48 protein-coding genes (1 of these 48 running past the window's edge) are annotated in these 57086 nt (G+C 74.7%); 17 read left to right on the top strand and 31 right to left on the bottom strand.

From position 1 onward, the window contains the following. A protein-coding gene (locus ACZ6S8_RS33930; protein ID WP_469461519.1) for a luciferase domain-containing protein crosses the window boundary here: on the top strand, positions 1–263 show its 3' portion. The gene continues 214 nt to the left of window position 1, outside the view; only the last 263 of its 477 coding nucleotides appear in the window; its start codon lies off the left edge, out of view; the stop codon is at positions 261–263. Here ACZ6S8_RS33930 and ACZ6S8_RS33925 read toward each other — a convergent pair. Together ACZ6S8_RS33925 and ACZ6S8_RS33920 are read right to left on the bottom strand one after the other, a co-directional pair. Further along, positions 254–1471 (bottom strand): phospholipase D-like domain-containing protein, encoded by a 1218-nt coding sequence (locus tag ACZ6S8_RS33925; RefSeq protein ID WP_469461517.1) that lies wholly within the window; start codon positions 1469–1471, stop codon positions 254–256. The genes ACZ6S8_RS33930 and ACZ6S8_RS33925 overlap by 10 nt on opposite strands. 118 nt (positions 1472–1589) lie before the next feature. Next, positions 1590–1850: a DUF5133 domain-containing protein gene (locus ACZ6S8_RS33920; RefSeq protein WP_469461515.1), complete on the bottom strand. Its 261-nt coding sequence runs from the start codon at positions 1848–1850 to the stop codon at positions 1590–1592. A gap of 304 nt (positions 1851–2154) precedes the next feature. On the opposite strand from ACZ6S8_RS33920, the gene ACZ6S8_RS33915 reads away from it, so the two are divergent. Then, positions 2155–4152 carry a SpoIIE family protein phosphatase gene (locus tag ACZ6S8_RS33915; RefSeq protein ID WP_469461513.1) on the top strand — a complete coding sequence of 666 codons (1998 nt, stop codon included), beginning with the start codon at positions 2155–2157 and terminating at the stop codon, positions 4150–4152. A gap of 133 nt (positions 4153–4285) precedes the next feature. On the opposite strand, the gene ACZ6S8_RS33910 is transcribed toward ACZ6S8_RS33915, so the two are convergent. The 4 genes from ACZ6S8_RS33910 to ACZ6S8_RS33895 all read right to left on the bottom strand — a co-directional run bounded on the left by ACZ6S8_RS33910 (position 4286) and on the right by ACZ6S8_RS33895 (position 6104). Next, complete coding sequence (locus ACZ6S8_RS33910) at positions 4286–4756, bottom strand: Dps family protein (RefSeq protein ID WP_469461511.1); 471 nt, start codon at positions 4754–4756, stop codon at positions 4286–4288. Positions 4757–4948: 192 nt separating this feature from the next. Further along, positions 4949–5215 carry a DUF4235 domain-containing protein gene (locus ACZ6S8_RS33905; RefSeq protein ID WP_469461509.1) on the bottom strand — a complete coding sequence of 89 codons (267 nt, stop codon included), beginning with the start codon at positions 5213–5215 and terminating at the stop codon, positions 4949–4951. Then, positions 5212–5685, bottom strand: coding sequence for a DUF3618 domain-containing protein (locus ACZ6S8_RS33900; RefSeq protein ID WP_469461508.1), 474 nt, complete (start codon positions 5683–5685; stop codon positions 5212–5214). Before ACZ6S8_RS33900 ends, ACZ6S8_RS33905 begins: the two co-directional genes overlap by 4 nt. Then, entirely contained in the window at positions 5682–6104 is a 423-nt protein-coding gene (locus ACZ6S8_RS33895) for a phage holin family protein (protein WP_469461507.1), read from the bottom strand. Before ACZ6S8_RS33895 ends, ACZ6S8_RS33900 begins: the two co-directional genes overlap by 4 nt. A 323-nt stretch (positions 6105–6427) precedes the next feature. Between ACZ6S8_RS33895 and ACZ6S8_RS33890 the strand changes: the two genes are divergently transcribed. The 3 genes from ACZ6S8_RS33890 (at position 6428) to ACZ6S8_RS33880 (ending at position 9961) form a co-directional block, all read left to right on the top strand. Beyond that, positions 6428–8968, top strand: a complete 2541-nt coding sequence (locus ACZ6S8_RS33890; protein ID WP_469461505.1) for a SpoIIE family protein phosphatase — start codon at positions 6428–6430, stop codon at positions 8966–8968. A 104-nt stretch (positions 8969–9072) separates the two neighbouring features. Then, positions 9073–9480 carry an ATP-binding protein gene (locus ACZ6S8_RS33885; protein WP_469461503.1) on the top strand — a complete coding sequence of 136 codons (408 nt, stop codon included), beginning with the start codon at positions 9073–9075 and terminating at the stop codon, positions 9478–9480. Positions 9481–9604: 124 nt separating this feature from the next. After that, positions 9605–9961 (top strand): STAS domain-containing protein, encoded by a 357-nt coding sequence (locus ACZ6S8_RS33880; protein WP_469461501.1) that lies wholly within the window; start codon positions 9605–9607, stop codon positions 9959–9961. Between the two features lie 51 nt (positions 9962–10012). On the opposite strand, the gene ACZ6S8_RS33875 is transcribed toward ACZ6S8_RS33880, so the two are convergent. After that, entirely contained in the window at positions 10013–10948 is a 936-nt protein-coding gene (locus ACZ6S8_RS33875; RefSeq protein WP_469461500.1) for a YihY/virulence factor BrkB family protein, read from the bottom strand. Positions 10949–11231: 283 nt separating this feature from the next. On the opposite strand from ACZ6S8_RS33875, the gene ACZ6S8_RS33870 reads away from it, so the two are divergent. The 3 genes from ACZ6S8_RS33870 (at position 11232) to ACZ6S8_RS33860 (ending at position 12710) form a co-directional block, all read left to right on the top strand. Then, positions 11232–12020, top strand: a complete 789-nt coding sequence (locus ACZ6S8_RS33870; protein ID WP_469461498.1) for an SDR family NAD(P)-dependent oxidoreductase — start codon at positions 11232–11234, stop codon at positions 12018–12020. 93 nt (positions 12021–12113) lie between these two features. Then, on the top strand, positions 12114–12275 hold the full coding sequence (locus tag ACZ6S8_RS33865; protein ID WP_267726685.1) for a DUF5670 family protein: 162 nt from the start codon (positions 12114–12116) through the stop codon (positions 12273–12275). A 66-nt stretch (positions 12276–12341) separates the two neighbouring features. Next, entirely contained in the window at positions 12342–12710 is a 369-nt protein-coding gene (locus tag ACZ6S8_RS33860; protein WP_469461496.1) for a PRC-barrel domain-containing protein, read from the top strand. A gap of 73 nt (positions 12711–12783) precedes the next feature. On the opposite strand, the gene ACZ6S8_RS33855 is transcribed toward ACZ6S8_RS33860, so the two are convergent. The 4 genes from ACZ6S8_RS33855 to ACZ6S8_RS33840 form a co-directional block, all read right to left on the bottom strand. After that, complete coding sequence (locus ACZ6S8_RS33855; protein WP_469461494.1) at positions 12784–13290, bottom strand: C40 family peptidase; 507 nt, start codon at positions 13288–13290, stop codon at positions 12784–12786. A 739-nt stretch (positions 13291–14029) separates the two neighbouring features. After that, the gene (locus ACZ6S8_RS33850; protein WP_469461492.1) at positions 14030–14584 is read right to left on the bottom strand and encodes a YceI family protein; all 555 of its coding nucleotides are present in this window, start codon (positions 14582–14584) and stop codon (positions 14030–14032) included. Between the two features lie 283 nt (positions 14585–14867). After that, a complete protein-coding gene (locus ACZ6S8_RS33845) occupies positions 14868–15158 on the bottom strand; it encodes a hypothetical protein (protein WP_469461491.1) in 291 nt (96 codons plus the stop codon). Between the two features lie 112 nt (positions 15159–15270). Beyond that, positions 15271–15648, bottom strand: a complete 378-nt coding sequence (locus ACZ6S8_RS33840) for a VOC family protein (protein ID WP_469461489.1) — start codon at positions 15646–15648, stop codon at positions 15271–15273. 233 nt (positions 15649–15881) lie between these two features. On the opposite strand from ACZ6S8_RS33840, the gene ACZ6S8_RS33835 reads away from it, so the two are divergent. Continuing rightward, positions 15882–16085, top strand: coding sequence for a cold-shock protein (locus tag ACZ6S8_RS33835; RefSeq protein WP_383809107.1), 204 nt, complete (start codon positions 15882–15884; stop codon positions 16083–16085). A 160-nt stretch (positions 16086–16245) separates the two neighbouring features. Here the strand turns inward: ACZ6S8_RS33835 and fusA are convergent, their stop codons facing one another. Continuing rightward, complete coding sequence (gene fusA / locus ACZ6S8_RS33830) at positions 16246–18342, bottom strand: elongation factor G (protein WP_469461487.1); 2097 nt, start codon at positions 18340–18342, stop codon at positions 16246–16248. Between the two features lie 665 nt (positions 18343–19007). On the opposite strand from fusA, the gene ACZ6S8_RS33825 reads away from it, so the two are divergent. From ACZ6S8_RS33825 to ACZ6S8_RS33815, 3 genes are all read left to right on the top strand, one after another. Then, complete coding sequence (locus ACZ6S8_RS33825) at positions 19008–19952, top strand: AraC family transcriptional regulator (RefSeq protein WP_469461485.1); 945 nt, start codon at positions 19008–19010, stop codon at positions 19950–19952. A 167-nt stretch (positions 19953–20119) separates the two neighbouring features. Then, entirely contained in the window at positions 20120–20962 is an 843-nt protein-coding gene (locus ACZ6S8_RS33820) for a dioxygenase family protein (protein WP_469461559.1), read from the top strand. Positions 20963–21132: 170 nt separating this feature from the next. After that, on the top strand, positions 21133–21684 hold the full coding sequence (locus ACZ6S8_RS33815) for a DM13 domain-containing protein (RefSeq protein WP_469461483.1): 552 nt from the start codon (positions 21133–21135) through the stop codon (positions 21682–21684). Between the two features lie 60 nt (positions 21685–21744). Here ACZ6S8_RS33815 and ACZ6S8_RS33810 read toward each other — a convergent pair whose 3' ends face one another. The 4 genes from ACZ6S8_RS33810 to ACZ6S8_RS33795 form a co-directional block, all read right to left on the bottom strand. After that, positions 21745–22413, bottom strand: coding sequence for a DUF4328 domain-containing protein (locus ACZ6S8_RS33810; protein WP_469461482.1), 669 nt, complete (start codon positions 22411–22413; stop codon positions 21745–21747). A 253-nt stretch (positions 22414–22666) separates the two neighbouring features. Next, the gene (locus ACZ6S8_RS33805; RefSeq protein WP_469461480.1) at positions 22667–24850 is read right to left on the bottom strand and encodes a SpoIIE family protein phosphatase; all 2184 of its coding nucleotides are present in this window, start codon (positions 24848–24850) and stop codon (positions 22667–22669) included. Positions 24851–25003: 153 nt separating this feature from the next. After that, positions 25004–25489, bottom strand: coding sequence for a cupin domain-containing protein (locus ACZ6S8_RS33800; protein WP_469461478.1), 486 nt, complete (start codon positions 25487–25489; stop codon positions 25004–25006). Then, entirely contained in the window at positions 25486–27090 is a 1605-nt protein-coding gene (locus ACZ6S8_RS33795) for a Rossmann-fold NAD(P)-binding domain-containing protein (protein ID WP_469461476.1), read from the bottom strand. The genes ACZ6S8_RS33800 and ACZ6S8_RS33795 overlap by 4 nt, the downstream gene beginning before the upstream one ends. Before the next feature lie 112 nt (positions 27091–27202). Between ACZ6S8_RS33795 and ACZ6S8_RS33790 the strand changes: the two genes are divergently transcribed. Then, positions 27203–27634: an SRPBCC family protein gene (locus ACZ6S8_RS33790; protein ID WP_469461473.1), complete on the top strand. Its 432-nt coding sequence runs from the start codon at positions 27203–27205 to the stop codon at positions 27632–27634. A 155-nt stretch (positions 27635–27789) separates the two neighbouring features. On the opposite strand, the gene ACZ6S8_RS33785 is transcribed toward ACZ6S8_RS33790, so the two are convergent. Further along, positions 27790–28311 (bottom strand): TspO/MBR family protein, encoded by a 522-nt coding sequence (locus ACZ6S8_RS33785; protein ID WP_469461471.1) that lies wholly within the window; start codon positions 28309–28311, stop codon positions 27790–27792. Between the two features lie 238 nt (positions 28312–28549). Here ACZ6S8_RS33785 and ACZ6S8_RS33780 point away from each other — a divergent pair, with 238 nt between their 5' ends. Further along, positions 28550–29083, top strand: coding sequence for a flavin reductase family protein (locus ACZ6S8_RS33780; protein ID WP_469461469.1), 534 nt, complete (start codon positions 28550–28552; stop codon positions 29081–29083). A 36-nt stretch (positions 29084–29119) separates the two neighbouring features. Here the strand turns inward: ACZ6S8_RS33780 and ACZ6S8_RS33775 are convergent, their stop codons facing one another. Then, positions 29120–30343, bottom strand: a complete 1224-nt coding sequence (locus ACZ6S8_RS33775; RefSeq protein WP_469461467.1) for an FUSC family protein — start codon at positions 30341–30343, stop codon at positions 29120–29122. A 215-nt stretch (positions 30344–30558) separates the two neighbouring features. Between ACZ6S8_RS33775 and ACZ6S8_RS33770 the strand changes: the two genes are divergently transcribed. Then, the gene (locus ACZ6S8_RS33770) at positions 30559–31812 is read left to right on the top strand and encodes an NAD(P)/FAD-dependent oxidoreductase (protein ID WP_469461464.1); all 1254 of its coding nucleotides are present in this window, start codon (positions 30559–30561) and stop codon (positions 31810–31812) included. Between the two features lie 41 nt (positions 31813–31853). Here the strand turns inward: ACZ6S8_RS33770 and ACZ6S8_RS33765 are convergent, their stop codons facing one another. Beyond that, a complete protein-coding gene (locus ACZ6S8_RS33765) occupies positions 31854–33176 on the bottom strand; it encodes a glycosyltransferase (protein ID WP_469461463.1) in 1323 nt (440 codons plus the stop codon). 254 nt (positions 33177–33430) lie between these two features. On the opposite strand from ACZ6S8_RS33765, the gene ACZ6S8_RS33760 reads away from it, so the two are divergent. Beyond that, the gene (locus ACZ6S8_RS33760; protein ID WP_469461461.1) at positions 33431–35482 is read left to right on the top strand and encodes a glycosyltransferase; all 2052 of its coding nucleotides are present in this window, start codon (positions 33431–33433) and stop codon (positions 35480–35482) included. A gap of 10 nt (positions 35483–35492) precedes the next feature. Here ACZ6S8_RS33760 and ACZ6S8_RS33755 read toward each other — a convergent pair whose 3' ends face one another. Further along, positions 35493–35648, bottom strand: a complete 156-nt coding sequence (locus ACZ6S8_RS33755; protein ID WP_351280811.1) for a DUF6131 family protein — start codon at positions 35646–35648, stop codon at positions 35493–35495. A gap of 289 nt (positions 35649–35937) precedes the next feature. On the opposite strand from ACZ6S8_RS33755, the gene ACZ6S8_RS33750 reads away from it, so the two are divergent. After that, entirely contained in the window at positions 35938–36117 is a 180-nt protein-coding gene (locus ACZ6S8_RS33750; protein WP_469461458.1) for a DUF6480 family protein, read from the top strand. 42 nt (positions 36118–36159) lie between these two features. Here ACZ6S8_RS33750 and ACZ6S8_RS33745 read toward each other — a convergent pair whose 3' ends face one another. The 11 genes from ACZ6S8_RS33745 to ACZ6S8_RS33695 form a co-directional block, all read right to left on the bottom strand. Beyond that, on the bottom strand, positions 36160–36648 hold the full coding sequence (locus tag ACZ6S8_RS33745; RefSeq protein WP_469461456.1) for a beta-class carbonic anhydrase: 489 nt from the start codon (positions 36646–36648) through the stop codon (positions 36160–36162). A 101-nt stretch (positions 36649–36749) separates the two neighbouring features. Then, positions 36750–37490 (bottom strand): 4'-phosphopantetheinyl transferase family protein, encoded by a 741-nt coding sequence (locus ACZ6S8_RS33740; RefSeq protein WP_469461454.1) that lies wholly within the window; start codon positions 37488–37490, stop codon positions 36750–36752. A 10-nt stretch (positions 37491–37500) separates the two neighbouring features. Beyond that, on the bottom strand, positions 37501–38790 hold the full coding sequence (locus ACZ6S8_RS33735) for an MFS transporter (protein ID WP_469461452.1): 1290 nt from the start codon (positions 38788–38790) through the stop codon (positions 37501–37503). Positions 38791–38848: 58 nt separating this feature from the next. Beyond that, the gene (locus tag ACZ6S8_RS33730; protein ID WP_469461451.1) at positions 38849–39037 is read right to left on the bottom strand and encodes a hypothetical protein; all 189 of its coding nucleotides are present in this window, start codon (positions 39035–39037) and stop codon (positions 38849–38851) included. Between the two features lie 413 nt (positions 39038–39450). Further along, positions 39451–40773, bottom strand: a complete 1323-nt coding sequence (locus ACZ6S8_RS33725) for a glutamate synthase-related protein (protein ID WP_469461449.1) — start codon at positions 40771–40773, stop codon at positions 39451–39453. Beyond that, the gene (locus ACZ6S8_RS33720) at positions 40770–41753 is read right to left on the bottom strand and encodes an asparagine synthetase A (protein WP_469461448.1); all 984 of its coding nucleotides are present in this window, start codon (positions 41751–41753) and stop codon (positions 40770–40772) included. Before ACZ6S8_RS33720 ends, ACZ6S8_RS33725 begins: the two co-directional genes overlap by 4 nt. Before the next feature lie 134 nt (positions 41754–41887). Further along, positions 41888–43288 (bottom strand): methylaspartate mutase, encoded by a 1401-nt coding sequence (locus ACZ6S8_RS33715; protein WP_469461447.1) that lies wholly within the window; start codon positions 43286–43288, stop codon positions 41888–41890. Then, entirely contained in the window at positions 43285–43701 is a 417-nt protein-coding gene (locus ACZ6S8_RS33710; RefSeq protein WP_469461445.1) for a cobalamin B12-binding domain-containing protein, read from the bottom strand. The genes ACZ6S8_RS33715 and ACZ6S8_RS33710 overlap by 4 nt, the downstream gene beginning before the upstream one ends. Before the next feature lie 168 nt (positions 43702–43869). Next, positions 43870–44076, bottom strand: a complete 207-nt coding sequence (locus tag ACZ6S8_RS33705; RefSeq protein WP_469461444.1) for an MbtH family protein — start codon at positions 44074–44076, stop codon at positions 43870–43872. Next, the gene (locus ACZ6S8_RS33700) at positions 44073–51221 is read right to left on the bottom strand and encodes an amino acid adenylation domain-containing protein (protein WP_469461443.1); all 7149 of its coding nucleotides are present in this window, start codon (positions 51219–51221) and stop codon (positions 44073–44075) included. The genes ACZ6S8_RS33705 and ACZ6S8_RS33700 overlap by 4 nt, the downstream gene beginning before the upstream one ends. A gap of 380 nt (positions 51222–51601) precedes the next feature. Continuing rightward, complete coding sequence (locus tag ACZ6S8_RS33695; protein ID WP_469461441.1) at positions 51602–56890, bottom strand: condensation domain-containing protein; 5289 nt, start codon at positions 56888–56890, stop codon at positions 51602–51604. Positions 56891–57086 lie beyond the last annotated feature (196 nt).

The following is a 57086-nucleotide window of genomic DNA, read 5'->3' as shown; positions in this document are numbered from 1 at the left end:
CCGGATCGGAGTGGGTGACGGTACGTCTGGACATCGACTCCGACATCGACCTGCTGGCCACCCTCGTCAGCGCCGCGCTCCAGGCCGCCACCCGGGCCGAGGCGGAGCCCGGCGTACGGGGACGGCGCCGGGCACCCTGTACGCGGCAGGGAAGCCCCGCGCCCGTCATCATCCGGCGCGCGGACGCCCAGGACGCCCACGAGGTCCTGGGCGTGCCGGGCGTCCCGGGCGACGGACCGGGCGAGCGGGGCTGCTACAGGTAGCGGCGGATGGGCAGGACCGCGGTCTCCCTGGCGCGCTGGAGCACCGAGCGGCGCTTCCAGCGTCCAGGGCGGATCGGGTCGCTCACCTGGAGGTCCTCGTCGTAGTGCGCGTCGAGGGTCGCCGTGAACTCGGCGTCCATCACGGCGAGCATCACCTCTTCGTCGTGGTCCAGCGACCGGCGGTTGAAGTTCGTCGAGCCGATCAGGGACACCACGCCGTCCATGGTCACGATCTTGGCGTGCATCATGGTCGGCTGGTAGTGGTGGATCTTCACGCCGCAGGCGGTCAGCGCCTCGTAGTGGTGCTGACCGGCCAGCTGGCACACGCGCTTGTCGGTGTGCGGCCCGGGCAGCAGGATCTCGACCTCGACGCCGCGGCGGGCCGTGGCACAGAGCAGCTCGATGAAGTAGGTGTCGGGGGCGAAGTACGCGGTCGCCAGACGCACCCGCTCCTCAGCCGATTCCAGGATCACCCGCATCAGCGTCTGCATGTCCTGCCACCCGAAACTGGCCGAACCGCGGACCACCTGCACGATGGCGCCGCCGCTGGTCTCGTGGGTGACGAACCGGTCGCGTTCGTCGAACAGCTCGGTGTGGCACTCCGCCCAGTTCTGGGCGAAGGCCGCGGCGATGCCGTCGACGGCCGGGCCGCGCACCTCGACGTGCGTGTCCCGCCACTCGCCGGGGTTGCGCGCGTCGCCGCACCACTCCTCGGCGATGCCGACGCCGCCGGTGAAGGCGGTCCGCTCGTCGACGACCAGCACCTTGCGGTGACAGCGGTGGTTCTGCTTGAGCGGCGAGAGGTAGAGCGGCTTGCGGAACCACGCGACCTCGACGCCCGCGTCCTTCATCCCGTCCAGCAGGGTCTGCTCTATGAGACGGCTGCCGAAGCCGTCCAGCAGCAGCCGCACCCGGACACCGGCGCGGGCCCGGTCGGTCAGGGCCTCGGCGAACTGCCGGGCGATGTCGCCCCTCCAGTACACGAACGTCATCATGTCGACCGTGTGGCGGGCCGAGCCGATCGCGTCCAGCATCGCGGCGAAGATCTCGTCCCCGTTGCGGAGCGGCAGTACGGAGTTCCCCTCGGTCGCGGCGATGCCGATCAGCCGCTCCAGGCGCCGGCGGATGCGCCGGATCCGCTCGTCCGCCGTGCGGCTGCCCGCGGGCGGGTTCAGTACGCCGCTGAGCTGCTGCTCTTGGTCGATCATGCCGCGTACTCCTCGGTTCGGGTCTGTTGCCGCCCAGGACCCTATCCGACGCCGACGGCGACGGATCCCGGCCCGTTCCGCGGGGAAGCGGGGCGGGCCGGGACCTGCCGCCGACCGGTCAGGCGGCGGCCGTACCGGCCGGCGCGCCCGCCGGAGTGGCGGCGGCCTTGGACGGGGCACAGGGCGCGGCCGCCAGCATGTCGTCGGCGGCCGCCAGGGCGTCCTTGATGTTCCGGGTCGCAGTTGCCACGCACAGCGTGAACGAAACATTTTCCAACTCGAGGCGGACCTCGGGGGAGTCCTCGAGGGCCAGCGTGATCCGTGCGTCGGCGTATCGGGACAGCAGGCCACGAAGGACGGCGGGGGCGGGCTTCAGCACGAGACTGCCTTTCTACGGAGTGTGATACGCAGCTGCCCCGTTACCCCGTGTGCATGCATGCGCCGTCGCGACCGGTCCCCGGCGCGGCCGCGATCCGCGCCCCGCCGCTCCCCGTCGACGTCCCGCACGCGGCCCGGGACCCGGGGGGAGTGCGGGACCTCGGGCTTCTCGGCGTACGGGAATTCGGCCCGGTCCGTACGGCACTTCGGCCCGTCCGGTACGGGCGAGAGCCTCTGGGCCGCCTCCGTCCTCCTGCGCTTCAGTGGAGGGTCGTGCCCCCCCGAGCGACCGGACGGACAGCCCGATGCCCTCCCTGCCCGCAGCCCACCCGCAGACCGCCCGGCTCCTGGTCGACCTCTCCGACGGGGTGGGCGGGGGAGGCGTGATCCTGGACGCCGACGCGCGGGTGTGCGCGCTGCTCGGGGTCGAGGCCGAAGTGCTCCTGTCCGGCACCTTCGCCGACCTCGCCCCGGCCGGCCACGCCGGCTCCGCCGTCCGCCTCCTGACGGACGCGGCCGAGGCGATCGCGGTGGGGCACGGCGCCGCCCCGCCCGTCGCGAGAAGACCGCTCGTCCTGCGGGGGCGGCGGGAACCGGTCCTGTGCGTGGCCTCGGCCCGCCCGGCCGTGGACGCGAGCGGCCGGACCACCGCCGCCGTCGACCTGGCCGAACCCCCGGGCCCGGGCTGGGAGAACTGGGCCGTGCTGCACGCGGCGGCCACGCTGCGCGGGCAGTCGGTGTGGGCGTACGACGAAACGCACGACCGGTTCCGCTGGATCGACAACGCCTTGTCCCACAGCCGCCACCGGACCTTCGGCGACCTCCCCCTCCAGGCGGTACTGGAACAGCTGCACCCCGACGACGTGGACGAGGTCACCCGCGCGTTCTGGGCGCTGAGGCGCGGCGAGACCGACACGGCGCACATCAGCTTCCGCCACCCCGACGGCGAGGGCGGCTACCGCCGGCTGACCTCCAGGTCCGGCATCCTGCGCCTGGGGTTCGACGGGCCGCGCCAGATCGTGGGCTCCACCTCCGACACCACCCTCGCGGTGGAACGCCGCCGGTCACTGGCCCGGGAGCACTCGCGCCAGAGCAGGCTCGTGCGGGAACTCGCGGCCGCGTTCGTCTCCGCCAAGACCGAGGAGGAGCTGACCGACGCGATCCTGCACAAGGTGGCGCCCGCGTTCTCCGGGACGGGCACGCTGCTCGCGTTCGTCGAGAACGAACGGCTGCGCGTGACCTTCGGCGACGGCATCGACCCGGCCATGGCCCGCTCCCTGCACGGCATGCCGCTGGACGCCCCGAAGCCGCTGGCCCAGGCCATCCGTACCGGCCGCATGGAAGCCATCGAATCGCGCGAGGCCTACCGCGCCACCTGGCCGTGCGCCCACCACCTCCTGGACGCGACGACCGCCCAGTCCTTCCTGATGGTTCCGTTCGCCGCCGAACCGGGCAGGCCGCTGGGCGGCTGGGTCATCACCTACGACCGCCCCCACCCCGTCACGGAACCGGAGCGCACGCTCCTCGGGGTGACGGCGGAACTCGCGGGCCAGGCCTGGGCGCGGATCCGGCTCAGCACCGCCCGCCTGGAACTGGCCGGCGCACTGCAGCGCGACATGCTGCCCGCCGCGCTCCCCTCGATCGACGGCCTGGAGATCGCGGCGCGCTACCTGCCGGCGCACGAGGGGCTGGACGTGGGCGGGGACTGGTACGACGTCATCACCTTCCCCGACGGCTCGGTCGCCTGCATCATCGGCGACGTCCAGGGCCACAACATCCAGGCTGCGGCCCTGATGGGACAGGTGCGGACGGCCATGCACGCGTACGCCTGGCAGGACTCCTCCCCGGACCGCGTCCTGCAGCGCACCAACGAGCTGATGCTGCAGATGGGCGCCCCCGGCTTCGCCACCTGCCTCTACCTCCTCCTCGACCCGCGGGGCCGGGTCCTGTCCGCACGCGCCGGACACGTACCGCCCGTCCAGTGCGGCCCGGCCGGGGCCCGGGCCGAGGAGAACCCGGGCGGCCTCCCGCTGGGGGTCCTGCACGGCACGCGGTACCCGCTCTCCCGGGGCAGCCTGGCGGAGGGCGACACGATGGCCCTGTTCACCGACGGGCTCGTGGAGGGCCCCGGCCTGAGCCTCGACGACGGCACGGCCCTGGTCTGCCGGACGCTGGAGGCGACGCGGCACGGTTCGGTGGACGAGATCGCGGACGCGCTGATGGGCTGCGCCCGCGCCACCCGACACCAGGACGACCGAGCGGTCCTCGTGGTCCGCCGCCCCCACCTTCCGGGGCCCGCCTGAAGCCATCGAGCCCCGCCCGGTCGCACAGCGCCCCGCCACCGCGCCCGCCCGGCACGGCGCATACCCCACCGCCTCCCGGACGCACGGATGCCCCGGCCGCCCGGAGGCGGTCGGGGCATCGTTCGCGGTGGGGTCAGGCGCTTTCGGCGGTGAACATCCAGGCGTGCTTCTCGAGGTCGCCCGTCAGGCCGATCAGGATGTCCTCGGTGATCGGGTCCGGGTCGCCGGTGGCCTGGATGCGCTCGCGCATGCGGGTGATCACGGCGCCCAGGGCGTCCACCAGGATGCGCACCGCGTCGGCGTCCTTGATCAGGCCCTCGGGCACGTCGGCGATGGCGCTCGTCGACGCGACCGTCGCCGCCCGCCCGTCCGGGGTCACGCCGAGGGCGGACGCGCGCTCGGCCACCACGTCGGAGTGGGTGCGGGCCGAGGCGACGACCTCGTCGAGCTGGAGGTGGACGGACCGGAAGCGGGGGCCGACGACGTTCCAGTGGACCTGCTTGGCCACGAGGGCGAGGTCGACGAGATCCACCAGCGCGCCCTGCAGCGCTTCGCCGACGGTCTTCAGGTCGGCATCCGACAGGGCACTCTTCACGACGGACACGAGGTTCTCCAATGTGCGGGGTCCCCGGCGGCGGGTCCGGCGCTGTGGCCGGGCCGTTCCACTGAGGAACAGGATTTCCAAGACGAAACATCGCTTACCCGGATTGCTCGGGCTAAAACGGATGCCCCGCGAAGATCATCGCGGGGCATCGGGCACGGCGGGCCGTCGGGGCGCGGGCGCGCCGCCCCCGGGTCAGTCCGGCCAGGTGCCCGTCAGGCGGCGGACGCCCGTGGCGCCCGCCCGGTCGACGGCCGCCTTCACGACGGCGAAGACCGCGCCCTGGATGGCGGCCGCGAGCAGGATCTCCCGCCACGTGCGGTCCTCGTCGGTCGCGTCCGGGGCGTCGCCGTCGTTGCCGACGACCTTCCAGATCTGCCGGACCGCGGCACCGGCCGCCATACCGCCCGCGATGCCGAGCACCAGGCCGACCGGCCTGTAGGCGACCTTCGACGTGTTCATCGGTTCCTCCTCCGGGCCCGGCGCAGCACGGCGAGCGTGACCACGACGCCGGCCGTTATCAGGGCGGTGCGGTGGCGGCGCGCCACCGTCGCGACGATCCGGGCCTTCTCACGGGCCTGCGGGGGCGTGTGCTGCTGGACCGTGGCCGCCACCGCCGAGGCCGACGCGGTGAGCTGGTCCCTGGTCTGCGCCGCCGTGTCCCGTACGGTCCCCGGCGTCTTGTCGTGCGTCGCGTCCGCCACGTGCGCGGCCGCGTCGTGCACCTGGGACTTCACCTGCGCGGCCCGGTCCCGGATCTGGGACTTCACCTCGGCAGCCTTGGCCTTGGCCTGTGCCTTGACGTCCGCCTTCGCCGCGAGGGCCTCCACCGTGTGGCCCAGCTCCTCGCGGGTTTCCCGCACCTGTTCGCGCAGTTCCGCCGGGGTGGGTGCGGGTGCGGCGTGCTTCCGGTCGGCGTGGTCCTCGCTCATCGGTGTGCCCTCTCCTTGATCTCGGCCACGTCGGCCTTCACGCTCCGGATGGTCTGTTCGGGGGCCGGCGGGACGGCCCGGCCGATCTGCTTCTTCCCCATCGACGCGAGTACCGCCGCCACGGCGGTCAGCACCCCCGCCGCGATCAGTGCCGAGGCCCACACGGGGAGGACCAGGGCGAGGGCCGCGATCGCCGCGGCCAGCAGGGCCTGCAGGGCGAGGACGCCGACGACGCCCGCGCCGCCGAACAGGCCGCCGCCGAGGCCGGCCCGCTTGCCCTTCTCCCGCATCTCCGCCTGCGCCAGGCTCATCTCCTGGCGCACGAGCCGGGTCAGCTGCTCTGCGGCCTGCTCGACCAGTGCGCCGGTCGACTCGCGGTCGTGCTGCTGGACGGGGCCGTGCATGGACGGGTTCGCCATGAGATTGCCTTCCGGTGCTGTCGTTATGGCGCGCCTACCCCGGCCGCCGCGGGTCAGTCGCCGCAGGTCCCCGCTTTGTGCCCCGGGTCCGGCCCGCACGGTCCGCCCGGAGCCGCACGGCATCGAGGTGCCGGTCCGGCACCCGCACGTCGATCTCGTCCCGACGGACGTGATGATGTCGGAGATGTACGGGTACACGGCCACCGCGGAGATCCGCCGGATGCCCGGCCACGCGGGTCTGCCCGATCATCGAGGTCACCGCCAAGGCGATGCCGGGGGCGGTCCGCTCCCGGCGCACCCGAGCAACGAGAAAAGGGGACAGGGTGAGCACCCCGTACAGCCCGTCACAGGAACCCGAGGCCGTCGTACCCGTGCCCGTGCCCGTGCTCCTTCCCGGTCCGCCCTCCGCGCCGACGGTCCCGCCTTCCGCGCCGACGGTCCCGCCTTCCGCGCCGACGGTCCCGCCCTCCGCGCCGACGGTCCCGCCCTCCGCGCCGACCGTCCCGCCTTCCGCGCCGGCGGCCGCGCCCGACTCCGCGGTCGGCCGGCTGGTGGCCACGGTGGAGCGGCTGCGCCGCGAGGTGCGGGAGGCCGATGCCGCCGCCGACGGGCGGGCCCTGGTGGAGCTGGCCAAGGGCATCCTCGTCGAACGGCTGCGCTGCGGCCCCGCCCACGCGGCGGAGCAACTGGACCGCCTCGCCGCCCAAGCGGCGGTGTCCCGCCTGGAACTGGCCGCCGACATCGTCAACCAGGCCTCCCGGGACCGGGTCAGCGAGCTCGCCGCCGACTTCGCCGAGCGCACCAAGGAGCCCCCGTCGGCGGATCCGGCGGCGCTCCCGCTCTCCGTGCGGCTGCGCACCGCCGAGAGCGGCGTCCTGGCCGCGAGCGACACCCAGGCCGTCGCGCGGTCCCTGCTGGAGAACGCCCTGGACCCGCTGGGCGCGGTGGCCGTCGCCGTGTGGAGCGCCGGAACCGACGGGTCGCTCGTCCTCGCCGGGCACGCCGGCTTCCCCGAGGCGGAAGCGGCGCGCTGGCGGTACGTTCCCCCGGAAGTCGGCACCTTCGCCCGGCTGGCGCTCACCGAGCGCGGCCCGGTGGCCTCGCACCACCCCGCCGACCGGGACGCCCCCTCACTGGGGCGCCACACCTGGCCCGGCGGGGGCCGGATCGCCCTGCCGTCCGGCTCCGGGGGGCGGGTCCACGGCGTGCTGGAGGTCTGCTGGCCCCAACCGCTGGCCCCGCAGCCGCCCCAGGTCCTGCGCCAGCTGGAAGCCCTCGCCGAGCTGTGCTCCCACACCCTGCACGACCTGCCGGCGCCCGAACGCACGCACGGCGGCCCGGCCGCCTGGCCGGAGCTGGAGGAGCTCACCGACCTCGCCGACAACCTGAACGACCCGGCCCTCGTCCTCACGCCGGCCCTGGACGCGCAGGGAAACCTGACCGACTTCCGCATCCACCACGTGAACGGGCGGTTCGTCGACCCCGTCGGCCGGCCCCGGGGCGCCATAAGCGGCTCCCTGCTCCTGGAGGCGTACCCCACGGCCGCCGAGGACAACGGCCTGTACGAGAAGGCCGAGCGGGTCCACGCGACCGGCGAACCGCTGCGCAACCAGCGGACCACCCTGACGGCCCTGGTCGGACAGGTCGCCCTCCCGGCGGTCGCCGAGGTCAGCATCAGCCGCCACGGCGCCGCCCTGCTGCTCCTGTGGCGGACGGAGGACGAGACGGCGCGGCTGGCGAGCCTGCTCCAGCACGCCCAGCGGCTCGGCCGGGTCGGCGGGTTCGAGGAGAACCTGACCGCGGGGAAGGTCACCTGGAACAGCCAGCTGTTCGACATCTACGGACGCTCGGCCGCGGCCCCGCCCGTTCCGATGGAGGAACTGCCCGACCACGCCCACCCCGACGACGGGGTCGACATCCGGCGCTTCCTGCGCACCGTGCTGCACCACCGGCGTGACGCGTCCGTCGACTTCCGCCTCCAGCGGCCCGACGGCATCACCCGGCACATCCGGGTGGTCGCCGAACCGGTGCTCGACGGCCAGGACGGCCTGGTCGCCGTCCGGGGCGCCTACCAGGACATCTCCGCCCAGCACTGGACCGAGGTCGCGCTGGCCGCGACCCGCGACCAGCTCGCGCACACGGAGGCCGAGTCGGCCGACCGGGTCCGGCTGACCCTCCAGCTCCAGCAGGCGATCATGCCGCCCGCGCCGGCGCCGCTGGAGGTGCCGGGCATGCGGATCGCCGTACGGTACCGGCCGGCGGAGTCCGAGGCGCTCGTCGGCGGCGACTGGTACGACACGGTCCTGCTGCCCTCCAAGGAGGTCATGCTGTGCGTCGGCGACGTCGCCGGGCACGGCATCGGCGCGGCGACGGGCATGGTCGTCCTGCGCAACGCACTGCGCGGACTGGCCGTGACCGGCGCCGGCCCCGGGCAGCTGCTGTCCTGGCTCAACCGGGTCGCCCACCGCCTCACCGACCAGGTGACGGCCACCGCCGTCTGCGGCCTCTACAACCCCGAGACCGGGATCCTGCGCTGGGCGCGGGCCGGGCACCTGCCGCCCGTCCTGATCCGCGGCGAGAGCGTGGAGTCGCTGCCGCTCTCCGACGGCCTGCTCCTCGGCGTCCTCGACGACGTCGGCTACACCGAGCAGGAGATCCGGCTGGAGCGGGACGATACCCTTCTCATGTTCACGGACGGACTGGTGGAACGCAGGGACCTGTCGGTCAACGACGCGGTGGGGGAGTTCCTCGTCCGTACCAGGGACGCCCCGCGCGACCTGGAGCGGCGCCTCGACCGGCTCCTCACCCACAGCAAGTCCGACACCGATGACGACACCTGCTTGATCGGAATCCAACTGGTGTGACGGGTGCGGTCGCGGTACGCGGGGAAGGGCCCTGTCAGCGCCCGCGGTTCGGGGGCGAGCCGGGTCGCGGGGGCCGCGGCGCAGAAGGCGGAACGGCGGAGTCGATGGAGTACGAAGGACGGCAGCACCCGGAGCTCTCACAGGAGCTGCCGGCCACGGTGGCCCAGGCGCGCGCCCGGGTCCGGGAGCTGGTCGAGAGCCTCCCCCCGGAGCGGGCCGGGACGGACGAGGGCCTCACCGACATCCTGCTGGTGACGTCGGAGCTCGCCACCAACGCCATCCGGCACGGCGGTGGCCTCACCGGGTTCGGCGTCAGGCTGGAGGCGGACGGGCTCGTGCTCACGGTCGCCGACGCCAGCCCGCGGATGCCGGTGGCCCTCCTCCGGGAGGAGGGGTACGCCGGCCCGGGCGGGTTCGGCTGGCCCCTGATCTGCCGGCTCGCCAAGGACGTCGCCATCACCTCGCTGCCCGGCGGCGGCAAGTGCATAGAGGTGCTCGTGCCCCTGCGCTGAGGGCACGTGGCCGGATCCGTCGAGCCGGGGGCCGCCCACCGGCGCGCGGAAGCCACCGTGCATGGTTGGTACAGGCCATGGGTAGTCCATCGCCGCACTGAACGTAGACGGAGGGGAGTCCAGGGTGACTGCCGAGCGCTGCCAGGTCGATGTGCTGGATCAGCAGGACGGCGTGCGCGTCGTGGTGATGGCGGGCGAGTTTGACCTCGACAACGCCGGTCCGCTGCGCCTGGCCCTGGACCCGCAGGCCGAAGGCGTCCGGCGCTTCGTCGTCGATGTCACCCGGGTGTCGTTCGCCGACTCGATCACCCTGACGATCCTGCTTCAGGCGACCCTGGCACGGGACGTCGTGCTGGCGGGCTCCCAGCCCGCGCACCTCGCGCAACTCCTCAGACTGACCGGAGCCGACCGGGTGTTCGCCGCCGCTCCCTCGGTCGACGAGGGGCGCGCCATGGTGCTGCCTCCCCGCCCGGGGCGGTGACCGCCGCGGGGGCCCGGCCGCCGCGCGGCCGGACCCGCCCTCCCGCGGGAGTCAGGGCCGCAGGCCCCGCGCCGCGCGTGCCTTCGTACCGCGCGTCCGCGCCGCCCGCGTCCAGGACGACCAGGGGCCGGCGGAGCGCGCGGGGTCGGCGGGCCGGGGCTCCGGCTCCGGTGCGGCGGCCGCGGGGGACCGGCGCTGGAGTTCCGCGTTGAACTGCGCGCCGATGAGCAGGGACAGGTTCCCCAGCCACAGCCAGATCAGGAAGACCACGATCCCCGCGAGCGACCCGTACACCCTGCTGTAGGTGCCGAGCCCGCTCTGGCTGTACAGCGTGAACAGGAACGACGCGGTGAGCCACAGCAGCGCGGCCAGTACGCCCCCGGGCAGCCCCCGCCGGGTGCGGCCGGGGCTCAGCTTGGGTCCCGTACGGAACAGGACGAGGACGAGCGCCGTCACGACGAGCAGCAGGGCCGGCCAGCGGGCCACCGCCCAGGCCCCGCTGGTGTCGTGGCCCAGGAGCTGCGAGAGCCTGCGCGCCGCGGGCGCCGACAGCAGCAGGAGCGCGGCCCCCGCGAGCAGCAGGGCCAGCAGGGTCAGGGCGGTCAGCACGATGGTGTGCGCGGTGCGCAGCGGCGGCCGGGCGTCGGGCACGCGGTGCATGGTGTGCAGGGCCCGGCGGAAGACCGCGAGGTAGCTGGACGCGGACCACAGCGCGCTGAGCACGCCGCTGATGAGCAGGGCCCAGGTGGAGTTCTGTGAACTGACCAGGCCGGCCAGGGCCTCCTGGAGCACCTGGGCGGACTGCGGCGGCAGGTACGAGGTGAGGTCGGACACGAGCCGTTCGCGGGTCGGCGTACCGGCCAGGCCGAACAGGGAGACGGCCACCAGCAGCGCCGGCAGGAGGGCCAGCACCGAGTAGTAGGTCAGGGCCGCCGCGCAGTCGGAGAGGTTGTCGTGCCAGCCGCGCACGACGGTGCCCCGCAGCACGGTGCCGATGCGCGCGCGCCGGCGCCCGGACGGGCGCGGTGACGGCTGCGGGGACGGGGGCGGAGAGGACGGTGGGACCACCGGGCGCTCAGATTCCGGACCCGGACGAGGGGCGTGCGTGAGGAGACATGCCAGCCGTCTACCCCCTGCCCGGTCCGGCAGACGGCGGAAGCCGGTGCAATGAATCAGGCCGCCCATCGTGGGAAACCGGTGGAAAACGGGAAGTGCGACGGGGAGCGTCCCCCTCTTACGGCCGCGTCGCGGCAGACAGGCAGGCAGCAGCGTGCTCATCGATCTCACCGGGAAGACCGCACTGGTCACCGGCTCGACCCAGGGAATCGGCGCGGCCATCGCGGCCGGTCTGGCCGGGGCCGGAGCGCGGGTGGCCGTCAACGGCCGGGGCCGGGAATCCGTGGAGACGGCGGTGGAGCGGCTGGGGGCGGACGGCGGCCGCTTCCTCGCCGCGCCCGGCGACCTCTCGACGGACGAGGGCGCCCGCGCCGTCTTCGAGGCCGTCCCCGACGTCGACATCCTGGTCAACAGCCTCGGCATCTTCGGATCGCGCCCTGCCCTGGAGATCGACGACGCCGAGTGGCGCCGCTACTTCGAGACGAACGTGCTCACGGCCGTCCGGACCACCCGGCACTACCTGCCGGGCATGATCGGACGCTCGTGGGGCCGCGTCCAGAACATCGCCAGCGACTCGGCCGTGGCGATCCCGGCGGAGATGATCCACTACGGCATGTCCAAGACGGCCCTCCTCGCGGTGTCCCGCGGTTTCGCCAAGGAGGCCGCGGGGACGGGCGTGACCGTGAACTCGGTCATCGCCGGGCCCACGCACACGGGAGGGGTGGAGGACTTCGTCTACGGGCTCGTGGACCGGGACCTGCCCTGGGACGAGGCGCAGCGCGCCTTCATGCGCGAGTACCGGCCCCAGTCGCTGCTGCAGCGGTTGATCGAGCCGGAGGAGATCGCGCACATGGTCGTCTACCTGAGCTCGGCCTTCGCCTCGGCGACGACCGGCGGCGCCCTCCGCGTCGACGGCGGTTATGTCGATTCGATCCTTCCCTGAGGGGTTGGCGCCGCGCGTGTTCCGCCGGAGGATCGGAGGGCCCTGTGTAAATGCGGGAGGGCGGGGCAGCAGAGGTTCTGGAGGTTGATAACAATGGTTCCCCTGCTTCTTGTTCTTCTGCTCGCCCTGATCCTGTTCGGTGCCGGTTTCGCTCTCAAGGCACTGTGGTGGATTGCGGTCATCGTGCTGGTCGTGTGGCTCGTCGGCTTCGTCGCCCGCCCCAAGGGCAGTAGCGGTCGCTGGTACCGCTGGTAGCCGACGCGGTCTTTTCTGCCGATCCGTTCGGCCATCGACCGTTCGATACGAAGGAGTTGTCTTTCCATGACGAACAACGTGTGGGCCTATCGCCAGACTTCGGGTCATCTCCGGGGTACCGATCTGACCGGATTCAAGGTCGAGGCGACCGAGGGTGTCATCGGCAAGGTCGACAAGCACTCCGATGAAGTCGGCTCGTCCTACCTGGTGGTCGACACCGGCGTGTGGATCTTCGGCAAGGAGGTCCTGCTCCCGGCGGGCGCGATCACGAAGGTCGACGTGGACGAGAAGAAGATCTACGTCGACCGCACCAAGGACGAGATCAAGGACGCTCCGGAGTTCCACCGGAACACGCACCTGGAGGACTCCGAGTACCGCGAGCGGCTCGGCCTCTACTACGGCAACGGCGCACCGTACGGCGGCCCTTCCGTCTGATGCTCCGCGCCCGGTCCGGGGGCCCGCACCACGGTGCGGGCCCCCGTTCGCGTGCTGGTGGGGGTCGGTGTGGTCAACCGGCGCGGCCGTAGCGGACGTTCCCGCTCCAGATTCGCTCCAGCCGTACGCGGGTGCCCGGGCGGGGGGCGTGCCAGATCTTGTCGTGGCCGGCGTAGATGCCGACGTGCTCCACGGTCGAGCCCTTGGGGAAGAACACCAGATCCCCCGGTGCGCGGTCGCTGCGGGAGACGTGGGAGGTCTGCTCGTACTGCTGCTCGGCGGTGCGGGGCAGCTTCCTGCCCGCCTTCCTGAACGAATAGAGCATCAGGCCGGAACAGTCGAAGCGTTTGGGTCCCGTCGCCCCGCGGGCGTACGGGGCTCCCTCTTTGGATGCCGCTACGGCAACGGCTTTGGCGCCGTACTGCGGGGTCGCATGGGCGGGCGAGGCGGGGCCGGTCAGTATGCCGGCGGTGAGGGCGAAGAGAATGGGAAAGACGCGAGGGATTCGAAATCTGGCGGCGCGGCGAGCAAGTGGGTAACCCTGTCGAGTCTTACGGGAGTCGGCCCTGGGGACGGACATCGTAGTACCTCCGCGTTCGGATGCAGATAGCGGTCGATCGGATACCTGAGGGCCCTGCTTTCAGTGACGTGATTCCTGGCGTTCAACGGCCGACAGTTTTCTCCGATGGCGTCCCGAATTCCTTTCCGGACATGGTTTGGATTGTATCGATTCTGTAACAGATCTGCGAATATATGCAAAAACGACACGCGTTGACATCGGCGTGTCGGGGGGCGGGAAGACGTCGCCCCACGGCTCGGGCCGTCGGCGGGGGCGGGGAGCCGTGGAGCCGGGCCCGGTGGCGGTATGCGGGCCGGGCCTGCTGCCGGTCGGCGAACAGGCTTGACCGGGGCGAGTGTTGGTACGACGGCCCGACCGTGGGGGCCGCGTGCGCGTGCACGCGGTGTGCCGCGGCCGCGACGGCCGGGGCACAAGTGGGCCTCCTGCTCGCGGACATGCGGCCGGCCGCGCTGCCGACGGGGAACGGCACGTCGGGGTGGTCGCGGCCCTGGTCCTCGCCCGGCGTACGGGGGACGGCTCGACGCGCGGGAGCCCTGGGAGGCGTACGGCGCGGGGCGGGCCCTCGGGCACCCCGTCGACGGGCGGCACGCACGGATTCGGGGCGGTGGGGTGCGGGCGGGTCAGGAGGCGGGTGTCCGCGCCCGGCGGGGAGCGCCCGGTTCCACGGCGAGGACGGCCCGGGGCGGTTCCCTCGCGGACCCGACGCCGCCGCGCGGCGCCGTCGGGTCCGCGGGATGGGTCAGGGCTGCCGGATCGCGGACACCTCGAACTCCAGGACCACCTTGTCCCCGACCAGGACGCCGCCACCCTCCAGAGCGGCGTTCCAGGTGATGCCGTAGTCCTTGCGGCTGATCGCCGCCGACCCCTCGAAGCCGACGCGCAGGTTCCCGTACGGGTCCGTGGCGCTGCCCTGGAACTCGAAGTCGATGCCGAGGGGGCGGGTGACGTCCTTGATGGTGAGGTCGCCGGTCAGCCGGTAGGTGGTGTCGCCGAGCCGCTGCACACCGGTCGACACGAAGGTGATCTCGGGGAAGGCCGGCGCGTCCAGGAAGTCGTTGGTGCGCAGGTGCCCGTCGCGCTGTTCGTTACGGGTGTCGATGCTCGCCGACTTGATCGTGATCGAGGCGGAGGACTTGGAGGGGTCCTCGCCGTCGAAGTGGCCGCTTCCCTCGAACTCGTTGAACGCGCCGCGCACCTTGGTGACCATGGCGTGCCTGGCCACGAAGCCGATCTGGCTGTGTGCGGGGTCGAGGGCGTAGTTCCCGGTCAGTGAGGTGAGGGGGGTGGTGGTCATGGACCTGCTCCGCGGGGGCTCGGGGACGGGGACGAGATGCGCTCGTCCACGCTAGCCACGCTCGCCGCTACAGGCGTTCGACCGCGCCCGGACGTCACCCGATCGGCCAGGACGGTGCCCGGCGAGTCGCCGCCCCGCGCCCGGCAGCGTTTCCGTCGCCGCCCCCTGTCGTGCTCCCTCCCCCTGCCCGGCCGGGTCCCCGCCGCGTTCCGTGCGGCGACCCCGCCGTGATCCTGCCCTGCTGTGATCCGGCCCTGCAGTGATCCGCCCGCGAACGGGCCGGTCAGGCGCGCGGATCGGTCGCGATCTCGTCGCGGATCAGGTTGCGGTGCTCCTCGTACACGAGGCGCGCCTCGTCGCTCGGGACCGCGCCCGTGTCCAGGCCGCACAGGCACGTCACCGTGGTCTTGCCGGTGGGCACCCGCCCGGTCCACTGCTGTGCGGGGGCGTCCTGCGAGTCGAGCGCCGTGTCGTGGTTCTCGTAGCGGAGTTTGTGCCGGTACGCGGGTGTGCGCGGCTCGCGCGGGAGGGACGCCGGGCCGGTGCTGTCGAGGGTGGATCGGTACTCGCTCATGTGCCCATCATCCCGTGCCGGTGCGCTCCCGCGGCAAACCCCCGCCCGGGACACAGCCCGATGGGTGCACGTACGGCCGCCGGAGCGCCTGCCGGCCTCGCCCCGGGCGCCGCTACCCGTCGACCAGGGACAGGACGTTTCCGGCCGGGTCCTTGAACCAGGCGATCGACGGCATGGCGTCGCCGTCCCCGCGGGCGATGCCCTTGGCGTCCTGGTCGAAGCCCGGATAGCGCTCGAAGGCCACCCCGAGGGCCGCGAGGGCGTCGACCCTCCCCTCGATGTCGTCCACCGGGAAGTTCAGCACGGTGAAGTCCGCCGGCCGGTGCCCGTCCTTGGGGTACAGCAGGACGGAGCCGCCGCCCCCGAGGTGCAGGAAGAGCATGCCGTGCTCCCGGGTGACCCGCAGGCCGAGCGTTTCCCCGTAGAACTCCTCGGCCTTCCCGACGTCGTCCACCGAGAACCCGCTGAATGCCTTCGTGTCCCGGAACATGATCACTCCTGTCTCCGCGGGGCCCCTCCCATCTTCTCCCCGACGGCCCGCGGGCGGCGCGCGGAGGTGCCCGGCGGTGGTCCGCCGGACGGGAGCGACCGCAGCCGGAGACGAGTTTCGACGAGCAGGTGTAGACGCCGGGCGGCACGGGGAGGAAGGTGTCGGGCGCCCGACCACGGGCACCCGGGCGGCCCCCATCCGGGCCGCTCGCAGCATTGGACAGAAGGACGAGCATGGCCAGCGGCACCGTGAAGTGGTTCAACTCCGAAAAGGGCTTCGGCTTCATCGCCCAGGACGGGGGCGGACCGGACGTCTTCGCCCACTACTCCAACATCTCCGGCAACGGATACCGCGAACTGAACGAGGGCGAAACGGTGTCGTTCGACATCACGCAGGGCCAGAAGGGCCCCCAGGCGGAGAACATCATCCGCGCCTGAGCCCCGGCCCCACCCCGCTCGACGACGGCGCCCGCACCGGAAGGTGCGGGCGCCGTCGCCGTACGAGGAGGCACCGCCGGGCCGGGGCGACCCCGGGCCGGGACCGCCCCGGCGCCGCGCCGCCCAGGGGCCGCCCCGGCCCGGGCGACCCGGCGCTCGGCTACCGGTCGAGCAGTGCGCCCGCGACCGAGGCCGGGACCGGCGCGAGGCCGGCCGGGCGGGTGGTGAACGTGCCCCGCCCCTGGGTGCGGCCGCGCAGCCGCGAGGCGTACCCGAACAGCTCGGCCAGCGGCACCGTCGCCGTGATGACCGCCGTGCCCGACTCCGCGGCGGACCCCGATACCCGCCCGCGGCGCGCCGCGAGGTCACCGAGGACGCTGCCCACACCGTCCTCGGGAACGGTCACCGTGACCTCCACGACCGGTTCGAGCAGCTCCACCGCACTCGCCCGCAGCGCCTCGCGCAGCGCGAACCGCCCCGCGGCGCGGAACGCGAGCTCCGAGGAGTCCTTGGAGTGGACCGCCCCGTCGGTGAGCGTGACCCGCAGCCCCGTCACCGGGTACCCGCCGAGAGGGCCCTCGGCGAGGGCGTCCCGGCAGCCGGCCTCGACGGCGCGCGCGTACTCCTGCGGCACGCGGCCGCCGCCGACCACCGACCGGAACGTGAAGCCCGCCGTCCCGGTCTCCCCGCCCTGATCGGCGGGCTCGACGTCGATGACGACGTGCGCGAACTGGCCCGCGCCACCGTCCTGTTTGACGTGCCGGTAGACCAGACCCGACACGCCGCGCACGACGGTCTCCCGGTAGGAGACCTGCGGCCGGCCCACGACGACCTCGACCCCGTGACCGCTGCGGATCTTCTCCACCGCGACCTCCAGGTGCAGCTCGCCCATCCCCGACAGCACGGTCTGGCCGGTCTCCGCGTCGGACCGCACCGCCAGCGACGGATCCTCCTCGACGAGCCGTGCCAGCGCCGACGCGAGCCGCCCGGTGTCGGCGCTGCCGCGGGCCTCGACGGCGACCGAGACGACCGGTTCCGCCACCGACGGCGGTTCGAGGACCAGCGGAGCCCCCGGCGCGCACAGGGTCGTGCCCGCCCGGGCCGCCTTCAGCCCGACCACGGCGACGATGTCACCGGCCACCGCTTCCTCCCGTTCCTCGTGCCGGTCGGCCTGGACCCGCAGGATGCGGCCGACCCTCTCCGTACGGCCCGTGCCCGCGTCGAGCACGGACCCGCCCTTGCGCAGGGTGCCCGCGTACACCCGCAAGTAGGTGAGCCGCCCGGTCGCGGTCGCCGTCACCTTGAAGGCGAGCGCCGTGAACGGCTCCTGCGGATCGGGCGCGCGCTCCTGTTCCGTGCCGCCCGACACACCCCGTACCGGCGGCATGTCGGCGGGCGACGGCAGGTAGGCCAGGACCGCGTCGAGCAGCGGCTCGATGCCGCGGTTGCGGTACGCCGAGCCGCACAGCACGACCACGCCGTCTCCACGCAGCGTCAGCTCCCGCAGGGCGCGGGCCAAGGTCGTGCCGCTCAGCGCGGAGGTCGCGCAGAACTCCTCCAGCGCGTCCGGATGCAGCTCGGCCACCGTCTCCTCCAAGAGCCGGCGCCGCCGGCCCGCCTCCTCGCGCAGCGACTCCGGGACGGGGCCCGCCTCGTACGTGTCGGAGCCCGCGCGCCACAGCAGCGCGCGCATCTCCAGCAGATCGACGACACCGGTGAAGCCGTCCTCCCGCCCGACGGGCAGCTGGACCACCAGCGGGACCGTGCCCAGCCGGTCGCGGATCGAGGCCACGGCCGTGTCGAGGTCGGCGCCCGCCCGGTCCAGCTTGTTGACGAAGGCGATCCGCGGAACCCCGTGCCGGTCGGCCTGCCGCCACACCGTCTCGCTCTGGGGTTCGACTCCGGCAACGGCGTCGAACACCGCGACCGCCCCGTCGAGGACCCGCAGGGACCGCTCGACCTCGTCCGAGAAGTCGACGTGCCCCGGGGTGTCGATCAGGTTGACGCGGTGTCCGCCCCAGGTGCAGCTGACGGCCGCGGCGAAGATGGTGATGCCGCGGTCGCGTTCCTGGGCGTCGAAGTCGGTGACGGTCGTGCCGTTGTGGACCTCGCCGCGCTTGTGGATGGCGCCGGTCGCGAACAGGATCCGCTCGGTGATCGTGGTCTTGCCGGCGTCGACGTGGGCGAGGATGCCCAGGTTGCGGACGGTGGTGCGGGCGGGGGAGGCGGTGGGGAAGGGTCGCCGGTCGGTGCGCATGGCCCGAGGCCTTTCGAACGATGGGGAAGAGGCGGCGCGATTGCCCGACGACGCTCCCCGCGTCCGCCCCCCGCCCCTCCGCGGCGCGCGCCGGCGCCCCGCGGAGGGGAGCGCCGGGCGGCGGGCCGCGGCGTGACCGCGCCGCCGGGACGGAGTCCGGACGGGACGGGTAACGGGAGGAGAGGGCGGAGCGGACGCTAAGCGCGCGTCAGGGGCGTGCGGTGACGGCCGCGCGGCCGGCACCGGGCCCCGTGAGACACCGGGATCACGTCGTACCGGGACGGGGGAGCGAACGCGGCGGCGGTGCGGTGCGTGCACATGGTCCGGCTCCCCTTCTCTTCACTCGGTTCGAGGCGCGCACCACCCTGTCGGGGTGCGTGTGGTGAGTGTAGAGAGCGAAGTGCGCCCGGGGCACGCGGTTTTCGCGCGGGCCGGAACGGACCGAGGGTCCGGGGAGCGATGGACTCCCCGGACCCTGGGCCGCATACACCGCGGGGGACGCGGGTGTGTTTCTGCGACATCAAGAGAAACGATCCGCCGCGGTCCGGGTTACGCGGTTCGACGGAACTCCTCGCCCCACGGCGGCCGGTGCGGGTGGTGGTTGGTCTGGACCAGTGGGCGGGCCGGTCGCAGACTGTTCCGATGAACCCGTTACGGAGCACCTCGTGAGCACGCACCGGACCGGCGAGCTGCCGCTGCACCGGCTGGAGGTCCCGTTCCCGCACCTCCTGCCCTTCGCCATCGGATCCTTCGACTCCATCGGACCGCTCTCCCGCGCGAGCTTCCCGCACCGGCACGCGTTCTACGAGATCGTCCACGTCACCGGCGGTCGCGGCGCACACGTGCTGGACTTCGCCCACCGGCCCCTGGACCCGCCGCACTTGTGCGTGATCACCCCCGGCCAGGTCCACCACTGGGAGGACACCGACGGACTCACCGGCCGGGTGATGCTCTTCAACGAGGACTTCCTCCTCTCCCACCCCGACGACGCGGCCTCCCTGGACCTGCTGGCCGACCGGCCGTGGCTGCGCCTGAGGGACCGCCAGGACGGGATCCCGGAACTGCTGGCGGAGATGGAGCACGAGTACCGGACCCTGCGCACGGGGTACGCCGGGGTGCTGCGCGCCTACTTGCACATCCTGATCGTCCGGGCCCTGCGCAACCGCGAGCCCGGTCCGGGGCGGGAAGCCGTCGCACCGGGACGCGCCGCCGAGCTGGCCGCCGCCTTCACCCGCCTGATCGCGTCCCCGGGCGGTACGGAGTCCTCCGTCGCCTCCTGCGCGAAGGAGCTGGGGGTGTCCGCCGGGCACCTGCACGCGCTGGTGAAGGAGGCCACGGGCCAGACCCCGGGCCGGCTGATCCGCCGTCGCCAGACATTGGAGGCCAAGCGGCTGCTGGCCCGTACCGACCTCACGATCAGACAGGTGGCACGGGACACGGGCTTCGCCGACCCGGCGTACTTCTGCCGCTTCTTCCGGCGCGAAACGGGCCTCACCCCGGGGGACTACCGGGCGGCGATCGGCCCGGGGACCCACCTCACGGGCGGAGGAAATCACCATGATCCCCGGATCCCGTCCATCGCGGCCGCCGCGGAGGGAACCGTAGGTTGACGCCGAGGGGTCCGGGCGAGCGGGTGCGCGCCTCCCGCCCCCGGGCCGCGCCCCACCGCGGTCCGGGGGCCCGGATCAGCCCGCCACCTTCCCCGCCCCACGAGTGAGAAGGAGTCCGACCCGTGCCCAGCCCCGGAGAACACCCCACCGATCCGTCACGGTCCGCGCTGCCCGACGGCCTTCCCGCCCCCACCGGCCGGCCGAGCCGGCTGAGCCGCAAGAACTTCCTCAAGGCCGCCGCCCTCGCCGCCGGCACGCCGCTGCTCATCGGCGGCGGAGCGGCCCTGGCCCGCGACCAGCGCGGGGCCGGCGCCGCGCCCGGACTGACCCCGGCCTGCGACGACGGCGACCACCCCACCGTGCCCCAGACGGAGGGCCCCTACTTCAAGCCGAACTCCCCGCTGCGCACCTCGCTGGTGACCGCTTCCACCCCGGGCACCCGGCTCACGGTCAGCGGATACGTCTTCGGCCGGGCCTGCCTGCCCGTCGCGGGCGCCCTGCTCGACTTCTGGCAGGCCGACGTGAACGGCGCGTACGACAACACCGGGTTCGCGTTCCGGGGCCACCAGTTCACCGATGCCCAGGGCGCGTTCCGGCTGGCCACCATCGTGCCGGGGCTCTACCCGGGGCGCACCCGGCACCTCCACGTCAAGGTCCAGGCCCCGGGCCGGCCGGTGCTGACCACCCAGTTGTACTTTCCGGGGGAGCCGCGCAACAGCACGGACTCGATCTTCGACGCCCGGCTGCTGATGAACGTACGTCAGAACGGCCCGGGGAGGGAAGGCACCTTCGACTTCGTGCTGGACGTCCCGCAGACGCCGTCGCCGTCCCCCACCGCGACGTCCCCCGGCCCGAGCACCCCGCCCGCTGGCACCTGGGCGCCGGGGACCGCGTACCGGGCCGGTGACCGGGTCACCCACGGAGGGGCGGCGTACACCTGCGTCCAGGCGCACACCGCCGTGCCCGGCTGGGAGCCCCCGAACGTCCCCGCCCTGTGGCGCCGCGGCTGAGCCGTCCGCGCTCCCGGGCAGGCCGGCGCGGAGGCGACTGCGCGCCGGCCTCCGCGCCCCGGCCCGCGTAAGGATTCCGTCATCACCTCTGACCTGGTCTCACGCGTCCCTGACCCGTTGAATGCAGGGAACGGATCCCGCGAACGGATCCCCCGGAGGAGGCGGCACCAGTGGCAGAGACGAAGCGGCGGCGCGGCAGGCTGATCACCGGCGGCCTGGTCGCCGGGACCCTGGTGGCGGGGGTGGGGCTGTACTGGTTCCAGCCGTGGAAGCTGTGGCAGGACACGACCGTCAGCGACGCCCTGCCGACCGCGCCGGCAGCTGCCGCCCCTGCCGGAGCCGCGTCCCCGTCCGGTCCCGCCGATCCGCCGGTCACACTGGCCGGCGGCACCTTCACCAGCCACGAGCACGCCACCACGGGCAAGGCAGCCCTCATCCGGCTGCCCGACGGCTCCCACACGCTGCGCCTGGAGGGCCTCGACACCAGCGACGGGCCGGACCTGCGGGTGTGGCTCACCGACGCCCCGGTCCTGGAGGGCGTCGCGGGCTGGCGCGTCTTCGACGACGGCGCGCACGTGAGTCTCGGCAAGCTGAAGGGCAACAAGGGCGACCAGAACTACGCGCTCCCGGCGGGCGTGAACCCTGCCGACTACACCAGCGTCACGATCTGGTGCGACCGCTTCGACGTCTCCTTCGGCGCGGCGGCCCTCACCGTCGTCTGACACGGCGCCGCCCGGCACCCACGGCCGCGCACGGGGCGCGGGCGACCGGAGGGGCGGGCCTCAGGCCGTCGCGTACGGGCCCTGGGCGGCCATCGTGTTCTGCATCGCCGTCAGCCTGCGGACGAAGAGGACGGCGAGCACGCCGGCGATCACCGTGCCCAGGTCCGCGGCGATCCCGAGGAGGCCCGCGGCGAGCAGCTCGTCCACGGTTCCGGCCGCCATGTAGATCCGGCTGAAGACGCGGCCCGTGATCGCCGTGAGGACCCAGACCACCCACCAGGCCGTCAGCAGAGCGGCGGACGCCGTCCGCTCGGAGCCGTCGGGGCCGAGCTGGGTGCTGGCCCGCCAGGTCTCCAGGGCGATCCGGCGGGGCAGGAAGAGGTTCGCGACGGGGACGAACCAGGCGCCGATGGCCCAGCCCCGGCGCAGGGTGAAGGCGTCGGGGCGGAAGATGCCGCCGTTGCTCCGCACGCGGTGGAACCAGATGACGAAGACGATGACCGCGGGCAGCATCGTGAGGAGTTGGAGCGCTCCGGCCAGCATGGTGAGCACGGGTGACAGGCCGAGGTCCAGGTCGTCGAAGTGGGTGCCCCCGGGGAAGCCCCGCAACCACGACTGCTCGTACGCACCGGCCCCGGCGGAGAAGAGGTGCACCGCGGTCGCGGCGCCGAGCAGCCAGGTCAGGGCCGTCGCGAGGCCGTTCGGGGAACGCAGTACGTCCCCGGGCACCGGCGGAGCCACGGGAAAGGGCCCGCCGGGGTAGGAGTGCCCCTGCAGGGGCACCCCTACCCCCGGGGCGGGCTGCGGATGAGGCGGCGCCGAGTCGGGCGCGCTGAAGGACATGACGGTGGACCCCCCACGGGACGAATGATCTACGGACGCCCTGCCGGGCGGGCGGGGGCCTGGAGAAGATACGTCGGCGCCGTACCCGGAGTCCAGACGGTTTCTGCTGGTCAGAGCGCACGGGCCGGGGCGGGGGCGGTCAGGTCGTGCGCAGGAGGAGCATGGCGATGTCGTCCGTGTAGTGCGCGGCGGGCCGGGCGTGGCGGAGGAAGGCGTCCATCACGCGGTCGAGGGGGTGCCCGCCGTGCGAGGCCAGGATCCCGGCGAGCTCGTGGGCGGTCCGCTCGGGGTCGGTACCGGGGCTCTCCACCAGGCCGTCGGTGTAGAGCGCGAGCGTGGCGCCGGGCGGCATGGTCAGGACGGTGACGGGATAGACGATGCCGGTGCCGATGCCGAGCAGGGGGCCGGGGTCGAGCGCGACGGCGCCGGGGGGCCGGGCCGGCCGGTGCAGGAGCGGCGGCGGGTGGCCGGCGCTGGCCAGGAACACCTCGTGGCGGACGAGGTCGATGTGGGCGTACAGGCAGGACACGAGGAGGTCGGTCTCCAGGTCGGCCAGCACCCGGTTGGTCCGGGCGAGCACCTCGTCCGGCGGGGCGCCCGCGGTGGCGTGGATGGCCGTGCGGACCTGGCCCATGAGCGCGGCGGCGGCGACGTTGTGACCCTGGACGTCGCCGATGACGGCGGCGGCGCGGGTCTCGTCGACGCGGATGACGTCGTAGAAGTCGCCGCCGATCTCCAGGCCGTGGCTGGCGGGCAGGTAGCGGGCGGCGCTCTCCCACGCGGGGAGGGACGGCAGGCTGCGCGGCAGGAGGGCCTGCTGCAGGCCGTGGGCGAGGTCGCGGGTCGCGTCGTAGAGGCGGGCGCGGTCCAGGGCCTGGGCGATGAGGCCCGCCAGGGAGGTGAGGACGGCGCGTTCGTCGGCGCCGAAGCCGCGGGGCCGGTCGTAGGAGAGGATGCAGCACCCGACGGGCCGGCCGGACACGACCAGGGGGAGGAAGGCCCAGGCCTCCTTGCCGCTGATCTGTGGGGCCCGGGGGTAGTGGCGGGCCATTTCCTCGGGGCTGGCGAAGAAGGACGGGGTGCCGTCGGTGAGGACCTGCCCGGCGGGGGTCAGGTCGGTGTCCAGGGGGAGGCCGTCGAGGCGGTCGATGGTGTCCTGCTCGTAGCCGTGGTAGCCGGTGATCTTCAGGCGGCCGGCGTCCGCGGCGGACAGGACCAGCCCGTCGGCGCCGAACGCGGGCAGGATCTGATCGGCGACGAGTTCGACGACGTCGCGCACGGCCACGGTCTCGGTCAGGGCCGCTGCCAGGTGGACCAGCTGGTACAGCCGCCCGGAGCGGCTGTCCTCCGGGGCGGCGGAGCGGGCGGGCCGCGGCGCCGGAGCGGCCGCGCGGAGGCCGTCGTCGTCCGCGCGAGCGGGGGCGGGGGTGATGCGGACGCTGATGCCGCCGACGTCCGGGTACAGCTGGAAGTCCAAGGGCGTGTCCGGGGGGCGCAGGGCGGTGAAGCCGACCGGGTCGCGGCTGGTGACGGCCGCCCGGTAGTGGTCCTCGACGGTCGCGTCGTCCAGCCAGGGCAGCGACTGCCAGGGGCGGGTGCCCAGCAGCCGGCCGGCGTCGAGGCCGAGCAGCGAGGCCGCGGTGCCGCTCAGGTAGGTGATCCGGCCCTCCAGGTCCAGGGCGAGGGCCCCCTCGGGGAGGCGTTCGACGTAGTCCGCGGCGCTCTGCGCCGGCCCTCCGCCGAGCGGCGTGCCCGGGTCCGGGCCGGACGGGACCTGACGGTGCCGTCCGGGGCCGGGGGGAACCGTGCCGCTCTCGTCCAGCACGCGGGCGATGCGCCGGGCGGCCGCTCCGATGTGGCCCCGCTCCCGGGGGGTGGCCCGGGCCGGATGGCTTGCGGGCCAGCACAGGAGCAGGGCCCCCCAACGCCGGTCCCGGCCCCGCAGCGGGGCCGCGGCGAGCGGGAACCGGTACGGCAGGCCCTCGGGGACGCGCGGGGAGGAGTACGCCGGGTCGTCCTGCGCGCCCACCCACACCAGACGGTCCTCGCGGGCCGCGTCGCTCACGGGGACGGGCGCGCTCAACGGCACCCGCCGCCAGCTGCGCGCCACCTCGTCCGGCAGCCCGGACGACACCGTCAGGTGGAGTACCTGCGCGCCCCCGTCCAGCAGGAAGAGGGCTGCGGCGCAGGCCCCGGTACGGCGCGCCGTCTCGGCCAGCACCCCGTCGAGTACGCCCGCTGCCGCTTCCTCCGGGGGCCCGGCGCCGTGGGGCCCGTCATCGCGGCCGGACACCACGCGCCCCGATCGGGCCGACCGTTCCATCAGCCATAGTGTGGAGAATACGCCCGAAATGCGGCACGGGCGGGGCGCCCGGGCACTGCTTCTCGGGCCGTGCGCGGAGCCGGACGCTGAGGGCTGCGAGGGTGGCGGCACCGAGGTGGATGCGGGCGCGGAGCCCGCGGCCTCAGGGTCTTCTCAGGGCGTAGTGGTGGCGTGTTCGGCCTGGCAGCGGTCGGCTCCCTCCGGAGGCGCGAGGAGCGCGAAGTCGGCGAAGTCGAAGCCGGGTGTCACCAGGCAGCTGACCAGGACCTCGTCCGAACCGGCGGGGCAGGCGCTCTGCCAGTGGCCGGCGGGCACGCACACCTGCAGTTCGGCGCCCGGGGAAGTGCGCGGTCCCAGGAGGTGCTCGGTGATGGTGGTCGGTGCCGGTCCGGGCGGGCTGACGGACAGGGAGAGGGGGCCGCCGTCGCGCCAGAGCCAGATCTCGTCACTGGCCACCGTGTGCCACTGGGACCGTTCCGGTGGTGCCAGCAGATAGTGGATGAGGGTGGCCGAAGGCCGCCGGCCGTGGCCGGTCGGGTGCGGAACGCTCAGCGGACTGGTGTAGATCCTGCGGTACCAGCCGCCCTCGGGATGGGGGTTCAAGTCGAGGGCGCGGACCGTATCGGATGCGGAATTCACTGGTGGCGGCCTCCGGCCGGGACGGGAGTCCGTGCGACGGCGGGCGGGCCGTAGCGCTCGTAGTAGTCCCGGAGCAGCCCGGACTCCTCCAGGACGGTATCGGCCCAGGCGGGGTCCACGCCTCGGGGCGCGGGGCGGTTGGCGAGGGCGCAGGCGCCGGTGAGCATGCCCGCGTACACGAGGTCGGAGTGGAGGTTGCTGATGCTGTCGGTCTCGTGGAAGTTCACGGGGCGGCCTCCGGCCAGGACGGTCACGTCGACGCCTCCCCGGAGGTGGTGGGTGCGGGTGAAGGGGTGGGGCGCGTCGAAGGCCGGGGGCTGTTGCGGAGCGAGCGCAGCGAGGGCGGGGAGGTCGAACTCGATGTCGCGGCTGCTGACGCTGGCGAGGTAGGCGGGGCGTACCAGGGCTTCGAACTCGCGGGTGGACATGCTGGTGCGGCCGGTGGCGCCGAAGATGAGCAGGGGCGCGTGCCGGGTGAGGAGCGTGTCGAGTTCGCGTGCGGTGGTGTAGCCGCTCTCGTGGGCGTCGATGAGGTGGAGGAAGTCCGCGTCGTGGACCGCCACGCGCATGCGTCGCTGGGTCAGGAGCGCGGCGATCTGGGCGCCCACGTTGCCGTAGCCGATGACCAGGGCGGGCTGGCCCTCGATCTTCAAGGCGGGCAGGAGTTCCAGTGCTGTGGAGACCGCCTTCTCCGCGATCCAGTACGACTCGATGCGTCCCTTGAGCCGGGACTGGGCCACGGAGAACACCGGGAAGGGAAGTTCGTGCTCGCGGCCCTGAAGCTTGTAGATCCCGGACATGGTCTGCTCCACGACCCCTGCCCAAGAGCCGGCGGCCCCGGCGTGCCGCGGGTCCGCGTCACGTGCCCCGTCCAGCAGGGCGGGAGCGATGTATCCGCCGTCGTCCAGGGCGAGGCAGCGCAAGCCCCGCCCGCGTGCGCGGGCGGTGTGCCTGGTGACGGCTTCGGGATCCGTGGAGTCGCAGAGGTGCACTCCCAGTTCTGCGAGGTGGCCGTGGACGCGGTGCCGCCATTGGTACGCGTAGTCCTTGCGCAGGACCGTCATGGCGTCCAGGGGAGCGCCCAGCTCGGCAAGGCACTGGACGAGGTGGACGAGGTCGGTCAGGAAGTGGCCCGTGACGACGACCGCGAAACCCGCGAGCGGCTTGCCGTCGCGCAGCCGCTCGACCGCCGCGCTCATCAGGGGCAGTTCGCCCGCCACCCGCTGCGTTTCCCGCGCGGAGAGGGGCTGGCGGTGCCAGATCTCCGCCCACCGTCCCAGGGAGGCTGCCGGCAGGATGCCCGCGGTGTCGGACAGCCGCAGGTTCAGGTGCAGCATGGACGTTTCAGCAGTGTCGCGGCGCATCTCGGTGGAGACGAACATCCGGGCGTGCAGACCGGGTCCGAGCCGGGCCGTCAGCTCGCCTTCGACGTGGCGGAGCGATGCGCCGTCGCCGACGGCTTCGCACAGGCGACGGGCCGCGCGGGACAGGAGGTGGGGGCCGTCTTCGGGAGCGGCGGAGACGAGGACCGTGGTCGCCGCGAAGGAGGCGAGGGCGTGTGCGGGCGCCGGATCACGGTGGTCCGGACGTCGGATGGGCACGTGTTGAATTCTCGATCTGTTCGGCGTTGAATGTTTGCCTGTTTGTACTCGGCGGAAGCCGTCCTCCGCAAAACGCATTCAAAATCAACTAGTGTGAACATAGGGAATTCGTGTGAAGGTGACCGCCCGAGGGACCGTCGATCATCCGGCTTCAGCGATCTGGGGCCGGATTGCCGCATTCGGCGATATCGCACAATGGCATCCGCTGATCTCCTTCAGCGCACTGGAGGCCGCGCCCGGTCCCGGAGGGGGGATCGTCAGGGCCCTCACGACGCAGGACGGCGCGACGATCCGCGAGGAACTCCTCGCCAGTGATCCCGGGGCCCGCAGGCTCTCGTACACGTTCCTGACCAGCCCGTTCCCCGCGAGGAACTATCGGGCCGCCATGGAGGTGTCAGGAACGGGATCCGCCACCTCCTGCCTCGTCACCTGGTCGGCGACATTCGAACCGCATGACCCGGCAGACGGCCCACGGCTGAGGTCATTGTTCGGGGACGACGTATTCCGGGCCGGAATCCGAGCGCTGAGCCCGTTCCGTCCGTGACTGGAAATCTTCGGCACGCCCTGACGGGAATGATTCGCGCATGGCATTCGAACACAAAGAGCCGCTACGGGTTTTCGCGCCCGCTCGAAAGTATCTTCTCCTCGATGCGCGGGAGGACGTCATGCTGACGGCGCATGACGGGGTCGAAACAACGGCTACGTGTTGAGCTGCCAGACGGCCGCGTTGAGGGCCGCCGCGAAGGCCACCCACAGCAGGTAGGGGAGGAACAGGAGCGCCGCCGTGCGGCTCAGCCGGCGGAAGTGGACCAGCGTGGTGATGACCGCCGCCAGCAGCAGGGCGATGTCCAGCAGGGCGAGCCCGTACTGGCGGGCGCCGAAGAACAAGGGCGTCCAGGCCAGGTTCAGGGCGAGCTGTACGCCCCACCAGGCGAGGGCGCGCCGGGCGCGCGAGCGGTCGGGGTGGCGCCAGACCAGCCACCCCGCGACGGCGATCGCGGCGTACAGGACGGTCCACACCGGGCCGAACAGCCAGCCGGGCGGTGCCCACGCCGGCCGGCGCAGCGCCCCGTAGACCTCGCCCGCGTCGGCGGAGGCGAGGGCCCCGAGGGCGGCGACGCAGAAGGTCACGGCGAGGAAGGCGGCGAGGGCGGCCCAGCTCCTCGCCCCGCCCCGCCGCGCGGGGGTCGGCGTCGGCCTCGGTGTCGCGGATGCTGCCACGGCTGGACTCCTGGTGGATTCGGTGTGCTCCGGGGTGGTGCCGCCCGCGCGGATGTCGACTGCCGCGGCGGCCTCACGTCTTCCCTTCTGTCCCGGGGCGCCCGCCGGATTCGCACCGATGGGGAAACCCGCCGCGGTTCGTGGCCGGCCTCCCCCGGACGCCCTCGCCCCGGCGCAGGCTTGACCGGAGGGGACGCGGGGCACCCGCCCCGTACGGGACGCACCACGAGGAGCCGCTGTGACCGGTCTGGACGCCTTCACCGAAGAACTCGACGGTCCGATGTACGTGGTCACCGCCGCGGCCGGGGGCCGGCGGGCGGGCTGCCTGGTGGGCTTCGCCTCACAGTGCTCGATCCACCCGCCGCGGTTCGTGGTGTGGCTGTCCACCGCCAACCACACCTACCGCGTCGCCCGCGGGGCCTCCCACCTCACGGTCCACCTGCTGCGCGAGGACCAGAGGGAGCTGGCCGAACGGTTCGGGAGCGTGACCGGGGACAGCGTCGACACGTTCGCCCGGACGGACTGGCGGCCCGGGACCGAGGGCAGTCCGGTCCTGGCGGAAGCCGACACCTGGTTCACCGGCCGCGTCGAGGGACAGATCGAAGGCGGTGACCACGTGGGCTTCCTCCTGGCCCCCGTCGCCGAGGGCAGGCCCGGAACGGGACGGCCCGGCACCGGCGGGCCCGCCGGAGGCCGTCCCGGCGGGAGGCCGCGTCCCGGCCCCCTCCGGTACGGCGACGTCCGGGACGTGGAACCCGGGCACGCGCCCTGACCCGGCGCACCCCCTCCCTCACCGCCCCCACCTGCCTCACCGGGACCGTGACCGTGACCGGGTGAGCGAGCGGCTGCGCCCGGCGAGGCGGTGCAGGCGGGGGTAGCGCTCGCGGCGCGCCCGCGCGTGCCGGTCCAGCTCCTCCATCAGCCTCTCGGAACGCTTCTCCACGCTCAGCTCGTCCAGTACGCGGTCCGCCTCGGCGAGCAGCGCCCCGTACAGCTGCCACTGCTCCGGGTGGCGCGCCATCTCCTCCGGCAGCAGGGCAGCGAGGCGCTCGCGGCTCTGGCGGGCGGTGGCCAGCTCCTCGGAGAGCCGGGACTCGGCCGCCTCCGCGTTGGCGCTGACCTGGGCCGTGATGAGCTGGGCGAAGGACTCCACCGCGACCGCCGTGTGCCGGTACAGGTCGTTCAGCGCGAGGGCCGCCTTCGGCGGGAAGAGCGGCTCGTCGCCGCGGACCCGGGCGAGGTCGGTGAGCGTACGGCAGGACACGCGCAGCACCACCGCGCAGATCTCCAGCGTGTCCAGCCCGGTGCGCAGCACCAGCCGGAAGAGGAGCCCCTCGCGGACGCGCGGATTGAGCCGCAGGCTGTCCTCGGCCTGCCGCAGCGCGCCGTCGACCTCGGCGATGTCGTTGTCGAGCCGGCGGGCCTCGTGCAGGCGGGCGGCGGCCTTCTCGACCGTCGTCGCGTCGCCCGACTCCTCGCCGATGTGCAGCAGCAGGGTGCGCATGCGCGCGGCCAGGTCGGTGATGGCCTCGCTGGCGGGCCCGACCCAGACCGGCGGGACGAACAGGACGTTGAACGCGAGGCCGACCGCGGCCCCGATCAGCGTTTCCAGCACCCGGTCCCAAGCCGTGTCCGCGACCCGCGTCACGCCGAGGACCAGCATGGCGCTGATCGCCACCTCCGGGACGAACTCGCCCGCCTTGACGACCCGGCCGACGACCAGCGAGGCCAGGATGATCAGTCCCAGGCTCCACCACGTCAGTCCGACCAGGGCGCTGAACCCGATCGCGAGCAGCACCCCGGCGACGACCGCGTTCACGCGCCGGATGCCCGTCGTGAGCGTCGTGTACAGGGTCACCTGGACGACGAGCAGCGCGGTCAGCGGAGCCGTCAGCGGAGCCGGTTCGCTGCTGAGCCGCAGCGCGACGACGTAGGAGACGACCGCGGCGGCGGTCGAGCGGAAGGCCTGGACGACGGCCGGCTCCCGGTACCGGCGTGCGAGGTGGAGCAGACGGGCAGTTGCATGTGTCATACGCCGTGCCTGCCCCGATCAGGCGAAACCATCACCGCGGAGTTCACCCGGTCCGCCCGCGCTCCGCGCGTGGCGCGCCCGCGAACCGGACCCCGGAGCGGCTCCGAAGCGGAATCGGAGCGGAACCGCGGTGCATCCTCCGGGGCGTCGGCGGCGGAATGCACGGCGTATCCGGTACCCAGGAGGACGGGGACGGACGGAGAGCGGAGGACACCGTGCACACGCGTCGGACGAGTCGGAACGTACTGGTCGTCGGAGCGGGCCTGTCGGGGCTCGCCTGCGCCCGCGACCTCGCGGCGGCCGGGCTGTCGGTACAGGTGCTGGAGGCCGGTGACGCCGTCGGCGGCCGGGTCCGCAGCGACCGGGTGCGGGGCTTCGTCATCGACCGCGGGTTCCAGGTGTTCAACACCTCCTACCCGCAGGTCAAGGCCCGGATGGACCTGCGGGCCCTGAGGCTCTCGCCGTTCACCCCCGGAGTGGTGACCCACACGGGCGGAGGGCGGCTGCGGCGCCTCGTCGACCCGAGCCGGCGCCCGCGCGAGGCGCGCCGGTTGCTCTCGAGCGGCGTGTCCCCCCGGGACCTGGCCGCCCTCGGCGCACTGTCCGCCCGTGACCTGTGCGCCCCGGCCGCCCTGCTCCGCCGCGGCGGCGGGGAGCGTACGACCCGCGACGTGCTGCGCGGGGCCGGGTTCTCGGACGCCTTCGTCGAGGAGTTCTTCCGGCCGTTCCTGTCCGGGGTGTTCCTGGAGGACGAACTGGAGACGTCGGGCCGCGTCTTCCACCTCGTCTGGCGCAGCATGCTGCGCGGCACCCTGTGCCTGCCCGCCTCCGGCATCGGGGCGGTCCCCGCGCAGCTCGCCGACGGCCTGCCCCCGGGCACGGTCCGCCTGGAGACGGCCGTCACCGCGCTCACCGACGACGGCGTGCTCACCGCGGAGCACGGCGAACTGGCGGCCGCCGCCGTGGTCGTGGCCACCGGGCCGGGTGCGGCCCGGCGCCTGCTGGACGGGGTCGAGCCGCCTGCGTACCGGACCGTGACGACCTGGTACCACGCGGCCCCGGGCCTGCGCGGGTACGGACCCGACCTGGTCACGGACGTGGCGCGCCGGTTCCTGAACACCTGCGTCCTGAGCGAGGTGTCGCCCGGCTACGCGCCCGCCGGGACGTCCCTCGTCGCCACCTCCGTACGGGGAACCGGATCGCCCGCCACCGGAAAGGCACTGCTCGGGACGCTCGCGGAGGTGTACGGGACGGACACCGCGGCCTGGGAGGAGGTGGCCGTGCGCACCGTCGAGGAGGCGCTGCCCGCGATGACGGGCCCGTGGCCGCTCTCCCGCCCCGCGCGGCTCGGCGCGCACCGCTACGTGTGCGGGGACCACCGGGCCACCGGTTCGGTGCAGGGGGCGCTGGCGTCGGGGGCCCGGGCGGCCCGCGAGGTCGTGGAGGACCTCGCCGGGGCGGCCCGCTGACATCCCACCGCGTCCCGGGGGCCCGTCCGGTACGGCCGCGTTCAGGCCATCAGTGCCACCAGCTGCCGGGCCGCCCGCGCCGGGCCCAGGGAGCGGACCTGACGGCTCAGGCCCGCCAGCCCGTGCCCCGGGGCGTCCAGCAGCGCCGACACGGCCCCGCCCACGTCGTCGGCGCGCAGTCCGTGCGGGTCCAGGCACAGGCCGGCGCCCGCCCGCTCGGCGTCGTGGGCGATGGCGAACTGGTCGCTGGAGAACGGCAGCACCAGGGCCGGCACCCCGGCGGCCAGGCACTCCGTGAACGAGTTGTTGCCGCCGTGGTGGACCATGGCGTCCACCCGCGACAGCAGGGCCTGCTGGGGGACGGTCGCCGCGATCGCCGTACGGGGACCCGCCAGGTGGGCGAGCACGTCGGCCCGGTCGCCCGCGGCCAGGACGACCGACACGTCGGGCCGCGCGGCGAGGATGCCCCGGCACACCGTCTCGAGCACGTCCTCCCGGGCCGAGAGGAAGGTGCCGAGCGCCACCAGCACCACGCGGCGGCCCGCCCGCCGCAGCCGGCGCAGCTCGGTCTCCCAGAAGGGGCCCGGGCCGGCCGCCTCCGCACGCGTGCAGTGCCCGCTGAAGACGTACCGGGGGTCCTGTTCCGGCCCGGGCAGCCAGTCCAGCCGCGGATAGTTCAGGACCACGGCGTGCGGGGAGCTCAGGGAGAACGCCCGGCCCGGCGCGGGCCGGTGCGGGGTGTGGCGGGCGGCGAACGCGGCGAACAGCGCCGTGAAGGCGACGTCGTTGGCCCGCGCCTCCCGGCGCAGCGCGAGGAGGTCCGCCGCCGGCGGCCGTACCGCCCGCGGCCAGGCGTACGGCACCCCGAACAGGGCGCCCGCGGAGTGCGTGAGGTAGCTCGGGTGCCCCGGGCAGAACGTCGCGTACGGCAGTCCCAGGCAGTGCAGCGCGAGCGTCACCGCATAGCTCAGCTGGTCCACCACGTACCAGTCGGCGGGCCACCGGGCGTGCAGCGCGCGCAGCTCCGCCAGGACGCGTTCGGGCTCCGCGAGCATGTCGGCCCGGCGGTGCCGGGCCTGGGCGAGCAGCGCGGGAACGGCACCCTCCCGGGTGGCGTCGAGGAACTCCTCCAGCCGCGCCGCCTCCTCCCGGCCCTGCTCCGTGTGCCGGGCGATGCCGGTGTTCGCGTTGCGGGTGACCGTCAGCGGGGTGAAGTCCACGCCCGCGTCCCCGGCCAGCGGAGCGAAGGCCTCGGCGCAGGCGAAGCGCACCTCGGCTCCCGCGGCCCGCAGCTCGCCGGCCAGCACGGACAGCGGCTGCGCGTGGGACCGGAAGGGGGGTGCGATCACGTGGACGCGGGGCATGCGGGCTCACTTCCGTAGGTCGGCTCCGGGCTCGCGGCCCTCGGCACGGGTACGCGGTATCCGGTGCTCCGTACTCGGCACTCTGCTGCTCTTCCGCCGCGCGGCCCGCCGCGGAGGCAGCGCGGGGCGGAAAGTCCCGGCGCGGCCGCGCCCGGCGTGTCGCGGGCGACCCGTGGGCGGAGCCGGCGCATCCGAAGCCGTCGGGCCGGCGGAAGCAGGGGTGACCTCCCACCCGAGCGAGAGAGCAGGGCCCCGTGGACTCAGCCGCCGCGCACGACAGGCCGGATCCGTTCGTCGCGGTCCGCCACGCGTTCTGGACGCCCGGCGCGCCCCGGGGGCTGCCGCTCCCCGCCGGGGCGCTGGCCCCCTACCTGCGGGCCGAGTACCTCCCCTCCGGGCAGGCCGGCGCCCTCTCCGATCCCGCCGACCACCGGATCGCCCGGCTGCGGCGGTCCCTGCGCCTCGGTCTGGCCACCCCGCCGGAGGAGCTCGTGGCCGTCGCCCGGTACGGGGACCGGCGCACGCGCGGCACGGTCACCGAAGCGTGGCCCGGCTCCCTGCGCCGCTACGGGACCGATCGCGCCCGCCGCGCCCTGGGCGACGAGCTGCCGCGCTGTACGGACCCCCGTACCGCCGCGTTCCTCCTCGACCTGGCCACGGCGGGCCGGCTGAGGCCCCTGGACGCCGTCCGCTGGGCGCGGCTGCGGGCACGGGAGCCGTTCACGGCCCGCCCCGCCCGGCACGCCCTGTGGCGGCACCTCGCGCGGCACCCGCACGACCGCGGTCTGCTGCCCGCACCCGGTACGGCCCGCGACCCGTACGAACGGCTCCTGCTCACCGCCGCGTCGGGCGCGCGGCTGCTCGACCCCCCGCGGATCCCCGGGGGCGGGGGGCTCCTGGTCGTGCAGTCCATGCTGCTCGGCGCCATGGACAGCCCCGGCGAGGGCGCCAGCGGCGGCCTCGGGGTGCTCCTGGGAAGCCTGGGCGACGCGCTCGCGCTCACCGACCCCGTCGACGGGGTCATCACCCTCGTCACGGGCGGTGGCGGCAAGGCCCCGGCCCAGGGCCCGGACCCGGGGCTCCTGCGGCCGCGCGGCCCCGGGCACTGGATCCTCGGCCTGCCCGCCGACATCCACGCCGACGCCGACACCGCGGGCGCGGGCGCGGTCACCTGGTGGACGGAGCGGCTGCTGGGCGAGCTGGCCCGCCGGCCCGACCTGGTGCACGTCCGGTACGCCGACGACGGCTCCCTCGCCGTCGCGGAGGCGGCCCGGCGCCTGGGGGCCCGCGTGGTCTTCACCGCCACCCCGGACCCGCACCGCCGCGTGAGCGAGCGGCACGCGGGCGGCCGGGGCCGTACGGCGGCCGACCGGGAAGAGCTGCGCCAGGACCTGCACCGGGTCTTCGCCGCCGACCGGCTGGTCGAACGGGCCGACGAGGTCGTCGGGATCCCGGGCCCCGGCGGCACGGCCGAGCTGGTCCGCCACTTTCCGCAACTCGCGGGCGTACGGGGCGGCAGGGGGCCCGCCGCGCCCCCGGAGGGCATCACCGCCCACCGGGCCCTGCCGGACGAGCGCCCGCGCGGCGACCGGCTGCTGGAGCTGCTGTTCAGCGCGGGCGACCGGCCGTCGGCGCTGGACCCGGCCGACCGGGGGCTGCCGCTCCTGCTCACCGTCGGCCGGCTGCACCCGCTCAAGCAGCAGCACGTGCTGGTGCGGGCCTGGATCGAGTCGGGGCTGCACCTGCGCTCCACTCTGGTCGTCGTGGGCGGATCGGCCCGCGCCGACGCGGCGGACACGGCGGAACGCGACGTGCGCACCGCCATCGCGGGCCTGTGCGCGGCCCGTCCCGAGGCCGCCGCGCGCCTCGCCCTGGTCCCGGCCCTGCCCAACGCGGAGGTGCGCTGCCTGGAACGGGCCCTGGCCCGCTCCGCCACCACCGGCCGGGCCCACTACGTCTGCCCCAGCGCCAAGGAGGAGTTCGGGATCGCGGTCCTGGAGGCCATGGACGCGGGTCTGCCCGTCGCCGCGACGGGCCGCGGGGGCGTCCCGCACTACCTCCGGGACACGGTCAACGGCCTGCTCCTGGACACGTCCTCGGCCGCGCGGCTGGCGCAGGGGGTGGAACGCCTGCTGGCGCTGCCGGACGGCGACGTCGCCGCGATGACGGCACGGGCCGCCGAGACCGTCCGCGGCGACTACTCGATCGAGGCCGCCGCGTCGGCGTTCGCCTCGGTCTACGCCGGCCTGGCCCGGGCGGGGCAACGCGAAGGCCTCCCGGCTCGGGGCCGGGAGGCCTTCGCGTGAGACCGGACGACTACCAATAGTGACGCCTCCCGCCGACCGCGTGACCGACGGACCCCATGATCCACAGGACGGCACCGATGACCACCAGGATGATCCCGAGGGTCCAGAGGATGGAGATGCCGAGGAGCCAGCCGATGATCAACAGGACGATTCCGAGTGCGATCATGTTTTTTCTCCCATCTCGCGATCGGCTTCTGCCCCGTCCCGGCGACGCCATGCCTGCGAGGGGCCCCCGGCCGGATCCGGCGTGCGGGACCTGCCCCGTACGGCCCGGACACCGCGTGCGGCTGCCGCGCACGGGGCCCGCGCGGACCCGGACGGCGCGGGAGGGCGCCGCACGAAAGCGCTGCACGAGCGGTGCGCGCCGCCCGCGTCCCCGGAGGCTCCCATACTGGAGAGCAGCGGCCGCCGGAAGGCGGCGGGCGCCCGATCCGGGGGGACCACAGGAGGGCACCATGAGCGCACACCTGATCCCGCCGGGCGAGACGCCCCCGGCCGAGGGCTCCATCGCCGAGGCCCACCAGGAGCGGCCCGACGGGGGCCTGTGGGAGCACCCCCGGTTCCTGCTGGCGCTCATCGTGCTCGGCGCCGTCCTCTTCGCGGGGTTCTTCGCCGCCCGGATCGCGGGCTTCTGATCCGGCCGGGGTCCCCGTCCGGGGCGGAGCGGGCGCGGCGCGTCAGCGCACCTCGTCCAGCAGGCCCGTGGCGACGTCGAAGACGAAGCCGCGGACCGCGTCCGTGTGCGGGACGAACGGGCTCGCCGCGATGCGCCGCACGGACTGCCGCACGTCCTCGTGCGGGTCCGTGAACGCCTCGGCGGACCAGGGCGGGCGGATGCCGGTGTCTTCCGTGACCTGCTGTTTGAACGCGTCGTCGGTGAAGGTCACCATGCCGCAGTCGGTGTGGTGGATGAGGATTATCTCCCTCGTACCCAGGAGGCGCTGGCTGATGGCCAGCGAGCGGATCTCGTCCTCGGTGACGACCCCGCCGGCGTTACGGATCACGTGCGCCTCACCGGGCCGCAGGCCGAGTGCGCCGTACACGTCGAGCCGGGCGTCCATGCAGGCGACGACGGCGACCTGCCGGGAGGGTGGAAGGGGGAGCGGGCCGGTGAAGGACGCCGCGTAGGCCTTGTTGTTGGCGAGGTACTCATCGGTGACGGACATGCCGCCTCGCTCTCTCGTTGGCGTTGCGGCCAGGCTAGTGACGGGTCAGGCCACCCGGAGGGCTCCCCTCCGCCCCGCCACGCGACCGCAACACTCCCGCATCACACCGGCCCGTCTCCCGGCCCGCGGTCCGGCGCGGACCGCAGGGCGAGGGCCGCGCAGTGGCCCTCCGGGACCAGGACGTCCGTCAGGGTCCAGCCCGGCAGGGCGGCCGGGTCGGGACCCGAACCGACGTAGTCCGCGGCGGGGTTCTCCGACAGGCCGACCCCCAGGCCCTTGAGGTAGGCCTCCTTGCGCGTCCACACGCGGGTGAAGGCGGGCGAGCGCTCCCCGGCGGGGAGGACCGCCAGTTCGGCGGCCTCCCTCGGGTGCAGTACGTCGGACAGCTCCGGGATCGTGCGCGGCGCCACCAGCTCCTCCACGTCCACCCCGACCGGGGCGGACGCGAACGCCAGCAGACTGATTCCGGCGCAGTGCGAGAGCGAGAAGTGCAGGGCGCCGCCCGGGAGCACGGGCCGGCCGTGCGGTTCGTCGCAGTGGGCGCACGGGGCCCGTTCGACGGTGACCTCGCGCGGGGCGAGGCCCAGGTACGCACCCAGCAGCCTGCGCAGCGCGACGTGCGCGCAGACGTACGAGTCGCGGTCGGCCGCCCGTACGAACTCGGCGGCGCGGGCCAGTTCCTGCGCGTCCAGCGTGCCCGGGGCGTGCCGGGCGGCGTGCACCCGGTAGTCGGTGGTGTCCACGAGCCACAGCTGCGGGCTCGCGGCCACCAGGACGGCCCGCGCCGGTCCCGGGTCCGACAGCCTTTCCGGTAGCAGGAGTTGCCGTGTGACCAGCGTCATCGGATCCTCCTCAGACGGCCGCGGGGACGGGGAGCTGCTCCACCGGCGCCGGCTCCTCGACCCGCGCGGGGTGGCGCAGGGCGATGACCGCGGCCAGCGGCGAGACGAAGGCGATCGCACCGCACAGCAGCCAGGTGGTCTGGACACCCAGCACCAGGGAGAGCGAGCTGAAGACGGCGATGGAGATGGGCGCGGTGCCGATGCCGGCCAGGGAGAGGGTGGACATGGCCGCGCCCATCCGGTCCTCGGGGGCGGACTGCTGGTAAAGGGTCACGATGGCGGGCCCGTTGAGCCCGGACAGCAGGCCGACCCCGGCGGCGACGGCGGTGAGGGAGGCCACGGACGGCATCAGGGCCATCACCAGGATTCCGGCGGCGAGGCCGACCCCGGTGACCACGAGGCGTACGAACATCGGGATGCGGTGGGCCATCGCTGCGCCGACCGCGCTGGAGCCGAGGGCGCCCACGCTGAACGCGGCCAGCACGATGCCCACGGCGCCCACGCCCCAGCCGCGCTCGGACACCAGCAGGGGAAGCGCCACCTCGGCGGGCCAGCTGAAGGCCAGGTCCAGGCAGAGGGCGGCGATGAACATCCAGCGCAGGCGGGGGTTGCGGGCCAGCAGCCGGAACCCGTCGCCCGACCGCTTGACCAGGGAGACGCCGGGCTCCGGCTTCGGGCGGACGAACCCGTGGGTGACGTGCAGCAGGCAGCCGAGCCAGATCGCGCCGGTGACGGCGCCGGCGACCATGGCCAGCCACAGTTCGCCGACGGTGATCAGGAAGGCTCCGGCGGGTGCGCCGAGGATGGGCGCGACGCGCAGGACCATGGCGTAGAGGGAGTTCGCACGGGCCAGTTGGTCGCCGCGGGCGAACATCGGCAGCAGGACGCCCGAGGCCGGTCCGGCCAGTCCGAGGAGCACGCCCTCGACGAGGGCGATCACCACCAGCGGCCACAGCTCGTGCGAGGTCGCGGTGACGACGGCTCCGACGGCGAGCAGGACGACGCGGGCGGCGGTGGTCCGCAGGAGGACGAAGCGCGGGCCGAGGGTGTCGGCCACGGCCCCGCCGAAGATCAGCATGAGGGCGCGGGGCACGGTCGCCGCGAGCATCAGCAGGGTGACCGCGCGGGTGCCGCCGAGTTCGACGGCGGTCCAGTTCATGGCGATGAGCAGGGCGAAGCTGCCGAGCTGAACGGCGGCCTGGCCGCCGACGAGGGAGCCGACCCGGCCCCACTGGACCGGAGCCTGTGCCTGCGGCTTCGGGACCTGCGGTTGTTCGGCCTGCTGTGCGGGGGTGTCCATGGTGCACCTGTTCTCTGCGAGGGCTGAGGGGTGAGGGAGGGGCAATTCGCCGGGCGGGTCAGACGTGGTGGGGGCCGGCCAGGGCGGCGGCGACGGCCCGGCGGGCGGCGCGCGCCAGGTCGGAACTCCGGGGGGTGGCGCCGGTGGTGCGCAGTTCCAGGCGGCCGCCGAGATGGCCGAGGCCGGCCGAGCCGAGGGCGCGGTACGCGGCCGTGGCCGCCACGGCGGCGGAGCCGGTCCCGGGCACGGGGCCCACGGTGACCCCCGGGACCTCCGAGAGCCGGAACCGCCCGCGCACGCAGGCGGCGTGTCCCCGGCGCCCGCCGGGCCCGCGCCGCCCGACCCGCCGCCCGGCACCGCGCGGGGCGGCGGCCCACGGGCCGCCCGGCCGGCCCGGAACGGCCGACGGGGCCGCCCCGCCCGCGCCGGGGTCGTACTGCCCCGGTGCGGGAGGCGCGCCGGGCGCCGGGCCGGACAACCCGACCGCGGGGGCCGGACGGGAAGCCGGGGTGGGTTCCCGTCCGGCCTGCCGGTCGAGCCGATGACCGCCGACCGGGACGCTTGCCGGACCGGGCCTCCCCGGCGTGGGTTCCGCGGTGCCGTCCGGGGTGCCCGGGGCGGGCCGGTCGGTGAGGGCGCCGGGGGTGGGGCGCGGGGCGTTCATGCCGGGTTTCCGAGGGGGACCGACGCGGGCGTCGCGTGGACCGGGGCGTCCGGGGACCAGAGGTCCGCGGGGTCCAGGTCGGCGACCCGGTACTTTCCGACCGCGCTGACCAGCAGCCGCAGTTCCAGCGCCAGCGCGTCCGCCAGGCGGACCAGGCCCTCCTCGCCGTCCTCGTCCACCGCCAGCAGCGCCGCCCGGCCCAGGCCCACCGCCGTCGCGCCGAGCGCGAGCGCCCGTACCGCGCGGCCGCCCTCCCAGATCCGCCCCGTGGCGAGGAGGTCCCCGCCCGGCCGGCCGATCCGGCGCAGGCACTCCCCGAGCGGCAGCCCGACCTGGTCCAGGAACACCCGGGGTGCCCAGCCGGTGCCGCCCTCGGCGCCGTCGACCGTGACCGCGTCGGCGCCCGCCGCCCACGCGGTCGCGGCGGCCCGCGCGATGTCCCGGCCCGGGTGGAACTTCACCCAGGTGCGGGCCAGCGGGAAGTTGTTCCGCATGAACCGCAGCTGCTGGCGGACGATCTCCTCGGTGAACGTGCCCGGCGTCGCGCAGCGCAACTGCCGCCCCGCCCCGTCGCCCAGCAGGTCCCGTACGGCGAACCGGCCGGCCAGCCGGTCCGCTTCGGCCGCGCCCACCACCGTCATCCCGCCGAGCCCGGGCTTGGCGCCCTGGCCCACCTTCAGCTCGAAGCCCAGCCGTCCCGAGTCCCGCAGCGCCCGGGTCCCCGGGTCGCTGTAGAGGAGGTTCCACACCTCGGAGTCGGCGTCCTCGGTGGACTGCTGGACCACGACTCCGCCGGTGCCGTCCGGGACGGCCTCCGCGTACGCCGCGACGCGCTCCAGCAGCGCCGAGCGGGAGGCGCCGTCCGCGCCGCCCCGGGCGTACCCGTGCACCGGCACCATGTTCTCGCCGATCACCATCGGGATGCCGAGCCGGGCCGCCTGCCGGCCCGCCGCCACCCCGAGGTCCCCGCTGCCGGCCCGGGTGGACCCGAACGCGGACAGGTACAGCGGGAGCCGGGCGGCGAAGCCGCCGACCGAGGTGTGCAGGTCGACGTCCTCGTACGAGGGCTCGCGGCCCAGGTCGATCAGTTTCTCCAGCCGCCGCGGCATGAAGACCGGCGGCGCGATCCGCAGCGCGTCCAGTGCGTCCGGCGCGCCGGGCGCGTCCGCGCCCCCGTCGCCGGCCGGCCCCCGCGCGCCGCCCGCCCCGAACAGCTCCGCCCCGTAGGCGTCCGCCGCCGGGAAGACCTCGGCGGTCCCCGCCCGGGCCCGGGCCCGTACCGCCCGCTCCGGGAACCCCGGAGCACCCAGCCCGCTCACGGCGCGATCACCCCCGGCAGCTTCGGGTAGGCGCTGACCTGCCAGAGCGCGTCCAGCCCGGTCAGGAACCGGACGAGGCGCTGCAGGCCCATCCCGAAGCCGGCGCTGGGCTCGATGCCCTCGCGGGCCATCTCCAGGTACCAGGCGTACTTGGCCGGGTTCTCCCCGCTCTCCCGCATCCGGGTCACGATCGCCGCGTAGCCGGACTCGCGCTCGCTTCCGCTGACCAGCTCGCCGAAGCCGCCGTGCGCGATCAGGTCGAAGTTGCGCAGCACGCCCGGGCGTTCCGGGTCCTCGCGGTCGTAGAAGCCGCGCGAACCCTTGGGGTAGTCGTTGATGAAGAAGGGGCGGTCGGCCTCCAGCGAGAGGACCTTTTCGCCCGCCCAGTCGATCTCCGCGTCCGGGCTCTGCGGATGGCCCCGGCCGATCAGCCGCGCCACCGCCTCTCCGTGCGTGCAGGAGTCGAACTTCCCCGACCGCAGCTCCGCGAAGTCCAGCTCGTCCCGGCCCAGTTCGCGCAGCACCTCGGGAACGGCCGTCCACACGTGGTCGACCACGCTGGTGAGCAGGCCGGCCGCCAGCTCCTGGACGTCGGCGCGGCTGCCGCCCGCCAGTTCCACGTCGATCTGGTGGAACTCCACCAGGTGCCGGCCGGTGGCCGCCGTCTCCGGCGGCTCCACCCGGACGTTCGGGGCGATGTAGAAGAGGCGCGGAAAGCCCTGCAGCGAGGCCTGCTTGTAGAGGATGGCGCTCGTCATCAGCTTGTACGGCTGTCCGTAGTAGTCGACGTCCAGCGCCTTCGCGCCGCGTCCGCCCGGATCGGTGACCGGGCCCACCAGCGGGGGCAGCAGTTCCACGAAGCCCTCGCCGCGCAGGAACTCCCGCGCGGCGTGCAGGGCTTCCTGCTGGACGAGCATCGCGGACCGCAGCTGCGGCGAGCGCAGGTGTGCGGCCAGCGGGGGAGGGGTCGGGAGGTCCATGTCGGCTCCTGTTCGTCTGCGGGTCGGTGGGGGTGGAGCAGGGAGCGGTGGGGCAGGAAGCGGTGGGGGACGGGCCGGCAGGGATTGGGCCGGAGGGGGAGCGGGCACGGCCGTCGGGGCGACGGCGGCGCCGTTCACACCGGACTCCGCACGCCGCCGGCTTCGGCAACGGCGGCCGGGCCGGTCCCGGCGCGGGATGCGTCGCCGGCTCCGTCGCCGGCCCCGTCGTCGTAGCGCCGCGCGACCCGGCCCAGGGCGACCAGCAGCCCGTCCGAGGTCATCGACCGCACGGGCGCCAGCGCCCGTCCGCCCGGGGGCGCGTACGGAGCCACCGGCATGGCCCCGGTCTCCGACCAGCGCAGCCGGCCGGCCGCGTCCACGAAGCTGCGCGAGCGCCCCGCGTTGTCCGGGTGCAGGCAGTACGGGACGTCCAGCACGCCCCGCGCGAACGCGGTCCGCAGGGACCGGCCCAGGTCCTCGCCGAGCTCCAGCACGGCCTCCACGAAGGCCCGCGCCTCGCGGTACACCTCGCTGTCCGCCGGCTGTGCCGGTTCGCCCGGCGGCGCCGTGAGCGCCGCGGTGGCCGCGGCCGTCTCCAGCGCCCGTACGTTCTCCAGCACCGTCGGGATCCGGTGGGCCTCGGCGGCGGTCTTCACGATCAGCCGCTGCGCCCCGGCCGTCACCGCGAGCCGCGCCGAGGCCTCCAGCAGCCGGGTCGCCCCGCGTTCGGTGTGCGGGAAGACCCCCATGTACGTGTAGAGGACGACGTGCCGGTCCACGTCCGGGGGCAGGAACTCGCCGGCCAGCCGGCGCAGCGCCCGTACGGCCTCCGCGTCCTGCGCGGGGTCGGTCTGCTGCGCGTAGCTGAGGGACACGCTGCGGATGCCGTGCCGGACGAAGAACATCCCCTCCAGCAGGCTGATCGCCACCAGCAGTCCGGGCGGGCAGAGCTGGCCGAGCATGCAGCCGCCGAAGCTCTCCAGGTGCGGTGTCCGCGCCGCGGGCACCAGGGTGGCCAGCAGCTCGCAGCAGCGCGCCCAGTTGTCCACGGACTCGGCGAGCGGGGTGCGCCCGTAGGGCAGGCAGTACGAGACCGGTCCGCCCTCGGTGGCGTCCAGTCCGGCGGCGGCGAGAGCCCGGACGATCGCCTCGGGCCGGGAGGACCCGTGCCGCACCTGGACGGGGAACCCGGCGTCCAGCACGCCCGCCAGGAGCCTCCGGGTCAGGTCGGCGGAGTGGGTCGCGATCGGGTAGCCGTTGAGCGGCACGCCCTCGGCGAGGGCGGCGCGCGCGGCGGCGTGGTCCCCGACCCGGGTGTAGCTGTCGATGGTCAGGGTGCCGACGGTGGTGGCCACGGCGGACTTGGTGCGCTCCAGCCCCGCCCGCATCCGGCGCGGGTCGCCGAAGCCCATGCGGGGCTGCACGACGAGCTGCCCGGAGGCGGCGGCCTCGGCGACGAACGCACCGAAGGACGGGGAGGGCGGTGGTGCGGGCAGGGGGGCCACGTTCGGTGCGGCGAGCGTGGCGGCGGTCATGCGACGGCCTGAGCGGCGGCAGCGGCGTCGAGCGAGGTGAGGAAGGTCCGCAGCGCGCCCACGTCGCCGTCGTCGAAGACGGCGTCGCAGCCGGCGTCGAGGAGGCGACGGCGCTGCTCGGGGTCGGCCGTGCCGGCCACGCCGAGCTTGCCGCCGATGACGACCGGGAGGGTGAAGCCGGCTCCGCGCAGCGCGCGCACGGCGCTGAGGCCGTCCCGGTAGCCGTGCCCGTTCACACTGCTGATGACCACGAGACCGGGTTCCTCGGCCGTGCAGGCTCCGGTCAGCAGCTCGTCCGTGACACAGGGACCCAGATTGCGGACCGGGTGCCCGAGCTCCTCCAGGAGCAGCTGCAGATAGACGAGATTCCAGGTGTGGGAATCCGAAGCCGTACCCGTCAGCAAGATGTTCACATTCCTTCTTCGCATACGGAGAATATAGGAAGCCCGGCGCCCGGCGAGGGGCAGTCGGACCGGCAGGATGGCGGAATGAGGAAAGGATTCCCGCGGGCGCCGGCCGGACATGCAAAAAGCCGTGCCCCGCAGCTGCGGGACACGGCTTCCGGAATTCGGGCGGAAGGGTCAGGCGTATTGGGCGACCAGGCTCTTCGGGCGGATGTCCGTCCAGTTCAGCTCCACGTACGCGAGGGCGTCCGCGCGCGTCCCCGTACCCCAGACGGTGTCCCAGCCTGCGGGAACCTCGGCGAAGTCGGGCCACAGGGCGTGCTGGCCCTCGGCGTTGACCACGACGCGGAACGTGCCCTCGGTGTCGTCGAAAGGATTGGTCATGACAGGCTCCTCAGCTTTTCGGAAAGAATACGGCCGATCAGGGAAAGCGGTTCGGGTTCGCCCATTCTCGTGTGGGGGACCCCGATGAGGTGATTCTCCACGCGGCCTTCCACGTAGGGAATCCAGTGCTGTGCGAGGGTGTTCTCCGTTTCCCCGTCCTCCAGCGCCGCCAGGAAGAGCATGTCGGTGGCGACCGGACGCGGGGCGTACAGGTTCATGATTTCGGCGTGGTTGACGGAGGCGTCGATCACGGAGCGGATCTCGGCGTCCGAGAAGGCTCCGAGCACCGGGTCCTTCAGGCGCACCAGGCCGATCAGCGCGTCCACGTCGAAGGGGGCGTCGGCCGGCTCGTCGGTGGCGTCGCCGACGAGCATGTCCCGCTTCTGCGCCGGGGTCATCCGGCGCCGCACCGGCTCGGTGGGCAGCAGGTGCACGTCCATCATGGCCAGCAGGTCGGTGCGTTCCCCCAGCTCCGCCAGCCGCACGGCCAGCGCGTGGGCGACCGTGCCGCCGAAGGACCAGCCCAGGAAGCGGTACGGGCCGTGCGGCTGGACCTCGCGGATCAGCGGCAGGTAGTCCGCGACCATCTCCTCGACCGACGCGGGGGAGTGGCCCAGCTCGCTCAGCGCCCGGGCCTGGATCGCGTACAGCGGCTGGTCCGGGCCCAGGTGCCGGGTCAGGCCCGCGTACGGCCAGCCCACGCCGGTCCCGGGGTGCACGCAGAACAGGGGCGGCCGCGATCCGCGGGTGCTCAGCGGCAGCAGCACCCCCATCGGGTCGAAGCCGGTCGGCTCGTCGCGCAGCAGGCCCGCGACCGTCGGGGTGCGGAACAGGTCGCGCACCCCGCGCTCCAGGCCCAGTACGGTCCGCATCCGGCTGACCAGGCGCACTCCGAGGAGCGAATGCCCGCCCAGTCCGAAGAAGTTGTCGTCGATGCCGACCCCTTCCACGCCCAGGACCTCGGCGAACAGCCCGCACAGGACCTCCTCGCGCGGCGTCCGAGGGGGCCGGCCGGAGGGGCGTACGGCGACGGCGGGCGCGGGCAGCGCCTTGCGGTCCGGTTTGCCGTTCACCGTCAGCGGGATCGTGTCGAGCAGCACCGCCGCCGACGGCACCATGTGCTCGGGGAGTTCGCCCGCCGCCCAGCGCAGCAGCTCCTCGCCGGTCAGGCCGTGGCCGGCGCGCGGTACGGCGTACGCGACCAGCCGCTTGCCGCCCGGGCCGTCCTCGAAGACGACCACCGCGACCTGGCCGACGCCCGGATGGCGGGCCAGGGTCTCCTCGATCTCCCCGGGCTCGATCCGGAAGCCGCGGAGCTTGATCTGGCCGTCGGCCCGCCCGATGAACCGCAGTTCACCGTCCGGGGTCCAGTGCACCAGGTCGCCGGTACGGTACATCCGGCCGCCGTCCGCGCCGAACGGGTCGGCGACGAACCGCTCGGCGGTCAGCCCCGGCCGGCCGAGGTAGCCGCGCGCCACCTGGGTCCCGGCGATGTACATCTCGCCGGCCACCCCGATCGGCACCGGCCGCAGCCGCGCGTCCAGGACGTGCACCCGGGTGTTGTCCAGGGCCGCGCCCAGGTAGACGCCGGGGAGCGTGCGCTGCCCCGCCGGGATGCGCTGCTGGTGGGAGGCGAAGGTGGTCTCGGTGGGCCCGTAGGAGTGCACCAGGACCGTGTCGGGGCAGTGGTCCAGGACCCGTTGGAGGGCGCTGGGGGAGGCGACGTCGCCGCCGGTCCACACCTCGTCGAGGAGCTTGAGGGTGTCCAGGCCCTCGTCCGCCATGATGTGGAAGAGGCCCATGGTGAAGTAGGCGGCGCTGACGTCGTAGGTGCGGATGGTGTGGTCGAGCTCGGCGACGTCGGTGCCGTCCCCCGGCGCGATGACCAGCCCGCCGCCGTTCAGCAGCGGCACCCACAGCTCGTACGTCGAGGCGTCGAAGCCGATCGCCGAGTGGACCAGCATCCTGCGGTGGTGGGTCCGGTTCCAGCAGCGGTCCGTCACCAGCTCCACCACGTTGCGGTGGGTGACGCCGACGCCCTTGGGCCGGCCGGTGGAGCCGGAGGTGAACATCACGTACGTCAGGGCGTCCTCGCCGACGGCGACCCCCGGATCCGAGAGGTCGGGCAGCGCCCCTCCCGTCTCCGGCGCGTCCACGGCCAGCACGCGGACCCCGGCCAGCTCCTCCCGGCGCACCGCCTCCTTGCCGAGGTGCTCGCGCTGCGTCAGCAGGACCTCCGCCGCCACGTCCTCCATGATCATGCGGACCCGGGTGTCGGGCAGCCGCGGGTCCAGCGGCACGTACGCGGCCCCGCACTTGAGCACCGCCAGCAGGGACACCAGCAGCTGCGGGGTCCGGTCCATCAGGACGCCCACGGCCCCGTCCCGGCCCACGCCCGCCGCGAGCAGCCGGTGGGCGAGGGCGTTGGCCCGGCCGTCCAGCGCCGCGTAGGTGAGCGTCTCCTCCTCGTACGACACGGCGATCCGGCCCGGGGTGCGGCGGGCCTGCGCGGCGAACCGCTCGTGCACCAGCCCGCACCCGGCCCGCGGCGTCGCCGTGTCGTTGTACTCGGTGACCAGGCGGAACTCCTCCTCCGCGGAGAGGAGCCGGATGTCCCCGATGCGCTGACCGGGGTCCTCGGCCACCGCCCGCAGGGTGCGCGCCAGGTGCGCGGCCAGCTGCGCGGCGGTCGCCCCGTCGTAGAGGTCCGTCGCGTACTCCAGTACGCCGGCCAGCCCGGCCGGGGCCCCGTCCGCGGACCGCGACTCGCGTAGCGACACGGTCAGGTCGAACTTCGTGAACCCCGACGCCGAGCCGAGCGGGGTTCCCGCCAGGGCCGTCCCCGGCGGAGTCTGCGGTTCGGCCGGGTGGACCTGGACCACGGCCTGGACCAGCGGGTGGTGGGCGGTGGAGCGAACCGGGTTGAGCTGCTCCACGACCAGGTCGAACGGGAGGTCCTGATGGGCGTACGCGGCGAGGTCGGTGTCCCGCACCCGCTCCAGGAGTTCGTCGAACCGGGGGTCGCCGGAGGTGTCGCAGCGCAGGGCCAGGGTGTTCACGAAGAAGCCGACCAGGTCGTCCAGGGCCTCGTCGTCCCGCCCGGCGGTCACCGTGCCCAGCGGCAGGTCGGTACCGGCGCCGTGCCGGGTCAGGGTGGCCGCCAGGGCCGCCTGCACCACCATGAACAGGGTCGCGCCGTGGTCCAGCGCCAGGCGCTCCAGCCGGGCGTGCGTGGCGGCGTCCAGGTCCAGCGGGGTCGCGGCGCCCCGGTGCGAGGCCTCGGCGGGCCGGGTGCGGGCGGCGGTGAGCGAGAGCACCGGGGGCGCGTCGGCCAGCGTCCGCTTCCAGAAGGCGATGTGTCCGGCGGCGGCCTCGCCGTCGAGGGCGGCCCGTTCCCACAGGGTGTAGTCGGTGTACTGCACGGGCAGCGGCCGCCAGCCGGGGGCGCGGCCGTCCAGCCTGGCCCCGTAGGCGGTCGCCAGATCGGCCAGCAGCGGCCCCGTGGACCAGCCGTCGGCGGCGATGTGGTGCACGAGCAGCACCAGCACCTGCCCGCCGCCCCCGTCCGTGGCCGGGGCGCCCGCCTCCGCTGCGCCCGCGTCGGCAGCCGCCGCGTCCCGGGCGCCGGCGGCGTCCGCGACATCGATCAGCGCCGCCCGGAAGGGCAGTTCCGCCGACAGGTCGAAGACGTGCCCGGCCGCCGCGTCCACGGCCGCGTCGATCCGGTCCGGGCCGGTCGTGACCCGCTCCAGCACCGGCCGCGCCGCGTCCAGCACCCGCTGGTACGGCTGCCCGTCGACCGCCGGGTACACGGTGCGCAGCACCTCGTGCCGGTCGGCGACGTCGGCGAGGGCCTCGGCCAGCACGGCCGGGTCCAGCGGACGGTCCAGGCGCAGCGCGAAGGGGATGGTGTAGGAACGGCTCGGACCCTCCAGCTGGTCGACGAACCACAGCCGCCGCTGCGCGTACGACAGCGGAACCGGCTCCGGCCGCTCCGACGGCGGGACCGGGACCAGCGCGGCCCGCCCGGACGCGGCGCCGTCCCGCGTCAGCCGGACGGCCAGCCCGGCCGGAGTCGGGGCGAGGAACAGGTCGCGGATGCGCGCCTCCAGGCCGAGCACGGCCCGGATCCGGTTCACCAGCCGCACGCCCATCATGGAATGGCCGCCGACCGAGAAGAAGTTGTCGTCCGGCCCCACCCGGTCGATGCCGATCACCTCGGCGAACAGGGTGCGCAGCACGTCCTCGGCCGGGGAGCGCGGTGCGGGCGGCGCGGCCGCGGCCGCCGAGGCCGCCGCCTCGCGGGCCGCGGCGAGGCGGGCCCTGCGCTCCGCGATCCCCGCCCGTTCCGCCTCGCCGAGCAGGGGCCGTGCGGAGGGCGGCCCGCCGGGGTCGGCCGCCGCCCGCACGAGGGCGCGTACGAACACGTCCAGCAGCAGCTGCGCGGTGTCCCGGTCGAAGAGGTCCACCGCGTACTGCCACCACACCTCCAGCCCGCCTCCGGGCAGGACCACGCACGAGGCGCTCAGGTCGAACTTGGCCGCCTCCAGGCCGGTTTCGGCGAAGCGCCCGGTGAGTCCGCCGCCGAGGGAGAGGGCCCCGCCGTCCTCCTGCTCCTGCGCGGTCAGCATCACCTGGAAGAACGGGTTGACGGCGAGCGCGCGCTCCGGGGCCAGGTGCTCCACCAGCAGGTCGAACGGCAGCTCCTGGTGGGCGTACGCGGCCAGGTCGGCGTCCCGGGCCCGGTCCACCAGCTCCGCGTACGGGGCGTCGCCGGACACGTCGGTGCGCAGCACGAGGGTGTTCACGAAGAAGCCGACCAGGCCGTCCAGGGCCTCGTCCCCGCGCCCCGCGACCGGGGTGCCGATCGCGATGTCCGTTCCGGCGCCGACGGCGGCCAGCGCCTGCGCGAGGGCCGGCTGGAGCACCATCAGGAGGCTGGCCCCGCGCTCCTCGGCGAGGGCGGCGAGCCGGCCGAACGCCTCCGCGTCCAGCGTGGCGGTCAGGCTGTCCCCCCGCCCGGTCGGCTCGGCGGGCCGCGGCCGGTCGGCGGGCAGGTCCAGTACGGTCGGCATCCCCTCCAGGGCCGCCCGCCAGTGGTCGAGCGGGGCGTCCGGACGTTCCAGGAGCTCGTGCTGCCACAGCGTGTAGTCGGCGTACTGGACCGGCAGCGGCTCCCAGTCGGGTGCCCCGCCGGCCAGCCGGGCCGCGTACGCCTCGCCCAGGTCGCGCAGCAGCGGGCCCACCGACCAGCCGTCGGTGGCGATGTGGTGGGTGAGCAGCGCGAGGGTGGCGCTGCCGTCCCCGGTCGTGAACAGCCGGGCCCGGATCGGGAGCTGGACGGCCAGGTCGAAGGTGCCCGCGGTGAACTCGGCCACCAGGGAGTCGAGTTCGTCCGGCCGGCACTCCTGCACCGGCAGCGGGACCGGGGGCGCCGCCAGGACGTGCTGGTACGGCTCCGCGTCCACGGCCGGGTACACGGTGCGCAGCACCTCGTGCCGGTCCACGACGTCGGCGAGGGCGGCGGCCAGCGCGGCCCGGTCCGGGACCGCGTCCAGGCGCAGGATGAGCGGCAGGTTGTAGGTGGTCGACGGGCCCTCCAGCCCGGCCAGGAACCACAGCCGGCGCTGCGCGAAGGACAGCGGGATCCGGTCCTCGGCCGGCAGCACCGAACCGTCGAAGACCGCGTCGGCGGCGGCCGCCCGGACGGGCGCGCGCAGCAGCTTGCGGTCGATCTTGCCGGAGGAGGTGCGGGGCAGCGCGGCCAGCAGGGTCACGGTGGACGGCACGGCGGCGGCGGGCAGTTCGGCCCGGGCGCGGGCCCGCAGCTCATCGGCACCGACGCCGTCGTCGGCGACCACGAAGGCGGCCAGCCGCTTCGTCCCGTCCGGGGTCTCCAGGGGCACCACGGCCGCCTCGCGGACCCCGGGGTGCGCGGTGAGCACGGACTCCACGGAGGCGGGGTCCACCCGGTGGCCGTTGATCTTGACTTCGTCGTCGGCGCGCCCCCGGAAGCCCAGCTGCCCGTCGGGCCGTACGAACACCACGTCGCCGGTCCGGTACGCGCGCTCCGGGCCCAGCGCCGAGAAGCGCCGCCCGGTCAGCTCGGGCCGCCCGAGGTAGCCCAGGGCCAGGCCCCCGCCGAGCAGCCAGAGTTCGCCGTCGACCACGGCGGCCCGCACCCCCGGCAGCGGCTCGCCGATGGGCACCGGGCCGCCAGGGTGCCGGGACAGGTCGGCGACGGTCGCGACGACGGTGGCCTCGGTCGGCCCGTACGTGTTCAGCAGCCGCACCCGGTCGGGGTCCACGGCCCGGCACCACTGCGCCACCCGTTCCGGCAGCGCGGCCTCGCCGCCGATGACCACCGTGCGGACGGAGTCCGGGAGTTCGGCGACGCCGGCCGAGAGCGCGTGCGCCAGCTCGTGCCAGTAGGCGGTGGGCAGGTCCAGTACGGTCACCCCGTGCGCGGCGCATCCCGCCAGCAGGCCGGGCACGTCCAGCATCTCCTCGTCGCGCAGGATCAGCGCGGCGCCGGCGCCCAGGGTCAGGAAGACCTCCTCGACGCTCGCGTCGAAGTGCAGGGGGGCGAACTGCAGGACCCGGTCCTCGGCCGTGATCCCGTAGCGGACGGTCGCGCCGGCCGCGAAGTGGGCGAGCGCGTCCTGCCCGACGGCCACGCCGTTCGGGGTGCCGGTGGAACCGGAGGTGTAGATGACGTACGCGGTGTCCGCCGGCACACCGGGCCCGGGGAGCACGAACTCGCCGGCCACCGGCCGCACGTCCTGTCCGGCGCAGTCGGCCAGGATCGCCGCCGTACGGGAGGCCGGAGCGGCCGGGTCCAGCGGAAGGTAGGCGGCGCCGGTCCGCAGGGCGGCCAGCAGCCCCACGACCGCGTCGATCCCGCGCGGCCGGTACACGGCCACCAGCCGGCCGGGGCCCGCCCCCTCGGCCGCCAGCTCCTCGGCCCGGAACGCCACGGCGAGGGCCAGCTGGCCGTACGTCATCCTCCGCTCACCGTCGACCAGCGCGGTCCGCTCGGGACCGGCGGCGACCCGTGCGTCGATCCGGTCGAGCACGCGGGGCGCCGGGGTGATCGCCGGGCCGCCGTCCAGGACGGCGGAGGCGGTGGGGGCGGTCGAGGGCATCGCGGGGCCTCCAGGCGAGGGGTGGGGTGCGGAGGGGACTCCGTGACCCACACGCTAGGCACCCGGCCCGGCACCGGTCGGCAGTCCCCGCGGCAGCTTCCGCCGCACCCGGCTGCCGCACCCGGCTGCCGCCGCGGGGGAGGCGGGCGCGCGGGGGAGGCGGGCGCGACGGGGCCCGGGTCCGGGGGCACCCGCCCGTCCGGGGGCGCGGACGCGAAAAGGCCGTCCGCCCCGCGGTGACGCGGGACGGACGGCCTCCGGCCCGGCGGGGCCCGATCGGTACTCGGCGGGGCCCGGGCAGTACCGGCCAGGACCCCGGCGGTACCCGGCAGGGCCCGGCGGCACCCCGGTTCTCCCCGTCAGGAGCCGGCGGGGGCCGCCTACGGCTGGCGGACCCGGGAGCCCGCGCGCGTACGGCGGCGCAGCGCCGGGGGAGGCGTCGGCGGCGTCGGGGCCGCCGACGCCAGGAGCGCCGCCAGCCGGGCCGGGGTCGGGTGGCGGAACACCTCGCGCAGGGTGAGCTCGCGGCCCAGTTCCGCCTTGACCCGGTTCACCAGCCGCACCGCCAGCAGCGAATGCCCGCCGGACTTGAAGAAGTTGTCGTCCGGGCCGAGCCGGCCCCGCTCCAGCACCTCCGCGAACAGCCGCAGCACGGCCGCCGCCAACGCGTCGTCCCCACGGGAGCCGGCGGCGGAGGCCTCGGGCGGCGCGGCGGGCTCCGGGGCGGACGGCGCTCCCGACAGCAGCCGCACCGACGACGGGACCGCGTACTCCGGCAGCCGCTCGGCCGCCCACTCCTGCAGGGCCGCCACCCCGGCCTCCCCGGCCACCGTCGGCCGGTTCAGCACCTCGGCGACCAGCCGGCCGTCCACCACCCGGGCCCGGGCCCGGCCCACCGCCGGGTGCTCCGCCAGGACCGCCGCGACGTGGTCGAGGTCGATCCGGTAGCCGCCGACGACCGGACGTCCGCCCCGCCGGTCGGCGGGCGCCGGCAGGTCGCCGACGCGCTGCCCCGGGTCGGCGGCGAACAGCTCCAGCGCCGCGACCAGGAGCCCGGCCAGCCGCTGTGCGCCGGCCTCCCCGTACAGGTCGGTGGCGTACTCCAGCACCCCGGACAGGCCGCCGTCCGCGCGTTCCGTCAGGGCGAACGTCAGGTCCGCCTTGGCCGTGTCCGACCCGTACGGGAGCTCCGTACCCGCCAGCGGTCCCGCGCAGGTCCCGGCCCCGTCCGCCGGGTTCACCTGGAGCATCACCTGCACCAGCGGGTGGTGGGCCGCGGACCGGTGCGGGTTGAGGTGCTCCACCAGCCGGTCGAACGGCAGGTCCTGGTGCGCGTACGCCGCCAGATCGGCCTCCCGGACCCTTCCCACGAGCTCCTCGAACGTCGGGTCCCCGCCCGTGTCGGTGCGCAGGACCAGGGTGTTCACGAAGAAGCCCACCAGCCCCGACAGGGCGTCGTCGCCCCGCCCGGCCACCGTGGTGCCCAGCGCGAGGTCCGTGCCCGCGCCGACCCGCGTCAGGGCCGCGGCCAGCGCCGCCTGCACCACCATGAACAGGGTGGCCCCCTGCGCGTGCGCGATCCGGACCAGGCGCCGGTGCGCCTCCGGGGACACCGCGAACCCCGTCAGCGCGCCGCGCCCCGAGGGCTCGGCCGGCCGGTGCCGGTCCGTCGGCAGGTCGATCAGGGGCGCCAGCCCCGTCAGCGTCCGCTGCCAGAAGTCCAGTTCGGGACCGGACCCGGCGAGGAGCTCGCGCTGCCACAGCGTGTAGTCGGCGTACTGCACCGGCAGCGGCTGCCAGCCGGGCGCGTGCCCGTCCCGCCGGGTCCCGTAGGCCTCGGACAGGTCGGCGAGCAGGGTCCCGGTGGACCAGCCGTCGGCCGCGATGTGGTGCAGCAGCAGGACCAGCGTCTGCGGGCCCCCGCCGTCCGGCAGGAACAGCCAGGCCCGCAGCGGCAGGTCCCGCGTCAGGTCGAAGACGTGCCGGGCCGCCTCGTCCACGGCCGCCGCCACGTCGTCCGGGCGGGCCAGCTCCAGCTGCGGCCGGGCGCGCTCCAGCACCCGCTGGTACGGTTCGCCGCCCTCGGTCCCGTACACCGTGCGCAGCACCTCGTGCCGCTCCGCGACGTCCGCCAGCGCCTCGGTGAGCACGGCCGGGTCCAGCGGCCGGTCCAGCTGCCGCACCAACGCGATGTTGTACGCGGGGGAGGGCCCCTCCAGCTGGTCGACGAACCACAGCCGGCGCTGCGCGTACGACACCGGCAGCCGCTCGGGCCGCCGCGGCACTGCCGTCAGCGCGGGCCGGGAATCCGCGGAGGCCGTTCCCAGCCGCCGGTGCAGGGCCGTCGCCGTCGGAGCCAGGAACAGGTCCCGGATGCCGGCCTCCACGCCGAGCACGCTCCGGATCCGGTTGACGAGCTTGCTGGCCAGCAGCGAATGCCCGCCGGACTTGAAGAAGTTGGCGTCGGCGGCCATCCGCTCCCGCCCCAGCGCCTGTGCGAACAGCCCGCACAGGATCTCCTCCCGCGGCGAGAGCCCGGCCGCGGCCGACCCCGCCGGCGCCTGCGCCGCCGCGGCGGCCCCCGCGGCCGCGAGCTGCTCGCGGCGCTCCCGGCGCCGGGCCAGCTCCTGCTCCTGCTCTCCCGTCACCAGCGCCAGTTCGCCCAGCCGGGCCCCGGGGGAGTCCGCGAAGGCGCGCAGCGCCCGTACGTACACCTCCAGCAGCAGCCGCGCCGTCTCCCCGTCGAACAGGTCCTCGGCGTACTGCACGTGCACGTCCAGCCCGTCCGGGCCGCCGTCCGCGCCCCGCCGCTCGGCGCAGTGGAAGGCGAGGTCGAACTTCGCGGCGCCCAGGTCCGTGCTGGTGGCCCGCCCGGGGATGCCGCCGAGGCGCATCCGGTCGTCGGCCGCCTCCTGCACGGTCAGCATCACCTGGAAGAACGGGTGCTCGCCCAGGGCACGTCCCGGTTCGCCGAGCTTCTCCACCAGGACGTCGAAGGGCAGGTCCTGGTGGTCGAAGGCGGCCAGGTCGGCGTCCCGCACCCGTTCGACGAGCCGCCCGACCTCCGGGTCGCCGGACAGGTCGGTGCGCAGCACGAGGGAGTTGACGAAGCAGCCCACGAGATCGTGCAGGTCCTGGTCGGGGCGGCCCGCCACCGGGGTGCCGATGGCCAGGTCCTGCCCGGCGCCGGTCGCCGACAGGGCCGCGGACAGGGCCGCCCGCGCCACCATGAACAGGCTGGCGCGCCGGCCGCGGGCCAGCCCGAGCAGCGCCCGGTGCGCGACCGCGTCGAGGTCCGCCGACACCGTCACCGCCCGACCCGAGGGCTCGGCGGGGCGCGGCCGGTCCGCGGGCAGCGCCGTCCGGGCCGGCATTCCCTCCAGCGCCGTCCGCCAGAACCCCAGCAGCCGGTCCGGGTCCGCCAGCAGGTCGCGCTGCCACAGGGCGTAGTCCGCGTACTGCACCGGCAGCGCCCGCCACTGCGGCGCGCGGCCCGCGCACCGGGCCGCGTACGCCTCGTCCAGGTCCCGCAGCAGCGGCGCGATCGACCAGCCGTCGGTCGCGATGTGGTGCACCAGCAACGTCAGGACGCAGCCGCCGTCACCCGGCAGGAACAGCCGGGCCCGCAGCGGCGGCCGGGCGGCGAGGTCGAAGGGCTCCCGGGCGAATCGGGAGACCAGCGACTCCAGGGCGTCCGGGGCGCACGCTTCCACCTCCAGCGGTTCCCCGGCCGCGGGCAGCACCCGCTGGTACGGTTCGCCGCCCTCGGCCCCGTACACCGTGCGCAGCACCTCGTGCCGCTCCGCCACGTCCGCCAGCGCCCGGGTGAGCGCCGCCCGGTCCGGCTCCCGCTCCAGCCGCAGCACGAGGGGGGCGTTGTAGGTGGCCGACGGACCCTCGATCCGGTCCAGGAGCCACAGGGCGCGTTGCGCCGCCGACAGGGGCAGCAGCGGGGGTCGCGGCGCCGCGGGCGCCAGCGCCGGCCGGGCCGTCGCCGCGCCGCCCGGTGCGGCGGAGAGGCGCCGGTGCAGGGCGGTCGGCGTCGGGGCCAGGAACAGGTCGCGCATGCCCAGCTCCAGCCCGAGCGCGCCCCGGATCCGGTTGACGAGCTTCCCGGCCAGCAGCGAATGCCCGCCCGACTTGAAGAAGTTGGCGTCCGGGGCGACCGTCTCGCGGTTCAGCACCTCCGCGAACAGCCCGCACAGGATCTCCTCGCGCGGCGACAGGACGTCCCGCCGGACGGGCCCGGCGGCCTCCGGGGCGGTTCCGGCCCCGACCGGTACGGCCGCCCGGCGCCCGGCGAGCCCGCGCGCTTCCTCCGCGGTCACCAGCGCGAGTTCGCCGAGCCGCCGTTCCGGGCCGCCGGCGAAGCCCGCCAGGGCTCGTACGTACACCTCCAGCAGGAGCCGCGCCGTCGCCTCGTCGAAGAGGTCCACCGCGTACTGGAGGGCGATGTCGATCCCGTCCGGCCGCCCCTGCGGGGTGTGCCGTTCCGCGCAGTACCAGGTCAGGTCGAACTTGGCGGCGTCGAGCCCCACGTCCGCGAGCCGGCCGCCGATCCCGCCGCCCAGCTCCACCGGCGCGGCCGGCCCGCTGCCCGCGTCCACGGTCAGCATCACCTGGAAGAAAGGGTGGTGCCCCAGGGCCCGTTCCGGCGCGAGCCGCTCCACCAGCAGGTCGAAGGGGAGCTCCTGGTGCTCGTACGCCGCGAGGTCCGCCTCCCGGACCCGGTCCAGCAGCTCCCCGACCGCCGGGTCGCCCGACAGGTCGGTGCGCAGCGCCAGGGAGTTGACGAAGAACCCGACCAGGTCGTACAGGTCCTCGTCGGGCCGGCCCGCGACCGGCGCCCCGATCACCACGTCCTCGCCGGCCCCGGCGGCGGACAGCGCCGCCGCCAGCGCGGCCCGGGCCGCCATCGTCAGGCTGGCCCGCCGGCCCCGGGCCAGGGCGAGCAGCCCGCGGTGGCCCGCCGCGTCCAGCCGGGCCGTCACGGTGGCCCCCCGGCCCGAGGGCTCCGCGGGGCGCGGCCGGTCGGCGGGCAGGCCGATCAGGGCCGGGGCCCCGGCCAGGACGCCCCGCCAGTGCTCGGTCTGCTCGTGCGCCAGGCTCTCCGGGTCGGCGGGGTCGCCCAGCAGCTCGTGCTGCCACACGCCGTAGTCCGCGTACTGGACCGGCAGCGGCTCCTGCTCCGGGGCCCGGCCCGACAGCCGGGCCGTGTACGCCAGGGACAGGTCGCGCAGCAGGGGGCGTACGGACCAGCCGTCGGTGGCGACGTGGTGGATCAGCAGTACCAGTACCGAGGTCCCGTCACCCGGGAGCAACAGCCGGGCCCGCAGGGGCGGCTCGGCGGTGATGTCGATCGCCTGCCGGGTGAACGCGGTGACGGCCGCGTCCACTTCGCCCGGCGCGCACACCGCGCTGGTCAGCCCGGGGACGGCGGCCGCGGCCAGCACCCGCTGGTACGGCTCGGCGTCGGGCCCGGCCGGCAGGACGGTGCGCAGCACCTCGTGCCGCTCCACCACGTCGGCCAGCGCCTCGCGGAGGGCTCCGGCGTCGGGCTCCCCGTCCAGGTGCAGCACCACGGGGGCGTTGTACGCGGCCGACGGGCCGTGCAGCCGGCCCAGGAACCACAGCCGGCGCTGGGCGAACGACAACGGGATCTCGGTCATGTCCGTGACGGTCCTAACTGTCCTGGCGCGGGGGGGGGGGGGGGGGGGGGGGCCCGGCGGGGGGGGGGGGGGGGGGGGGGGGGGGGGGGGGGGGGGGCCGAGGCGGCATGGTCGGGAGGCGTTCGGCTCGCTAGCCTTCCCGGGGTGATGCGCGGGTGCACAGCGTGGTGCGGCCGCTCCGATCCGCAATCCCCTG

It is taken from the genome of Streptomyces sp. NPDC048461, assembly GCF_055587105.1.
Note: the sequence above shows the minus strand (reverse complement) of the source record. Positions and strands in the feature narration are given on the sequence as shown.

Coding starts and splice junctions, on each gene's coding strand:
- ACZ6S8_RS33720 (WP_469461448.1), bottom strand. CDS start 41,753: ATGGACCTCCCGACCCCTCCCCCGCTGGCCGCACACCTGCGCTCGCCG.
- ACZ6S8_RS33715 (WP_469461447.1), bottom strand. CDS start 43,288: ATGACCGCCGCCACGCTCGCCGCACCGAACGTGGCCCCCCTGCCCGCA.
- ACZ6S8_RS33705 (WP_469461444.1), bottom strand. CDS start 44,076: ATGACCAATCCTTTCGACGACACCGAGGGCACGTTCCGCGTCGTGGTC.
- ACZ6S8_RS33745 (WP_469461456.1), bottom strand. CDS start 36,648: ATGTCCGTCACCGATGAGTACCTCGCCAACAACAAGGCCTACGCGGCG.
- ACZ6S8_RS33740 (WP_469461454.1), bottom strand. CDS start 37,490: ATGACGCTGGTCACACGGCAACTCCTGCTACCGGAAAGGCTGTCGGAC.
- ACZ6S8_RS33895 (WP_469461507.1), bottom strand. CDS start 6,104: ATGGCGAACCCGTCCATGCACGGCCCCGTCCAGCAGCACGACCGCGAG.
- ACZ6S8_RS33885 (WP_469461503.1), top strand. CDS start 9,073: ATGGAGTACGAAGGACGGCAGCACCCGGAGCTCTCACAGGAGCTGCCG.
- fusA (WP_469461487.1), bottom strand. CDS start 18,342: ATGCGCACCGACCGGCGACCCTTCCCCACCGCCTCCCCCGCCCGCACC.
- ACZ6S8_RS33900 (WP_469461508.1), bottom strand. CDS start 5,685: ATGAGCGAGGACCACGCCGACCGGAAGCACGCCGCACCCGCACCCACC.
- ACZ6S8_RS33835 (WP_383809107.1), top strand. CDS start 15,882: ATGGCCAGCGGCACCGTGAAGTGGTTCAACTCCGAAAAGGGCTTCGGC.
- ACZ6S8_RS33765 (WP_469461463.1), bottom strand. CDS start 33,176: ATGCCCCGCGTCCACGTGATCGCACCCCCCTTCCGGTCCCACGCGCAG.
- ACZ6S8_RS33750 (WP_469461458.1), top strand. CDS start 35,938: ATGAGCGCACACCTGATCCCGCCGGGCGAGACGCCCCCGGCCGAGGGC.
- ACZ6S8_RS33755 (WP_351280811.1), bottom strand. CDS start 35,648: ATGATCGCACTCGGAATCGTCCTGTTGATCATCGGCTGGCTCCTCGGC.
- ACZ6S8_RS33695 (WP_469461441.1), bottom strand. CDS start 56,890: ATGACCGAGATCCCGTTGTCGTTCGCCCAGCGCCGGCTGTGGTTCCTG.
- ACZ6S8_RS33865 (WP_267726685.1), top strand. CDS start 12,114: ATGGTTCCCCTGCTTCTTGTTCTTCTGCTCGCCCTGATCCTGTTCGGT.
- ACZ6S8_RS33850 (WP_469461492.1), bottom strand. CDS start 14,584: ATGACCACCACCCCCCTCACCTCACTGACCGGGAACTACGCCCTCGAC.
- ACZ6S8_RS33805 (WP_469461480.1), bottom strand. CDS start 24,850: ATGGAACGGTCGGCCCGATCGGGGCGCGTGGTGTCCGGCCGCGATGAC.
- ACZ6S8_RS33925 (WP_469461517.1), bottom strand. CDS start 1,471: ATGATCGACCAAGAGCAGCAGCTCAGCGGCGTACTGAACCCGCCCGCG.
- ACZ6S8_RS33905 (WP_469461509.1), bottom strand. CDS start 5,215: ATGAACACGTCGAAGGTCGCCTACAGGCCGGTCGGCCTGGTGCTCGGC.
- ACZ6S8_RS33845 (WP_469461491.1), bottom strand. CDS start 15,158: ATGAGCGAGTACCGATCCACCCTCGACAGCACCGGCCCGGCGTCCCTC.
- ACZ6S8_RS33735 (WP_469461452.1), bottom strand. CDS start 38,790: ATGGACACCCCCGCACAGCAGGCCGAACAACCGCAGGTCCCGAAGCCG.
- ACZ6S8_RS33700 (WP_469461443.1), bottom strand. CDS start 51,221: ATGCCCTCGACCGCCCCCACCGCCTCCGCCGTCCTGGACGGCGGCCCG.
- ACZ6S8_RS33855 (WP_469461494.1), bottom strand. CDS start 13,290: ATGTCCGTCCCCAGGGCCGACTCCCGTAAGACTCGACAGGGTTACCCA.
- ACZ6S8_RS33840 (WP_469461489.1), bottom strand. CDS start 15,648: ATGTTCCGGGACACGAAGGCATTCAGCGGGTTCTCGGTGGACGACGTC.
- ACZ6S8_RS33860 (WP_469461496.1), top strand. CDS start 12,342: ATGACGAACAACGTGTGGGCCTATCGCCAGACTTCGGGTCATCTCCGG.
- ACZ6S8_RS33775 (WP_469461467.1), bottom strand. CDS start 30,343: ATGACACATGCAACTGCCCGTCTGCTCCACCTCGCACGCCGGTACCGG.
- ACZ6S8_RS33915 (WP_469461513.1), top strand. CDS start 2,155: ATGCCCTCCCTGCCCGCAGCCCACCCGCAGACCGCCCGGCTCCTGGTC.